At 69.3% G+C, this 57,229-nt stretch carries 48 protein-coding genes and 1 pseudogene (1 of these 49 cut by a window edge); 25 read left to right on the top strand and 24 right to left on the bottom strand.

Translation table 11 applies throughout. The features are described from left to right. Together leuA and NS334_RS01470 are read left to right on the top strand one after the other, a co-directional pair. A protein-coding gene (gene leuA, locus NS334_RS01475; protein WP_058754203.1) for a 2-isopropylmalate synthase crosses the window boundary here: on the top strand, positions 1–1,477 show its 3' portion. 182 nt of this gene lie to the left of the window's left edge; the window shows 1,477 of its 1,659 coding nt (coding positions 183–1,659); its start codon lies off the left edge, out of view; its stop codon occupies positions 1,475–1,477. After that, entirely contained in the window at positions 1,474–2,121 is a 648-nt protein-coding gene (locus NS334_RS01470) for an HAD-IA family hydrolase (RefSeq protein ID WP_241491771.1), read from the top strand. The genes leuA and NS334_RS01470 overlap by 4 nt, the downstream gene beginning before the upstream one ends. A gap of 204 nt (positions 2,122–2,325) precedes the next feature. Here the strand turns inward: NS334_RS01470 and trxB are convergent, their stop codons facing one another. Beyond that, positions 2,326–3,294, bottom strand: a complete 969-nt coding sequence (trxB, locus tag NS334_RS01465; protein WP_058754202.1) for a thioredoxin-disulfide reductase — start codon at positions 3,292–3,294, stop codon at positions 2,326–2,328. Positions 3,295–3,374: 80 nt separating this feature from the next. Here trxB and NS334_RS01460 point away from each other — a divergent pair, with 80 nt between their 5' ends. Then, a complete protein-coding gene (locus NS334_RS01460; RefSeq protein ID WP_058754201.1) occupies positions 3,375–4,760 on the top strand; it encodes a leucyl aminopeptidase family protein in 1,386 nt (461 codons plus the stop codon). Positions 4,761–4,788: 28 nt separating this feature from the next. Here NS334_RS01460 and tpiA read toward each other — a convergent pair whose 3' ends face one another. Then, positions 4,789–5,529, bottom strand: a complete 741-nt coding sequence (gene tpiA, locus NS334_RS01455; protein ID WP_058754215.1) for a triose-phosphate isomerase — start codon at positions 5,527–5,529, stop codon at positions 4,789–4,791. 119 nt (positions 5,530–5,648) lie between these two features. Here tpiA and NS334_RS01450 point away from each other — a divergent pair, with 119 nt between their 5' ends. Next, positions 5,649–7,586 carry a peptidylprolyl isomerase gene (locus tag NS334_RS01450; RefSeq protein WP_058754200.1) on the top strand — a complete coding sequence of 646 codons (1,938 nt, stop codon included), beginning with the start codon at positions 5,649–5,651 and terminating at the stop codon, positions 7,584–7,586. Next, entirely contained in the window at positions 7,567–9,072 is a 1,506-nt protein-coding gene (locus NS334_RS01445) for an anthranilate synthase component I family protein (protein ID WP_058754199.1), read from the top strand. Before NS334_RS01450 ends, NS334_RS01445 begins: the two co-directional genes overlap by 20 nt. Before the next feature lie 148 nt (positions 9,073–9,220). On the opposite strand, the gene NS334_RS01440 is transcribed toward NS334_RS01445, so the two are convergent. Further along, on the bottom strand, positions 9,221–9,658 hold the full coding sequence (locus NS334_RS01440; protein ID WP_058754198.1) for a hypothetical protein: 438 nt from the start codon (positions 9,656–9,658) through the stop codon (positions 9,221–9,223). Positions 9,659–9,814: 156 nt separating this feature from the next. On the opposite strand from NS334_RS01440, the gene NS334_RS01435 reads away from it, so the two are divergent. From NS334_RS01435 to lexA, 6 genes are read left to right on the top strand one after another with little or no spacing between them, the layout of a single operon-like run. Beyond that, positions 9,815–10,405: an anthranilate synthase component II gene (locus tag NS334_RS01435; RefSeq protein WP_058754214.1), complete on the top strand. Its 591-nt coding sequence runs from the start codon at positions 9,815–9,817 to the stop codon at positions 10,403–10,405. Beyond that, positions 10,402–11,397, top strand: a complete 996-nt coding sequence (trpD, locus tag NS334_RS01430) for an anthranilate phosphoribosyltransferase (protein WP_058754197.1) — start codon at positions 10,402–10,404, stop codon at positions 11,395–11,397. Before NS334_RS01435 ends, trpD begins: the two co-directional genes overlap by 4 nt. After that, positions 11,394–12,179 (top strand): indole-3-glycerol phosphate synthase TrpC, encoded by a 786-nt coding sequence (gene trpC / locus NS334_RS01425; protein ID WP_058754196.1) that lies wholly within the window; start codon positions 11,394–11,396, stop codon positions 12,177–12,179. The genes trpD and trpC overlap by 4 nt, the downstream gene beginning before the upstream one ends. A gap of 1 nt (position 12,180) precedes the next feature. Next, complete coding sequence (moaC, locus tag NS334_RS01420) at positions 12,181–12,648, top strand: cyclic pyranopterin monophosphate synthase MoaC (RefSeq protein WP_153002537.1); 468 nt, start codon at positions 12,181–12,183, stop codon at positions 12,646–12,648. Further along, positions 12,648–13,826, top strand: a complete 1,179-nt coding sequence (locus tag NS334_RS01415; protein ID WP_058754194.1) for a molybdopterin molybdotransferase MoeA — start codon at positions 12,648–12,650, stop codon at positions 13,824–13,826. Before moaC ends, NS334_RS01415 begins: the two co-directional genes overlap by 1 nt. Positions 13,827–13,884: 58 nt before the next feature. Further along, the gene (gene lexA / locus NS334_RS17520; RefSeq protein WP_083500177.1) at positions 13,885–14,547 is read left to right on the top strand and encodes a transcriptional repressor LexA; all 663 of its coding nucleotides are present in this window, start codon (positions 13,885–13,887) and stop codon (positions 14,545–14,547) included. Positions 14,548–15,124: 577 nt separating this feature from the next. Here lexA and NS334_RS01405 read toward each other — a convergent pair. Next, a pseudogene (locus NS334_RS01405) lies at positions 15,125–16,684 on the bottom strand (ComEC/Rec2 family competence protein); the annotation flags it as partial. Positions 16,685–16,713: 29 nt separating this feature from the next. On the opposite strand from NS334_RS01405, the gene gltX reads away from it, so the two are divergent. From gltX to NS334_RS01390, 3 genes are read left to right on the top strand one after another with little or no spacing between them, the layout of a single operon-like run. Next, positions 16,714–18,162 (top strand): glutamate--tRNA ligase, encoded by a 1,449-nt coding sequence (gene gltX / locus NS334_RS01400; protein ID WP_058754192.1) that lies wholly within the window; start codon positions 16,714–16,716, stop codon positions 18,160–18,162. Between the two features lie 12 nt (positions 18,163–18,174). After that, positions 18,175–19,458, top strand: coding sequence for a citrate synthase (locus tag NS334_RS01395; RefSeq protein WP_058754191.1), 1,284 nt, complete (start codon positions 18,175–18,177; stop codon positions 19,456–19,458). A gap of 10 nt (positions 19,459–19,468) precedes the next feature. Beyond that, positions 19,469–19,669 carry a hypothetical protein gene (locus NS334_RS01390; protein WP_058754190.1) on the top strand — a complete coding sequence of 67 codons (201 nt, stop codon included), beginning with the start codon at positions 19,469–19,471 and terminating at the stop codon, positions 19,667–19,669. 1 nt (position 19,670) lies between these two features. Here the strand turns inward: NS334_RS01390 and NS334_RS01385 are convergent, their stop codons facing one another. From NS334_RS01385 to NS334_RS01375, 3 genes are read right to left on the bottom strand one after another with little or no spacing between them, the layout of a single operon-like run. Then, the gene (locus NS334_RS01385) at positions 19,671–21,005 is read right to left on the bottom strand and encodes a sensor histidine kinase (protein WP_058754189.1); all 1,335 of its coding nucleotides are present in this window, start codon (positions 21,003–21,005) and stop codon (positions 19,671–19,673) included. After that, positions 21,002–22,090, bottom strand: coding sequence for a DUF2336 domain-containing protein (locus tag NS334_RS01380; protein ID WP_058754188.1), 1,089 nt, complete (start codon positions 22,088–22,090; stop codon positions 21,002–21,004). Before NS334_RS01380 ends, NS334_RS01385 begins: the two co-directional genes overlap by 4 nt. A gap of 34 nt (positions 22,091–22,124) precedes the next feature. After that, complete coding sequence (locus NS334_RS01375) at positions 22,125–23,303, bottom strand: hypothetical protein (RefSeq protein ID WP_058754187.1); 1,179 nt, start codon at positions 23,301–23,303, stop codon at positions 22,125–22,127. Positions 23,304–23,538: 235 nt separating this feature from the next. Here NS334_RS01375 and NS334_RS01370 point away from each other — a divergent pair, with 235 nt between their 5' ends. Next, on the top strand, positions 23,539–25,737 hold the full coding sequence (locus NS334_RS01370; protein ID WP_241491770.1) for a hypothetical protein: 2,199 nt from the start codon (positions 23,539–23,541) through the stop codon (positions 25,735–25,737). Positions 25,738–25,743: 6 nt separating this feature from the next. Here NS334_RS01370 and NS334_RS01365 read toward each other — a convergent pair whose 3' ends face one another. Both NS334_RS01365 and NS334_RS01360 read right to left on the bottom strand, forming a co-directional pair. Then, positions 25,744–26,424 carry a PAS domain S-box protein gene (locus NS334_RS01365; protein ID WP_058754185.1) on the bottom strand — a complete coding sequence of 227 codons (681 nt, stop codon included), beginning with the start codon at positions 26,422–26,424 and terminating at the stop codon, positions 25,744–25,746. A 175-nt stretch (positions 26,425–26,599) separates the two neighbouring features. Beyond that, positions 26,600–27,424: a class I mannose-6-phosphate isomerase gene (locus tag NS334_RS01360; RefSeq protein WP_058754184.1), complete on the bottom strand. Its 825-nt coding sequence runs from the start codon at positions 27,422–27,424 to the stop codon at positions 26,600–26,602. 115 nt (positions 27,425–27,539) lie between these two features. On the opposite strand from NS334_RS01360, the gene NS334_RS01355 reads away from it, so the two are divergent. The 3 genes from NS334_RS01355 (at position 27,540) to NS334_RS01345 (ending at position 31,093) form a co-directional block, all read left to right on the top strand. Continuing rightward, positions 27,540–28,526, top strand: coding sequence for an outer membrane protein assembly factor BamD (locus tag NS334_RS01355; RefSeq protein WP_058754183.1), 987 nt, complete (start codon positions 27,540–27,542; stop codon positions 28,524–28,526). 63 nt (positions 28,527–28,589) lie between these two features. Further along, on the top strand, positions 28,590–30,245 hold the full coding sequence (gene recN, locus NS334_RS01350) for a DNA repair protein RecN (RefSeq protein ID WP_058754182.1): 1,656 nt from the start codon (positions 28,590–28,592) through the stop codon (positions 30,243–30,245). A gap of 275 nt (positions 30,246–30,520) precedes the next feature. Next, entirely contained in the window at positions 30,521–31,093 is a 573-nt protein-coding gene (locus NS334_RS01345) for a DUF1826 domain-containing protein (RefSeq protein WP_241491769.1), read from the top strand. A gap of 13 nt (positions 31,094–31,106) precedes the next feature. On the opposite strand, the gene NS334_RS01340 is transcribed toward NS334_RS01345, so the two are convergent. Both NS334_RS01340 and NS334_RS01335 read right to left on the bottom strand, forming a co-directional pair. Continuing rightward, on the bottom strand, positions 31,107–31,442 hold the full coding sequence (locus tag NS334_RS01340; protein WP_058754181.1) for a hypothetical protein: 336 nt from the start codon (positions 31,440–31,442) through the stop codon (positions 31,107–31,109). Between the two features lie 16 nt (positions 31,443–31,458). After that, a complete protein-coding gene (locus NS334_RS01335; RefSeq protein ID WP_058754211.1) occupies positions 31,459–32,907 on the bottom strand; it encodes a L,D-transpeptidase family protein in 1,449 nt (482 codons plus the stop codon). Between NS334_RS01335 and NS334_RS18070 the strand changes: the two genes are divergently transcribed. Together NS334_RS18070 and NS334_RS01330 are read left to right on the top strand one after the other, a co-directional pair. Next, entirely contained in the window at positions 32,897–33,103 is a 207-nt protein-coding gene (locus NS334_RS18070) for a hypothetical protein (RefSeq protein WP_153002536.1), read from the top strand. The genes NS334_RS01335 and NS334_RS18070 overlap by 11 nt on opposite strands. 74 nt (positions 33,104–33,177) lie before the next feature. Continuing rightward, the gene (locus NS334_RS01330; RefSeq protein WP_058754210.1) at positions 33,178–35,859 is read left to right on the top strand and encodes a TonB-dependent receptor; all 2,682 of its coding nucleotides are present in this window, start codon (positions 33,178–33,180) and stop codon (positions 35,857–35,859) included. 132 nt (positions 35,860–35,991) lie between these two features. Here NS334_RS01330 and NS334_RS01325 read toward each other — a convergent pair whose 3' ends face one another. From NS334_RS01325 to NS334_RS01295, 6 genes are all read right to left on the bottom strand, one after another. Continuing rightward, positions 35,992–36,639 (bottom strand): glutathione S-transferase family protein, encoded by a 648-nt coding sequence (locus NS334_RS01325; protein WP_058754180.1) that lies wholly within the window; start codon positions 36,637–36,639, stop codon positions 35,992–35,994. After that, positions 36,636–37,490: a class I SAM-dependent methyltransferase gene (locus NS334_RS01320; RefSeq protein WP_058754179.1), complete on the bottom strand. Its 855-nt coding sequence runs from the start codon at positions 37,488–37,490 to the stop codon at positions 36,636–36,638. Before NS334_RS01320 ends, NS334_RS01325 begins: the two co-directional genes overlap by 4 nt. A 31-nt stretch (positions 37,491–37,521) precedes the next feature. Further along, entirely contained in the window at positions 37,522–38,595 is a 1,074-nt protein-coding gene (gene recA / locus NS334_RS01315) for a recombinase RecA (protein WP_058754178.1), read from the bottom strand. 112 nt (positions 38,596–38,707) lie between these two features. After that, the gene (locus NS334_RS01310) at positions 38,708–39,544 is read right to left on the bottom strand and encodes a 4-(cytidine 5'-diphospho)-2-C-methyl-D-erythritol kinase (RefSeq protein ID WP_058754177.1); all 837 of its coding nucleotides are present in this window, start codon (positions 39,542–39,544) and stop codon (positions 38,708–38,710) included. Further along, positions 39,541–41,154: a tetratricopeptide repeat protein gene (locus NS334_RS01305; RefSeq protein WP_241491767.1), complete on the bottom strand. Its 1,614-nt coding sequence runs from the start codon at positions 41,152–41,154 to the stop codon at positions 39,541–39,543. Before NS334_RS01305 ends, NS334_RS01310 begins: the two co-directional genes overlap by 4 nt. 298 nt (positions 41,155–41,452) lie before the next feature. Next, entirely contained in the window at positions 41,453–43,111 is a 1,659-nt protein-coding gene (locus NS334_RS01295; protein ID WP_058754175.1) for an electron transfer flavoprotein-ubiquinone oxidoreductase, read from the bottom strand. A gap of 120 nt (positions 43,112–43,231) precedes the next feature. On the opposite strand from NS334_RS01295, the gene NS334_RS01290 reads away from it, so the two are divergent. Both NS334_RS01290 and NS334_RS01285 read left to right on the top strand, forming a co-directional pair. After that, entirely contained in the window at positions 43,232–43,978 is a 747-nt protein-coding gene (locus tag NS334_RS01290; protein ID WP_058754174.1) for a uracil-DNA glycosylase family protein, read from the top strand. After that, positions 43,978–45,807, top strand: coding sequence for a lytic transglycosylase domain-containing protein (locus NS334_RS01285; RefSeq protein ID WP_083500176.1), 1,830 nt, complete (start codon positions 43,978–43,980; stop codon positions 45,805–45,807). Before NS334_RS01290 ends, NS334_RS01285 begins: the two co-directional genes overlap by 1 nt. Before the next feature lie 3 nt (positions 45,808–45,810). Here the strand turns inward: NS334_RS01285 and NS334_RS01280 are convergent, their stop codons facing one another. Further along, the gene (locus NS334_RS01280) at positions 45,811–46,422 is read right to left on the bottom strand and encodes a hypothetical protein (protein WP_058754173.1); all 612 of its coding nucleotides are present in this window, start codon (positions 46,420–46,422) and stop codon (positions 45,811–45,813) included. Positions 46,423–46,609: 187 nt separating this feature from the next. Between NS334_RS01280 and moaB the strand changes: the two genes are divergently transcribed. Beyond that, a complete protein-coding gene (moaB, locus tag NS334_RS01275; protein ID WP_058754172.1) occupies positions 46,610–47,137 on the top strand; it encodes a molybdenum cofactor biosynthesis protein B in 528 nt (175 codons plus the stop codon). A 3-nt stretch (positions 47,138–47,140) separates the two neighbouring features. Here the strand turns inward: moaB and NS334_RS01270 are convergent, their stop codons facing one another. Continuing rightward, positions 47,141–47,473 (bottom strand): VOC family protein, encoded by a 333-nt coding sequence (locus tag NS334_RS01270; RefSeq protein ID WP_058754171.1) that lies wholly within the window; start codon positions 47,471–47,473, stop codon positions 47,141–47,143. Positions 47,474–47,529: 56 nt separating this feature from the next. Between NS334_RS01270 and NS334_RS01265 the strand changes: the two genes are divergently transcribed. Then, positions 47,530–48,606 carry a PA0069 family radical SAM protein gene (locus tag NS334_RS01265; protein WP_058754170.1) on the top strand — a complete coding sequence of 359 codons (1,077 nt, stop codon included), beginning with the start codon at positions 47,530–47,532 and terminating at the stop codon, positions 48,604–48,606. Positions 48,607–48,954: 348 nt separating this feature from the next. Here the strand turns inward: NS334_RS01265 and dnaE are convergent, their stop codons facing one another. Further along, positions 48,955–52,455, bottom strand: a complete 3,501-nt coding sequence (gene dnaE, locus NS334_RS01260; RefSeq protein ID WP_058754169.1) for a DNA polymerase III subunit alpha — start codon at positions 52,453–52,455, stop codon at positions 48,955–48,957. Between the two features lie 92 nt (positions 52,456–52,547). Between dnaE and NS334_RS01255 the strand changes: the two genes are divergently transcribed. Further along, complete coding sequence (locus tag NS334_RS01255; protein WP_058754168.1) at positions 52,548–53,144, top strand: HdeD family acid-resistance protein; 597 nt, start codon at positions 52,548–52,550, stop codon at positions 53,142–53,144. A 365-nt stretch (positions 53,145–53,509) separates the two neighbouring features. On the opposite strand, the gene NS334_RS01250 is transcribed toward NS334_RS01255, so the two are convergent. Genes NS334_RS01250 through NS334_RS01235 form a run of 4 tightly spaced genes read right to left on the bottom strand, consistent with a single transcriptional unit; the run spans position 53,510 to position 56,496 of the window. Then, positions 53,510–53,983, bottom strand: a complete 474-nt coding sequence (locus NS334_RS01250; protein WP_058754167.1) for a glutathione peroxidase — start codon at positions 53,981–53,983, stop codon at positions 53,510–53,512. Beyond that, entirely contained in the window at positions 53,980–54,573 is a 594-nt protein-coding gene (locus tag NS334_RS01245) for a GNAT family N-acetyltransferase (protein WP_058754166.1), read from the bottom strand. Before NS334_RS01245 ends, NS334_RS01250 begins: the two co-directional genes overlap by 4 nt. Then, a complete protein-coding gene (locus NS334_RS01240) occupies positions 54,570–55,253 on the bottom strand; it encodes an ABC transporter ATP-binding protein (protein ID WP_058754165.1) in 684 nt (227 codons plus the stop codon). Before NS334_RS01240 ends, NS334_RS01245 begins: the two co-directional genes overlap by 4 nt. Then, the gene (locus tag NS334_RS01235) at positions 55,246–56,496 is read right to left on the bottom strand and encodes a lipoprotein-releasing ABC transporter permease subunit (RefSeq protein WP_058754164.1); all 1,251 of its coding nucleotides are present in this window, start codon (positions 56,494–56,496) and stop codon (positions 55,246–55,248) included. The genes NS334_RS01240 and NS334_RS01235 overlap by 8 nt, the downstream gene beginning before the upstream one ends. Positions 56,497–57,229 lie beyond the last annotated feature (733 nt).

The raw sequence follows: 57,229 nt of genomic DNA, 5'->3' as shown, positions 1-57,229 counted from the left end.
GGTGAAGGTGGGACTGAAGGAGATCGAGGTCGGCTTCCCCAGCGCGGGCGCGACCGAATTCGACTTCATCAGCGGGCTGGTCCGTGACGGGCGCATCCCCGACGACGTCGCGATCCAGGTGCTGACGCAATCGCGCCGCGACCTGATCGAGCGCAGCTTCGAGAGCCTGGAGGGCGCGAAGACGGCGATCGTCCACCTCTACAACGCGGTCAGCCCGGCGTGGCGCAAGATCGTGTTCGGCATGACCCGCGACGAGGTGAAGACGATCGCGGTCGAGGGCGCGAAGGTGCTGCGCGACGAAGCCGCCAAGCGCCCCAACACCCGCTGGCAATTCGAATATTCGCCCGAGACCTTCTCGACCGCCGAGCTGGATTTCTCGGTCGAGGTGTGTGCGGCGGTGATGGACGTGCTGCGGCCGACCGTCGATGCGCCGATCATCCTGAACCTGCCCGCCACCGTCGAATGCGCGACGCCCAACGTCTATGCCGACCAGATCGAATGGTTCGGGCGCAGCATCCCGAACCGCGAGGCGGTGGTGATCTCGCTCCACACGCATAACGATCGCGGCACCGGCGTCGCGGCGGCGGAACTGGGGTTGATGGCGGGCGCGGACCGGGTCGAGGGTTGCCTGCTGGGCAACGGCGAGCGGACCGGCAATTGCGATCTCGTGACCGTCGCGCTGAACATGTACACGCAGGGCACCGACCCGCGCCTCGACCTGTCGAACATCGACGAGATCGTGAAGACGGTCGAATATGCCACGCGCATCCCGGTTCACCCGCGCACGCCCTATGCCGGCGATCTGGTGTTCACCGCCTTTTCGGGCAGCCATCAGGACGCGATCAAGAAGGGCTTCGCAGCACAGGCGGCGCGCAACGACACCTTGTGGGAAGTCCCGTACCTGCCGATCGACCCCGCCGACCTGGGCCGAAGCTACGAAGCGGTGATCCGCGTCAATTCGCAGAGTGGCAAGGGCGGCGTCGCCTGGGTGCTGGAGCAGGACAAGGGGCTGAAACTGCCGAAGCGGATGCAGGCGGACTTCAGCCGCCACGTCCAGGCGCTGGCCGACGAGAGCAGCCGCGAGCTGAACGCCGCCGATATCTGGGGCGCGTTCGAGCGCGCGTATCTGCCCGGCGACGCCGACCGTTTCGAGTTGCGCGATTACGAGGAAACCGGCGCGAGCGGCGAGCGCGTCTTCGTGGGGCGCGTGGCGATCGATGGCGAGGAACGATCCTTGTCCGGGCGCGGCAACGGCCTGATCTCCGGCGTGATCGCCGCGCTGGCGGACAGCACCGGACCGGCGCTGGACGTCGTCGACTATAGCGAACATGCGATCGGGCATGGCGCGGGCGCGCAGGCGGTCGCCTATCTCGAATGCCGCACCGGCGACGGGCGGACGGTGTGGGGCGTGGGGATCGACAGCGACATCGCCACCGCCAGTGTCCGCGCGGTCCTCTCGGCGGCGAACCGCGCGTGACGCGCCGGTACGCCGCCTTCCTGTTCGACATGGACGGGACGCTGATCAACAGCATCCCCTCCGCGGTGCGGGCGTGGACGGCGTGGGCGGAGCGGCACGGGATCGATGTCGATGAGCTGATGGCGGTGATGCACGGGGTGCGCGCGATCGAGACGATCCGCCGCTTCGCGCCGCCGGGCGTCGATCCGCAGGCGGAGTTCGAAGGGCTGTTGCAGGCCGAGATCGACGATGTGGCCGATGTCGTCGAAATCGCGGGCGCGGGCGCCTTCACCGCCGCCCTGCCGCGCGAGCGCTGGGCGATCGTCACCTCCGCCCCGCGCTCGCTGGCGGAGGTGCGGCTGCGCGCCGCCGGGCTGATCCCGCCCGCGGTGATGATAACGGCGGACGACGTGACGCGCGGCAAGCCGGCCCCCGACTGTTTCCTGATGGCGGCCGAGCGGCTGGGCGTCGCGGCCGGCGACTGCCTGGTCTGGGAGGACGCTCCGGCAGGAATCGCGGCGGGCGAGGCGGCCGGCGCCGACGTGATGGTCATCACCGCCACGCATCACGCACCGCTGGAAACGAGGCACGGCGCCGTCGCCGATTACGGCGCACTGCGGGTCGAGGTGGACGGCGACGGCAACCTGTTGCTGCACGCCGGCTGACGGCCTCGCGGCCGGGCGGCGTCCGACGGTTCCAGAGAAGCGGGACATTTTGCGGACGTCGCGACGCCGACCACCCCGTCAGTCGAACGGGTGTCCGGGGGCGATGTTCGGCGACAGCGATAGCGTTCGCGATCTCGGCACCGTGGATGCCGGAACATGTCCGGCATGACGGAATGGGTTTCGTTGCGAGCGCCGGGGCGACGGCTACTCGGCCGCTTCCTTCACCGCCTCGAACTCCGCCGCCGCCAGGAAGCGTTCCGCGTCGAGCGCGGCCATGCAGCCGGTGCCGGCGGCGGTCACCGCCTGACGATAGACCTTGTCCATCACGTCGCCGCACGCGAACACGCCCGGCACGCTGGTGCGCGTCGAGCCGGTTTCGACCGCGATATAACCATCTTCGTCGAGCGCGAGGTGGCCCCGGAACAGCTCGGTCGCCGGATGATGGCCAATCGCGACGAACCCGCCCTCGACATCGATCCGCGAATGCTCGCCGGTCTGCGTGTCCTCCAGCTCCAGCGCGACCAGCCCGGCGGTGCCGCCGCCGTCGACGAACTCGCGAACCTCCTTGTTCCAGAGCACCTTGACGTTCGGATGCGCGAACAACCGCTCCTGCAGGATCCGCTCCGCACGCAGGCTGTCACGGCGGTGGATCAGCGTCACGTCGTCGCTGTGGTTGGTCAGGTACAACGCCTCCTCGACCGCGGTGTTGCCGCCGCCGATCACCGCCACCTTCTTGCCGCGATAGAAGAAGCCGTCGCAGGTGGCGCAGGCGCTGACGCCCTTGCCCTTCATCGCATGTTCGCTATCGAGCCCCAGCCACTTGGCCTGCGCGCCGGTCGCGATGACCAGCACCTCGCCCTCGTACACGTCGCCGCCGTCGCCGATCAGGCGGAACGGGCGGCTGGTCAGGTCGACCTCGACGATCGTATCCCACATCAGCCGCGTGCCGACATGTTCGGCCTGCGCCTGCATCTGCTCCATCAGCCACGGCCCCTGGATCACCTCCTTGAAGCCGGGATAGTTCTCGACATCGGTGGTGGTGGTCAGCTGCCCGCCGGGCTGGATGCCCTGCACGACGATCGGCGCCATCCCCGCGCGCGCGCCATAGATGGCGGCGGACAGGCCGGCGGGACCGGAACCGAGGATCAGCATGCGAGTCGAATGAATGGTCATGCCGCGCGATGTAGGAGCAACCCGCGCGCAAGGAAACCGCACGCGTTGCGCGCACGCCCAAGTCCTGCTTTGGTCCGGCCATGACCGACTTTAGCGCCCTGCTCCAGCCCGATCGCGGCCAGCCCGCCCGCGACATCCATGTCGTCCACCCCGGTGATTTCGCCGCGTGGCTGGCGCAGCAGCCCGAACGCATCCGCACCGCCGTGGCCGCCAACAAGGTGACGGGGCGCGCCGGCGATCGCGCGATCCTGCCGGGTGAGGCCGCGACCGACTGGGCGATGCTGCTGGTGTGCGACGAGCCGCTCGAATCGCCGTGGCGGATCGCCTCGCTGGGCGGCGGCCTGCCCGAGGGGACGTACCGGCTGGCGGGCGGCGGCGCGACGGGTGCGGCGGGGCTCGGCTGGCTGCTCGCCCAGCATCGCTTCACCCGGTATCGCAAGGTGGAACCCCTGCCCCCGCGCATCCTGCTGACCACCGACGTGGCCGCGATCGACGAAACGGTGCGCATCGCCGCCGCGACGGCGCGCGTCCGCGATCTGGTGGATACCGGTGCCAGCGACCTCGGCCCGGCGGAACTGGAGGCGGAGGCCGACGCGCTGGCGACGGCGCATGGCGCGACCGTCACCGTGACGCGCGGCGACGCGCTGGCGACCGGCTATCCGATGATCCACGCGGTCGGGCAGGCCGCCGCCAAGGATCGCGCGCCACGCCTGATCGAGCTGGACTGGGGCGACGCGGCGCACCCGCGCGTCGCACTGGTCGGCAAGGGCGTGTGCTTCGATTCGGGCGGGCTGGACATCAAGCCGTCGTCGGGGATGCGGCTGATGAAGAAGGACATGGGTGGTGCCGCGCATGCGCTGGCGCTCGCCGGGCTGGTGATGCAGGCGCGACTGCCGGTGCGGCTCCACCTGCTGATACCGGCAGTCGAGAATGCGATTGCGGGCAATGCCTTCCGCCCCGGCGACGTGCTGGCGACGCGCAAGGGCCTGACGGTCGAGAACACCAACACCGATGCCGAGGGGCGGCTGATCCTGGGCGACGCGCTGACCCGGGCGGTGGAGGGCGCGCCCGACCTGCTGATCGATTTCGCGACGCTGACCGGCGCGGCGCGCGTGGCGCTGGGCCCGGACCTGCCCGCGACCTTCGTGCAGGACGACACGCTGGCCGCCGACCTGCTGGCGGCGGCGGCGGCGGTGCGCGACCCGCTGTGGCGGATGCCGCTGTGGGACGGGTATGACGACATGCTGAAGTCGGACGTGGCCGACCTGGTCAACGCGCCGGACGGCGGCTTCGCGGGTGCGATCACCGCCGCGCTGTTCCTGCGGCGCTTCGTTCCCGCGACGCTGCCCTGGGCGCATCTCGATACGTTCGCGTGGCGACCGGCGGGACGGCCGGGACGCCCCAAGGGCGGCGAGGCCTATGGCCTGCGCGCGGCATGGGCGCTGTTGAAGGCGCGATTCGGCTGACGGCGCCCCGGCGCGGGCCGGGGTGGCGTCAATCGGCGGCCGCGATGATCGGCACGAACTTCGCCGCCGTCAGGCTGGCGCCGCCGACCAGCGCGCCGTCCACGTCCGGGGTCGCCAGGATCGGGCGCGCATTCTCGCCCGTCACCGATCCGCCGTACAGGATCCGCACGCCGTCCGCCGCCTCGCCGATCAGCTGCCGCATCTTGGCGCGCGCGATGGCGTGGATCGCGGCGATATCCTCCAGCGTCGGGGTCCGCCCCGTGCCGATCGCCCAGCGCGGTTCATAGGCCAGCGTCAGCCAGTCGCCGCTCGCATTCTCCGGCAGCGACTTTTCGATCTGCGCCTGCACCACCCGCTCGGCGCGGCCGGCGTCGCGCTCCGCGCCCGTCTCGCCGCAGCAGAGGATCACCGACAGGCCGTGGCGATGCGCCGCCGCCGCCTTCGCCCAGGCGTCCTGGCTGGTTTCGTGCTGGTCGTGACGGCGCTCCGAATGGCCGACGATCGTGAAGCGCGCCCCCGCCTCGCGCACCATCGCCGCAGAGACGCAGCCGGTGTGCGCGCCGCTGTCCGCCTCGTGCACGTCCTCGGCACCGATCAGCAGCCCCGGCACACGGTGCGCGGCGGGGGCGATCAGCGTGGCGGGCACCGCCATCGCGACATCGACGCCCGGGTGCGCGGCGGCGGCGGCGGCGATCGCGTCCAGTTCCGCCAGCAGCGCCAGGTTGCCGTTCATCTTCCAGTTGCCCGCCACCATCTTGCGCCGCGTCATGCCCGTGTCCCTGTCCAGATCGATCGTGTAGAACATGTTATACGCGCGCGGCGCTTGATGCCAACCGGCCGTGTATCTAAAGCGGCGAGCTTCACTCCTGTCCCGGTCTGCCTGTCCTTATGCTCAGCTCTCTTCGCGGCGCCATCTATTCCAAGGTCGGCATGATCGTCACCTTCGGTGTCCTGATCGTGATCGCGCTGGCGTTCGCCGCCGGTGACGTGACCGGCCTGTCGAGCGCGGGCGGCATCCTGGGCCATCCGCTGGCCAGCGTCGACGGCGAGAAGGTGGCGGCGGACGACATTCGCCGTCGCGCGCAGGACGAGCTGCGCGCCGCGCGCCAGCAGCAGCCCGACATCGACATGGCGGCCTTCGTCCAGCAGGGCGGGGTCGAAAGCCTGGTGACGCGCGCGCTGACCGGGCTGGCGCTGCAGACGTTCGGGCAGGAACAGGGGATGCGCGTCAGCCGCGCGCTGATCGGCAGCGAGCTGAAGGCGATCCCCGCCTTCGCCGGTGCGACCGGGCAGTTCGACCAGCAGGCGTATCTGCGGCTGATCGCGCAGCGCGGGATGACCGACGCGCAGGTCCAGCGCGAGATCGCGCGCGAGACGATGGCGCAGTTCCTGCTGGTGCCGACCGTCGGCGCGACGCAGGTGCCGCAGCAACTGGCGCTGCAATATGCCTCGCTGCTGCTGGAGAAGCGCAGCGGCCAGGCCACGCTGATCCCGCTGCAGGCCGGTGGCCCGGCGCCGAGCGATGCGGACATCCAGCAATGGTACAAGCGGAACATCGCGCGCTACACGACACCCGAGCGGCGCGTGATCCGCTATGCGATCGTCGGCCCGCAGCAGGTCGCGGCGCAGAGCGTGCCGACCGACGCGGAGGTCGCGCAGGCCTATGCCGCCGACAAGGCCAAATACGCGGCCAAGCAGGTGCGCGACGTCACGCTGGTGACGGTGCTGGACCAGAAGGCGGCGCAGGCGCTGGCCGACAAGGTCAAGGGCGGCACCGCGATCACCACCGCCGCACGCGCCGCCGGGCTGGAGGCGCGGGCCGTCACGGGGGTCGAGCGCGCGACGCTGGCGACGCAGACCGCGCCGGCCGTCGCCGACGCGCTGTTCGCGGCGCCGCAGGGCAATGTGGTCGGTCCGCTGCGTGGCGCAATCGGCTTCGTCGTCGCGCGCGTCGACAAGGTCACGCAGGATCCGGGCAAGACGCTGGCGCAGGCGCGCGGCGACATCGTCGCGGCGCTGACCAAGCAGAAGACCGCCGATGCGATCGGCAAGGCCCGCGACGCGATCGAGGATGCGCTGGCCGACAATGCCAGCATCAACGAGGTGGCCAAGGACCAGAAGCTGACCGTGCAGGCGACGCCGGCGGTGGTGTCGAGCGGCGCCGATCCGGACCAGCCGCTGATGCAGCCCGACGCCGCGTTGGCGCCGGTGATCGCCGCCGGCTTCGCGGCCGAGGACGGCGACACGCCGACCACCGTGCCGCTGGGTCAGGACGGCGGCTTCGCGGTCGCCGCGCTCGACCGCATCGTGCCCGCCACGCCGATCCCGCTGGCGCAGGCACGCGCGCAGGTGGTCGGCGACCTGACCGCCGATCGCGCCCGCCGCGCGGCCGAGAAGGCCGCCAATGCGATCGTCGCGAAGGTCAATGCCGGCACGCCGCTGGCCGCCGCGATCGCGCAGGTCGGCGTGAAGGCGCCGCCGGTCGAGACGGTCAGCGCCACTCGTGCGCAGATCACCGCCAATCAGGGTCAGGTGAACCCCGTGCTGGCGATGATGTTCGGCATGAAGCAGGGCACGGCGCGCGCGATCCAGGCGCCGGACGGGCGCGGCTGGCTGGTGCTGCGCGTCGAGACGGTGGTGCCGGGCGACGCCAGCAAGCTGCCGGGCGTGATCCAGGCGACCCGCGTCGACCTGGGCCGTGCGATCGGCAACGAATATGCGCAGCAGTTCGCCAACGCCGTCGCCGCCGCGCAGGGCGCGAAGCGCTATCCGGACGCGATCGCCCAGCTGAAGAAGGACCTGCTCGGTGGCGACAACGGCCAGTGATCCGCTGACCCTGCTCCGCGCGGGTCGTCCCGCGCTGGTGTGGCGCCGCCGGATCGCCGATACGGAAACGCCGGTCGCCGCCGCGCTGAAACTGATCGAGCCGGGTCGCGGCGACTTCCTGCTCGAATCGGTCGAGGGCGGTGCGGTGCGCGGTCGCCACAGCATGATCGGCCTCGCCCCGGATCTGGTGCTGCGCGCGCAGGGGCCGCATGCCGAAATCAATCCGCGCTGGCTGAGCGACCGCGACGCCTTCACGCCGTGCGCCGCCCCGACGCTGGCGGCGTTGCGCGAACTGGTCGCGTCGATCCGCATGGATTTGCCGCCCGAACTGCCGCGCGCGCTGGCCTGTCTGGTCGGCTATTTCGGCTATGAGACGATCGGGCTGGTCGAGACGCTGCCGCAGGCGGCGCATGACGCACTGGGCCTGCCGGACATGATGTTCGTCCGGCCGACCGTCATCCTGATGTTCGACCGGCTGGCGGACGAACTGTTCCTGGTCGCGCCGGTATGGCCGAAGGCGGATCGCACGCCCGAGGCCCTCGTCGCCGAGGCGGAGGAGCGGCTGGACACGGTAGAGGCGCGGCTGGCGAGCGCCACGGTGCCGCCGCGTGCGCGCGCCGAGGTGGCGGAGCCGGCGCTGGAACCCGTGCTGGAGCCGGGCGCCTATGCCGCGATGGTGGCGGCGGCGAAGGATTATATCGCCGCCGGGGACATCTTTCAGGTCGTGCTGGCGCAGCGCTTCACCGCGCCCTTCCCGCTTCCGGCGTTCGAGCTGTACCGCGCGCTGCGGCGGGTCAATCCGTCGCCGTTCCTCTATCATCTCGACCTGCCCGGCTTCGCGCTGACCGGCTCCAGCCCGGAGATCCTGGTGCGCGCGCGCGACGGCGAGGTGACGATCCGCCCGATCGCCGGCACCCGCCCGCGCGGCCGCACCGCCGTGGAGGATGCCGCCAACCGCGACAGCCTGCTCGCCGATCCCAAGGAGCGGGCCGAGCATCTGATGCTGCTCGATCTGGGCCGCAACGACGTGGGGCGCGTCGCCAGCCCCGGCACCGTGCAGGTGACCGACAGCTACGGCATCGAATTCTACAGCCATGTCATGCACATCGTGTCGAACGTCGTCGGGCGGCTGGATCCGAAGCATGACGCGATCGACGCGCTGTTCGCGGGCTTCCCGGCCGGCACGGTCAGCGGCGCGCCAAAGGTCCGCGCCTGCCAGATCATCGCCGAGCTGGAGCGCGAGCGGCGCGGTGCCTATGCCGGCGGGGTCGGCTACTTCTCGCCGGACGGTTCGATGGATTCGTGCATCGTGCTGCGGACCGCCGTGGTCAAGGACGGGACGATCCACGTCCAGTCGGGCGCGGGGATCGTCGCCGACAGCGACGCGGCCTATGAACAGCGCGAGTGCGAGGCGAAGGCCGGCGCGATCCTCGCCGCCGCGCGCGAGGCGGTACGGCAGGCATCAACGGCCGATTACGGGCAATAGCCCGGCGGTGGGTGCGGCGGACGTGACGTCAGCCTCACCCGCCTGCTTCCCCGGCCCCGTAAAGCCGGACGCGAGCCGCCAGCACATCACGGTCGCGACCGTTGGGCCAACCGGCCGGGGCGTGATGCGTCGTCGACCGTGATCGCGCTCAGCGACCGCCCGGGATCATCGAGTCGTTCTTCTCCGCGGCGCGCCGCTCCGCCGCCCAGGCGCGGTTGATCGCCAGTGCGCACCCGGTCTGTCCGCCCGAGCCGACCGTCGAGCAGGTGTCCGGAATGCCGGCCGCGACACGGCTGGCCTGATCGGCGACCGCCGCCCGGTTCGCCCACGCCTGATTCTTGGCCGCCGGCTCCGCCGAATCGCGCAGTGGCTTGGGGATGCGGAACTGCTCGTCGGGGTTGAGGCGGCTGCACACCACGACCTCGTCGCCCTGCGCCTTCGGACACGTCTCGTTGCCCTCCAGCGTCACGCTGCGCACGCGTTGCGGCGCGCGGCCGGTTTCGCCCGCCGACTCGGTCTGCGCCGATGCCATCGACGGCAGTGCCAGTGCCCCCGCGAGCAGGAGAACAACGGTGCGACCCAGCATGAACAATCTCCTCGCGATCCCAACGTGCGCGCGCCGCATTTTCTCCGCACGCATCATGTCCCCGCCATGACGAAAAGTGACGGCGACGCAATATTCCTTTCGCATCGGGCGCGGGTGGCAGGTTGCGATGCCGCGCGCATCGGCTATGGCAGGGTCATGATCCTGGTGATCGACAATTACGACAGCTTCACCTGGAACCTGGTCCATTACGTCATGGAACTGGGCGCCGAGGTGCGCGTGGAACGCAACGACGCCCTGACGGCCGCCGAGGCACTGGCCAGCGGCGCGCAGGGTATCCTGATCTCGCCGGGACCGTGCACCCCGAACGAGGCCGGCATCAGCCTGGACCTGGTCGCCGCCTGTGCCGAGGCGCGCCGCCCGTTGTTCGGCGTCTGCCTGGGCCATCAGGCGATCGGCCAGCATTTCGGCGGTAAGGTGGTGCGCGGCGGGTTGATGCATGGCAAGACGTGCCCGGTCGATCATGACGGAACGGGCGTGTTCGCCGGCCTCCCCTCGCCCTTCACCGCGACCCGCTATCACTCGCTGATCGTCACCGACGTGCCCGATTGCCTCGCCGTCAACGCCAGCGCGGCGGACGGATCGGTGATGGGCCTGCGACATCGCGAACTGCCGATCCATGGCGTGCAATTCCACCCGGAAAGCATCGCCACCGAACATGGCCACGATCTGATCGCCAATTTCCTGCGCGCGGCGGGCATCAACCACACGGGCCGGATCGCCGCGTGACGACGCTGGCACTGCTGCCCGATCCCGCGACGCCGCTGTCGCGCGAGAGCGCGGCGCAGGCGTTCGCCGACATTCTGGACGCGCGCACCGGCGAACAGGCGGTCGCCGACTTCCTGATCGCGCTGGCCGAGCGCGGGGAAACCAGCATCGAGATCGCCGAGGCGGCACGCGCGCTGCGCGCCCGGATGATCCCGATCGCCGCACCGCCGGGGGCGATCGACGTCTGCGGAACCGGTGGCGACGGGCAGCATACGCTGAACGTCTCGACCGCCGTGAGCCTGGTCGTCGCCGCGTGCGGCGTACCGGTCGCCAAGCACGGCAACCGCGCCGCGTCGTCGAAGGCGGGTGCCGCCGACACGCTGGAGATGCTCGGGCTCGACATGGAGCGCGCCGGGGCGCAGGCGGAGGCGACGCTGCGCGACCTCGGCATCTGCTTCCTGTTCGCCGCCAACCATCATCCGGCGATGATGCGAATCACCCCGATCCGGCGCCGGATCGGCCGTCGCACGATCTTCAACCTGATGGGGCCGCTCGCCAATCCGGCGCATGTCACCTGCCAGCTGATCGGCATCGCGCGCCCCGATTACGCACCGCTCTATGCCGAGGCGCTGGCGCAACTCGGCAGCGCGGCGGCGGCGGTGGTGGCGGGCGAGGAAGGGCTGGACGAGATTTCCGGCGCCGGGCCGACGCGGGTCGTGACGGTCGGTGACGTGCGCTTGCCCGCGCGCATCGTGCCCGAGGATGCCGGGGTCGCGCGCCATCCGACGATCGCGATCCGCGGCGGCGATCCCGCCTATAACGCCCACGCGCTGCGCGCGCTGCTGCGCGGGGAGCGGGGCGCGTATCGCGACGCGGTGCTGCTCAACGCCGCTGCGGCGCTGGTGCTGGCCGGCAAGGCCGATGCGTTGCGCGCGGGGGCGACGCTGGCGGCCGAGGCGATCGACGGCGGCGGGGCGAACGATCTGCTGGACCGCTGGATTGCCTGGACATGACCATCCTCGCCGACATCTGCGCCACGAAGCGCAAGGAAGTGGCCGCGCGCCGCGCGACCGTTTCCACCGCCACCCTCCATGCGCGGATCGCCGCGCAGACCCCGCCGCGCGGTTTCCGTGCCGCGCTGGACCGCACGGTCGCCGACGGGCGCCATGCGCTGATCGCGGAGATCAAGAAGGCCAGCCCGTCGAAGGGTCTGATCCGCGCCGACTTCGACCCGCCCGCCCATGCGCGCGCCTATTCGGAAGGCGGCGCGGCGTGCCTGTCGGTGCTGACCGACGCGCCCTATTTCCAGGGGCATGAGGATTATCTGATCGCCGCCCGGGCCGCCTGCTCGCTGCCGGTGCTGCGCAAGGATTTCACGGTCGATCCGTGGCAGGTGCTGGAGGCGCGCAGCATCGGCGCCGACGCGATCCTGCTGATCGCCGCCGCGATCGACGACGTGTGCCTCGCCGAATGCGAGGCGGCGGCGATCGAGCACGGGCTGGACGTGCTGGTCGAGGTGCACGACCATGACGAACTGGCGCGCGCCGCCCGGTTGAAGACGCGGCTGATCGGGGTCAACAACCGCAATCTCAAGACCTTCGATGTCGATTTTCGTCGTACCTACGAACTGGTGTCGCATGCGCCGGCCGGCTGCACCTTCGTGGCGGAAAGCGGGTTGTCGACGCGCGCCGATCTCGACGCGCTCGCCGAACATGGCGTCCATTGCTTCCTGATCGGCGAAGCGCTGATGCGGCAGGACGATGTCGCCGCGGCGACGCGCGCGATGGTCGGCTGATTTGGGCGCGCTCACCCATCTCGATGCCGATGGCGCGGCGCATATGGTCGATGTCGGCGACAAGGCGGTCACACGGCGCGAGGCGGTGGCGACGGGACGGATCGTCATGTCGCCCGAGGCACTGGCGGCGATCCGCGCCGGGGCGGTGAAGAAGGGCGACGTGCTGGCTGTCGCGCGTGTCGCCGGAATCATGGCCGCCAAGCGCACCAGCGACCTGATCCCGCTCTGCCACCCGCTGCCGATCACGCGCGTCTCGCTCGACCTGACGCCTGGCGACGACGGCATCACCGCCACCGCGACCGTCGCCACCGACGGCAAGACCGGTGTGGAGATGGAAGCGCTGACCGCCGTCTCCGCCGCGCTGCTGACCGTCTATGACATGGCCAAGGCGCTCGACAAGACGATGACGATCGGCGGGATCCGCGTGATCGAGAAGCGCGGTGGACGGTCGGGCGACTGGCGGGCCTGATGGCAGGGTTGCTCCCCGTCGCCGAGGCGCAGGCGCGCGTGCTGGCGCTGGGGACGCCCGTTCCCTCGGTCGACGTGGCGCTGGACGCGGCGCTCGGGCGCTGGGCGACCGCCCCGATCGTCGCGCGGCGGACGCAGCCATCGCGGGACCTGTCGGCGATGGACGGCTATGCGCTGCGCTTTGCCGATCTGCCGGGGCCGTTGACCGTCATCGGTGAAAGCGCGGCCGGTGCCCCGTTTCCCGGCGCGATCGCGGCGGGCGAAGCGGTTCGCATCTTCACGGGGGCGGCGATGCCGGCGGGGGCCGACACCGTGCTGGTGCAGGAAGAGGCGGGCCGCGACGGCGCGATCCTGACGCTGGCGGGTGACGGTCCCGCGCATGTCGGGCGCAACGTCCGGCGGCGCGGGCTGGACTTTGCCGAGGGCGATATTCTGGTCGCGGCCGGCGAACGGCTGACCCCGGCACGACTGGCGGTCGCGGCGACCGGCGGGGTGGCGCGCGTCCCGGTCGCCAAGCCGGTCCGGGTCGCGCTGGCGGCGACGGGCGACGAGCTGGTCGAGCCGGGAACGCCGGGCGACGCGCTGCCCGAATCCAACCGCCTGCTGCTACGGTCGCTGCTGGCGGGAAGCGGCGCGGAGATCGTCGACCTCGGCATCCTGCCCGACCGGCTGGAAACGCTGACCGAGGCGTTCGCGACGGTCGAGGCGGACGTGCTGGTGACGACCGGCGGCGCGTCGGTCGGCGATCATGACCTGGTCCGTCCCGCGCTGCTGGCGGCGGGCGCGACACTCGATTTCTGGCGGATCGCGCTGCGTCCGGGCAAGCCGATGCTGGCCGGGCGGCGCGGGGCGATGGCGGTCGTGGGGCTGCCGGGCAATCCGGTGTCGGCATTCGTCACCGCCTTGTTGTTCGTGCGCCCGCTGGTCGCGCATCTGGGCGGTGCCGCGCACCCCTTCCCGCCGGTTTCGCGTATGTTGCTGGGCGAAGACCTCCCCGCCAACGGCGAGCGCACCGATTATCTGCGCGCCGAGATCCGTGACGGGCGCGCCTTCGCCTCGACCATCCAGGACAGTTCGATGCTGCTGACGCTGGCCCGGTCGACCTGCCTGATCGTGCGCGAACCGCACGCGCCACCGGCCCGCGCCGGCGACTCGGCGGAAGTCCTCATCATCGCTTGACGGCACGCGCTATGTTCCATAAAGGTTCGCAATCCGTTCACGAGGAAGGCGCCGGGACATGCTGACACGCAAGCAGCACGAGCTGATCTGCTTCATCGAAGATCGCCTTGCCGATACCGGCGTGTCGCCCTCGTTCGAGGAAATGAAGGACGCGCTTGAGCTGAAGAGCAAGTCGGGTGTCCACCGCCTGATCAGCGCACTGGAAGAGCGCGGCTATCTGCGCCGGCTGCCGAACCGCGCCCGCGCGCTGGAGGTCCTGAAGGCACCCGAGCGCGGTGCCGAGGCGAAGAAGGCCGCGCCGCCGTCGATCAAGCGCGCGATGCCCGAGCCCGCGAACGACGTCGTCGAGATCCCGCTGCACGGGCGGATCGCGGCCGGCGTTCCGATCGAGGCGTTCGAGGGATCGACGATGCTGCCGGTACCGGCGGCGCTGCTGGGATCGGGCGAGCATTTCGCGCTGGAGGTGGCGGGCGACTCGATGGTCGAGGCGGGCATCTTCGACGGCGATTATGCGCTGATCCGCCGGCAGGAGGTGGCGCGTGACGGCGAGATCGTCGTGGCGCTGATCGAAGACAGCGAGGCGACGCTCAAATATTTCCGCCACGAAGGCGCGATGATCCGGCTCGATCCGGCCAATCGCGCCTACGATCCGCAGCGTTATGCGCCCGCGCAGGTGCGCGTGCAGGGGAAGCTGGCCGGGCTGCTGCGCCGCTATTCGTGACCGCCGTGATCCACGGGTGTGCGTCGCCGGGCGAGCGGACCGTCGCGACGCGCCCGGTGGCGAAGGTCACGGCGACGCCGCCGGTTTCGACAAGCGTCGCGCGGTCGAGCGTCAGCCAGCGCGCGCGACAGCGACGTGGCAGGCGTCGATCGCTGACCACCACGTCGGCGCGGCGGCATAGCGGGACGAGACGAGCGGCCGGCACCAGATAGGCGCTGCGTGTCGCAAGGATGCGCCAGGTCCGGCCACCGCGACGGCGTTCGATCCAGCACAGATCGCGATTGCACGCCGCACCGGCGGCGTCGCTCAAGAGCAGCGGATCGCCGTCCAGACCGCCAGCCTCGGCCAGCAGATCCCGCATATAGTCCCCGGTGCGGTCGCGCAGGATCGCGACCTGCCCATTCTGGTCACGCAGCGCGAGATGGCGACCGTCGCCGGTGACGATCAGGTCGGGCACGGGCGTGACGAGTGTCCAGATCGCGCCCGTCGCGATCGGCAGCAGCCCGAGATACCGCCAGCGCGTTCGCCAGATCGCCAGCCACAGCCCGCCGCCGAGCAGCGCCGCGAACGCCCCCCGGGGCATCACCGGCACGGCGGCGACCGCGCCCGGCGCCGCCGCCACCGTCCGCGCGATCCACAACAGGATGTCGAGCGCCTTATGGGCCATCCACCATGCCGGCGCCCCCAGCCCCGTCGTATCGAGCAGCAGTGCCAGCGCCTCGACCGGCATGACCACGAAGGTGGTCAGGGGGATCGCCACGATATTGGCCAGCGCTCCGTACAATCCGGCCTGATGGAAGTGGAATACCGCGATCGGCATCAGCGCCAGTTCCACGACCATGCCGGTCAGCAGCAACGATGCCAGCCCGCGCGCCAGCTTGCGCAAGCGCGCTTCGTCGCGGGGCGCGAACCAGCTCCGCACATGCGGATGTTCGTGAAGCGCGACGATCGCGGTCACGGCGGCGAACGACAGCTGGAAGCTGGCCCCGACCACCGCTTCGGGCCAGAGCAACACCACGATCAGCGCGCCGACCGCGACCAGCCGCAAGGTCAACGCCTCCCGCCCCAGCGACAGGGCGACCAGCACCATCAGCGCGGCGACGCAGCTGCGGATCGTCGGCACCTGCGCGCCGGTCAGCCATGTATAGCCGATGGCGGCGACCGCCCCCGCCGCCGCCGCGGCGAGCGGCAGCCGACCGGTGAGCGCCAGCCACGGCGACAGCGCCAGCAACCGCAGCGTCAGCCACATCACCAGCGCGACGGCCGCCGTGATGTGCAGCCCGCTGACCGAGAGCAGATGCGCGAGCCCGGCGCGGCGCATCGCCTCGGCATCGTCCTCGGCGATCGCGCCGGTGTCGCCGGTCGCCAGCGCCGCCGCGATCCCGCCCGCGCTGCCCGGCAATGTCGCCTCGATATGGCGGGTAAGCTTTTCGCGAACCCCCTCCCCGGTCATCGCCACGGGAGAGAGCAATGTCACCGGCGCGAAGCCGCGTCCGCTCGCCCCGAGCCCCGCGAACCACGCCACCCGCGCGAAGTCATAGGCACCCGGCACGGCCGGCGGAGCGGGCGGCATCAACCGCGCGCGCACGCGCAACACAGCCCCGCGCGCCAATCCGGTCGGCACCGCCGTCGTCTCCAGATTGACGCGGACCAGTGCCGGCACGGGCACCACCCGCGCGTCCCAGCCGCGCAGCGCCAGCGTGACCCGAACCAGCCGCCGCGCCGGCAGCGGCTCGACGCGCGTCACGGTCCCCGCGATCGTCGCGATCACCGGCCGCGCCAGCAGCGGCGCGGCCACCCGCTCGGCGCGCCACCATGTCAGCGCCAGGCCGATCGCGACCGCCAGTGCCACCCCCGCCAGCAACGCCGGCCCGCGCCCGCCGCGCGCGCCGGCCAGTGCCGCCAGCGCGATAGCCAGCGATCCCAGCAGCGCCGCCGCCCACGCCCGCGCATCAGGCAGCACGAACCACGCGCCCGCCCCCGCACACAGCGCGACCGGCACCCAGAGCACCAGCTGGTCGCGCTCCGCCTCCAGCCAGTGTTCGATGCGGCCACGTATCAAAGCGATGCCGAGCCGCGCCCGCGTTTGAAGCGCGCGCAATGCTTTGCTAGAGGCGGGCGCGGCTGAACTGGCCATTCGATTTTCCAGCCTGGGAGCAAGCGCGCTTGAGCGCAACCGACAAAACCGCCAGCGCGGACGGCCGCGCCGTCGTCACCCGCTTCGCCCCGTCGCCGACGGGGTTCCTTCACATCGGCGGCGCGCGCACCGCGCTGTTCAACCTGCTGTATGCGCGCCATCACGGCGGCACGTTCCGCCTGCGGATCGAAGACACCGACCGCGCGCGCTCGACCCAGCCGGCGATCGACGCGATCCTGTCGGGGATGCGCTGGCTCGGACTCGATTGGGACGGCGAAGAGGTCTATCAGTTCGCGCGCGCCGATCGTCACGCCGAGGTGGCGCGGACGATGGTCGAGCACGGCCATGCCTATCGCTGCTACCTGACGCAGGAAGAGCTGGAGGCGATGCGCGCCGAGGCGCAGGCCGCCAAGCAGCCACTGCGCATCCGCTCGCCGTGGCGCGACCGCACCGATCATCCCGCCGACAAGCCCTATGTCGTCCGCCTGCGCGCGCCGACCGAGGGCGCGGTGACGATCGAGGATCAGGTGCAGGGCAGCGTCACCGTCCAGAACGCCGAGCTGGACGATCTGGTCCTGCTGCGGTCCAACGGCACGCCGACCTATATGCTGGCGGTCGTCGTCGACGATCACGACATGGGGGTGACGCATGTCATCCGGGGCGACGACCACCTGAACAACGCATTCCGCCAGCTGCCGATCTATCGCGCGATGGATGCGATCGAGGGCGGTTGGCCCGACCCGGTCTATGCGCACATCCCGCTGATCCACGGCAGCGACGGCGCGAAGCTGTCGAAGCGCCACGGCGCCGTCGGGATCGAGGCGTATCGCGACGATCTGGGCATCCTGCCCGAGGCGCTCGACAATTACCTGCTCCGGCTCGGCTGGGGGCATGGCGATGCCGAGATCATTTCGCGCGCGGAAGCGATCGAATGGTTCGATCTGGCGGGCGTCGGCAAGTCGCCGAGCCGCTTCGACCTGAAGAAGCTGGAAAATCTGAACGGGCACTATATCCGCGCCGCCGACGACGCACGGCTGGCCGATCTGATCGCGGAGAAGCTGGGGTTCGATCACGACGATACCCGACGTTCGATCCTGCTGGCGGCGATGCCGTCACTGAAGCCGCGCGCCGCGAACCTGAACGAACTGGCGGCGACGACCGCCTTCCTGTTCGCGCCGCGTCCGCTGGTGGTGGAAGACGCCGCGCAGCCGCTGCTGGCCGGGGAAGCGCCCGCATTGCTGGGGCGCCTGCACACAGCGCTTGACGCGGTGCACAACTGGGATACGGAGACGACCGAAGCGGCGGTGCGTTCGGTGGCCGAGGATGCGGGCGTGAAGCTCGGTCAGGTCGCCCAGCCCCTTCGCGTCGCCCTTACCGGCCGCAAGACCTCGCCGGGCATCTTCGACGTACTCGTCCTTCTAGGACGCGATGAAAGCCTGGCCCGCATCGCGGACCACATTCCCGGCCACCGGGACTGACAGGAGAAGATCATGACCGAAGCCGCCAAGTTCTCGCTGTCGGGCAAGGAGCTCGACTATCCGGTCCTCTCGGGCACGGTCGGCCCCGATGTCGTGGACATCCGCAAGCTGTACGGACAGACCGGCGCGTTCACCTACGATCCGGGTTTCACCTCGACCGCGTCGTGCCAGTCCAAGCTGACCTATATCGACGGCGACGAGGGCGTGCTGCTCCACCGTGGCTATCCGATCGGCGAGCTGGCGGAATCGTCCAGCTTCATGGAGGTCTGCTACCTGCTGCTGAACGGCGAGCTGCCGGACCAGGGCGAGCTGGACAATTTCACGCACACGATCACGCGCCACACGATGGTGCATGAGCAGCTGGCGCAGTTCTTCCGCGGGTTCCGCCGCGACGCGCATCCGATGGCGATCATGTGCGGCGTCGTCGGCGCGCTGTCGGCCTTCTATCACGATTCGACCGACATCCACGATCCGCAGCAGCGCATGATCGCGTCGCACCGCCTGATCGCCAAGATGCCGACGATCGCGGCGATGGCGTACAAGTACAGCGTCGGGCAGCCGTTCCTGTATCCGGACAACTCGCTGTCCTACACCGGCAACTTCCTGCGCATGACGTTCGGCGTTCCGGCCGAGCCGTATGTGGTGAACCCGGCGGTGGAGAAGGCGATGGATCGCATCTTCATCCTCCACGCCGATCACGAGCAGAACGCCTCGACCTCGACCGTCCGTCTGGCGGGATCGTCGGGCGCGAATCCGTTCGCGTGCATCGCGGCCGGCATCGCCTGCCTGTGGGGCCCGGCTCACGGCGGCGCGAACGAAGCGGCGCTGAACATGCTGCACGAGATCGGCACGCCCGAGCGCATCCCCGAGTTCATCGCGCGCGCCAAGGACAAGAACGATCCGTTCCGCCTGATGGGCTTCGGCCACCGCGTCTACAAGAACTACGACCCGCGCGCGACCGTCATGCAGAAGACGGTGCGCGAGGTGTTCGAGGCGCTGAACGTGCAGGATCCGCTGTTCGAGACCGCGTTGAGGCTGGAAGAGATCGCGCTGAGCGACGATTATTTCGTCGAGAAGAAGCTGTTCCCCAACGTCGACTTCTATTCCGGCGTGATCCTGTCGGCGATCGGCTTCCCGACCAGCATGTTCACCGTGCTGTTCGCGCTGGCCCGCACCGTGGGCTGGGTGGCGCAGTGGAACGAGATGATCACCGATCCCGACCAGAAGATCGGGCGCCCGCGCCAGCTGTACACCGGCCCGGCGCAGCGTTCCTACGTCCCGGTCGATCAGCGCTGATCGACCGACCATGTTCCGGCTCCGCCCGATCCTGACCGTCATCGGCGTGCTCTGCGCGCTGATGGGAACGCTCTGGATCGCGCAGGGGCTGGGATATGTTAACTGGCCGCGCTCCAGCTTCATGCTGGGGCGTAGCATATGGGCGGATTACGGCAGCGGCCTGGCGGTGTTCGGACTGCTGCTGATCCTGCTGGCGCGCCGCTTGCGCTGAGCTATGCGGCGGCCGGCAGCGACAAGGTGAAGCACGATCCCTCGCCCATCTCGCTCCTGACCGTCAACGTCCCGTCCATCGCCTGGGCGAGTCGCCGGGCGATGTAGAGGCCGAGGCCGTTGCCGCCCGGCTCGCTCGAATCGCCGCGCGCGAACTTGTCGAAGATGCGTGCTTGATCCGTCGCCGAGATGCCGCGCCCCTGATCCGTCACCAGCAGCTGGACATGGCCTTCGCGGCGCTTCACGCGCATCCGCACCGTCGTGCCGCCGGGCGAGTAGCGTACCGCGTTGCCCAGCAGGTTGACGACGATCTGCAACGCGCGGCGATATTCGCCGATCGCGAGCGCCGGCGCCTCGCCGGCCAGGGGCGCGATCGTCACGTCGGCCTCCGCCGCCGCGACCGCCAGCAACCCGGCCGCCGCGCGCGCCACCTCCGCCAGGTCGATCCGGTCACGCGCGGTGGTGAAATCGGGACGCTCGATCGCCTCGAGGTCGACCAGATCGTCCACCAGCCCCAGCAAATGCCGTCCCGCGCTGGCGATGTCGGCGGCATAATCGACGTAATGCGGGTCGACCGGCCCGGCGTCGGCGGCGCGGATGCTTTCGGCCTGCGCGATGATCATACCCAGCGGCCCGCGCAGAACCCGGTGCAACCGGGCGTTGAAGTCGTTGCTCAGCCGGTCCGCCCCGCTTTCGGGCACGCCGGTGAAGGTGCCGCCGACGAATCCCGCGAACTGCCCCAGCGGATCGCACCGGACGTTCGCCGCCAGCCGCACCCGCCGGCCGGTCGATCGCAGCGAGGCTCGCTGGTCGGTAAAGCTGCTCGCGGTCGCCATCGCCTCCAGCAGCGGCATCCCGCCGTCGCCGGTCGCCTCCAGGACGAACAAGGTCGAAAGCGGCCGCCCCAGGATCGCGACCGGGTCCAGCGCGTGATCCCTCACCGCCTCGCGTGCGATCCCGGTGATCCGCAGCGTGGCGTCCGTTTCCCAGCTCCAGTCCGCGCCGACGGGCGGCATGACGCGCGCGATCGTTCCCACCGAGCCCGAACGCGCCGGATATTCGCGCAGCAACGTGCCCGCCACCGCCACGGCGCCGTCATCGCCCGGGATCATACGCACATGCCATTCGCCGTCGTTCCCGTCGTCGGCGATCGTCACCGTCCGCGCGACCGGCACCCGCAATCCGCGCGCAACCCGCAGCAGCGCGACCACCGGCGCCAGTGCCAGCGCCGCGCCCGGACGACCCGCCGCCCGCTCGTTCAGCTCGACAAAGCGCGCGTCGGCGCTGAGCAGCCGGTCGTCCGCATCGATCAGCGCGTGAATGGTGACGCGACTCATGGGCAAGACGGGCGCGTCAGGGTTCGCACCGCGGCGCGGAAGTCACGTGGCAGCCTGAGTTCGGCGAGCGCCTCCTGCGCCACGACGGGATCGAGCGCGGCCAGCGGATCGAGCCACTCGATCAGCGCCGGCAGATCGCGTGCCGGATCGGCTTCCGAGAGCAGGAAGCCGATCCGGGCGATCGCATCGCGCGGCAACCCGGCGGCGCGCAGCGCGAGCCACAAGCGCTCGCTTTCAGAATCGAGCAACAGCCCGCGCGCCTCGCAGAAATCGGTACCCAGCGCCTCGGCGAGCAGGGCCACGAACAAGGTCGAGCGCGCACTCTCCATCGCGCGCAGCATCCAGTCGCCGCGCTGTCCCGGCACCGCGCCCAGCAGGACGGCGAGACGGATCGCAGCCGATTCAATCCCGTCGGAGGAATGGTCATCTTCGAGACAGCGCAGCGCCGCCTCGGACAGCGCGCGATCTGCCTCGGCGCCCCCGAGCGCACCGAGCCGCTCGCGCAGGGCCGCGGCGACCCACCAGGTCAACCGGCTCCGCAGCGGCGCGGGCAACATCGCATCCCGCTCGCCAGCCGCCAGCCGCCGCAAACTGTCCGCGACCAGATAGCGCACCGCCGCGTCGCTCCATCCGGCATCGGCGTGTTCGACCAGTGAGACGACGACCGTCGGCCCGGCGTCATGCGCGCGCAAGGTGGTGAGCGAGTCGTCGAGCAGGTCGATGCGCGCCTGCGCGATCAGCGCGGCGATCATCTCGGCATCGCGCATCAGTCCCGCGCCCAGCAGTCGCGGCCACGCCAGCGACCGGTTCGACTCCAGAACCGCCGCCGCCTCGCGCTGGTCCCGTTCGTTGAGCGTGCGCGCCGCCAAGCCGGCGATCCGCTGCTCGACGGCATCGACCGTCGCCTCCGCCAGCCGCAACACCGCCGCGCGGGTACGGTCGTCGAGGCGACCCGGTTGCGACAGGAAGATGTCGTGGACCGCCACCTCCATCCGCGCGGCCGCCTCATGCGCCGCCGCCGCCGCACGCGCGGCGAGGCGCGACGCGTCGCCCGCAAGGACGGCAGGTGAAGGCGTTACCGACATACTGCCGGATTAACGCCCGTTCGTTAAAGCGCCGCTAAGTCTGGCGAAGTCGCTCGACAGCGGCAATGACGGTCGCCGCCGCATACAGGCCGACGGCGGCGATCCCGACGGTCGGGTAGCCCAGCAACGCGAAGGGGGTCAGCAGCGCGAGGTACGCGGGGGCCACACCCCACCACGGGCGACGCCCGGTCGCGCTCGCCGCGCGCTCCCCCACGCCCCCGGCCAATACCGCCGACAGCGCCAACAGTCGCGCGCTGGTGGTGGCCGCCTGCGCATCGACGACCTGCGCCAGCAAAAGGATCGCCAGCGCGGGCGCGACCAGGATCGCGACACGGTTCGCGCGCAACAGCGCCGGTTCGTCGCGGAACAGCGCCAGCGCGCCGGCCAGCTCCGCCGCGAGCACGCCCAACAGGACCAGCGCCAGCCCCGCGCCGGTGGCCCCGAACCAGATCGTCGCCAGCCCGGCCAGCATCGCCGCGCCGGCGCCAGCGCTGCACGCCTCTGTCCCGATCCCGCGCCGCGCGATCCAGGGGATCGCGGTTCGGGCGAGCGGGCGCAGCACCAGCCGTTCGAACCAGCTGGGCCGCAGCGCCATCGACGCGGACAGCACCGCGCGCCCGCGCTCCTCCAGCGCCACCGCGCGCCGTTCGATCCCGTGTCCCATCTCCATACCGTCGAGGCGCAGCGCGACATGACGGGCGCCCGCCTGTTCGGCGGTGTGGACGAGCGTGGATTGCAGGTCGTAATCCTCCGGCAGGCGCGCGGCATCCGCCAGCCGCCCCGGCTCGATCCGCGCCACCCCGGCCCAGGCCGCGCCGCCGCCGACCCGTTCGAACAGCGGCGACGCCTGCGCGCCCGGCACGACCAGCAGCGCATCGCCCGGCTCGCCGGCCAGCGCGCTGACCACCCCCTCGGTCGTGACCAGCCCGTCGGCGATCATCACCACGCGCGCGAGCGGATGAAGCTTGGCCAGCGCATCCGCCGCGCTGCGCACCGTATCGACCGCCACGCCGCGCCGCCCGATCCGCGCGAGCGCGCCGATCAGTTCCGGGGTCAGGCGCGAGACGACGACGACGATCTGCGCCGCGTCGCACGCCAGCAGCAGCCGCGCCTGATATTCGATCAGCGTGGCCGCCGCGAACGGCAGCGTCGCCGCGAGCATTCCCGAGCGATCGTCCGCCTCGTGCGTCGCGAATAACAAGCCAGCCAGCATGGTTGCGGCTGTTAGGATGCGGCCTTGCGGCTGGCAACAACCGTGACGCGACCGGCGCTTGCGTCGAACCGAGCGTCGACACCCACCTGAATCGGCTTTCCGCGGACGGCAAACGTGATACATCCGGGCGATGAACGGGGGGCCGTCTTCCATTTTCGACATTCGACCGGCTGGCGCCGACGCGCCGGCAGCACATTCGTCCGACCTCACGCCTGCCGCGGAGCCGCAACTGTACGTGACCGATCCCGTCTTTTCCGACGATGCCGGACCGACGACGCCGCTGCGGCGACGCATGATCCTGGGCTGGCTTGCCGCCGCGCTGGCGGCCGGCTGGGTCGCGTTGCTGGTCTGGCTCGCCTCCCCCACCCTGCCGACGATGACTCCGCTGGCGCTGGCGCAATTCGGCGCCGCCGCGGCCACGGTGCCGGCACTGGCCGGGATCGTCTGGCTGCTGGCGCTCAGGACCAGCGATGCCGAGGCGCGGCGCTTCGGCGCGACGGCGCGCGCGATGCGAACCGAAGCGGCGGCGCTGGAAGGCGCGGTCGCCTCGCTCGGCGACGAGATAGAGGAACGGCGTGCCGCGCTGGCCGAGCAGGTGCGGTTGCTGACCGCGCTGGGCGAGGCGGCGACCGCGCGGCTGGCGACGATCGGCGAGGAGCTGTCGGCGGAGATCGCGCGTGCCGACGGCCATGCGCGCGCGCTCGGCACCGCGACCGGCGAGGCGGCGGAGCGGCTGAGCGCGCTGCTGGCCGCGCTGCCGCGCGTCGAGGCGGAGACCCGCCATCTGGCCGGGTCGATCGATCAGGCGGGGCTGGTCGCCTACGAACATTCCGCCGCACTGGACGCGCAGGTCGCGGCCCTGGTGGCGCGCGGGCGCGAGGCGGAACAGGTCGCGGGCGGCGCGGCGGAGAAGCTGGCCGCCTATATGCAGCGGATGGAGGCAACCAGCGCCACCGCCGGTGCGCGACTGGAAGGCGTCACCTCCGATGCGGCCGCGGCCGTCGATGCGCTGCTGGATCGGACCGCCGAGGCGATCGACGAGTCGCGCAAGGGCATCGTCGCGCAGGGCGAGGCGATGCTGGCGATGGTCAATGCCAGTCAGAACGCGCTCGATCACGCCGCGCGCGGCAATGCCGAGGCGCTGGCCGAGCGGATCGCGCTGGTCGAGGTGGTCATCGAACGGATCGCCGCGCGGCTGGACGCGCAGCGTGGCGCGGGCGAGACGCTGTTCAGCACGCTGGACGACGCGATCGACCAGGCGAGCGGACGCTTCGACGCGCTGCACGCGCAGGGCACCGAACGCAGCCGACAGCTCGCCGCGACGATCAGCGCGTTGCAGGCCACCACCGAGGCGCTGATCGCCGCGATGGACAGCGGCAACGGCTCCGCCGAGCGCACGATCGCCACCACGGAGAATCTGCTCGTCGCGCTGGACGCCGCCGCGCGCGAGATGGACGAGACGATGCCCGACGCGATCGCGCGCCTGGAAACGCGGGTCGGCTCCACCAAGCAGGTCATCACCGCCGCCAAGCCCGAGTTGCTGGCGCTCGTGACCGCCGCCGAAAGCACCCACGACGCGATCGAGGCGGTCGCGCAGGTCGTCGCCGAACAGCGCCGCACCGTCGAGACGCTGACCTCGCGACTGAGCGAAGGGCTGGAGCGCGGACGCGCGCAGGCCGGGCTGATCGGCGAAGCGGTCGAGGATGCGACGCGCCGCGCCGACGATCTGGCCGAGGAAGCCGCGCCGCGCCTGCTGGAGGCCTTGCTGCGCGTCCGCGAGACCGCCGCCGCCGCCGCCGATCACGCGCGCGAGGCGCTGGCACGGGTCATCCCGGAGGCCGCCGACGCGCTGGAAAGCGCGGGGGTCGCGGCGCTGGAGCGCGCCGTCGAGAGCGGCGTGAAACGCCAGGTGGAGCAGGTCGCGCGCATTTCCGAGACCGCCGTCGTTGCGGCAGCACGTGCCGGCGACCGGCTGCAGACGCAGCTCGACGGGATCGAGGCGACGATCGCGCTGATCGACCAGCGGCTGGAGGAAGCACGCACCGCCACCGAGGAGAATGAGCGCGATACCTTCGCCAAGCGCGCCTCGCTGCTGATCGAATCGCTCAACTCGGCCTCGATCGACCTGACGCGCACCTTCGCGCCGGAGATTTCGGACAGCGCCTGGGCGGCGTATCTGAAGGGCGATCGCGGCGTCTTCACGCGCCGCGCGGTCCGCCTGCTGGACGGCAGCGAGCAGCGCGACGTGGCGCGACTTTACGATGACGACGCCGGGTTCCGCGAGCAGGTCAACCGCTACATCCACGATTTCGAGGCGATGCTGCGCACGATCCTGGCGCAGCGCGACGGGTCGCCGCTGGGCGTCACCCTGCTGTCGTCGGACATGGGCAAGCTCTATGTCGCACTGGCGCAGGCGATCGAGCGCCTGCGCTGAACGACGTCAGAGCTTTTCGGCGGCGTTGAGATAAGCGCGCATCCGCTGCGTGCCGGTATCGGTCAGCCGCAGCAGCACGCGGCGTCGATCGACCGGATCGGGTTCGCGCTGCAGCAGATCGCGATCGACCAGCATCGAGATCTGGCGCAGCGCGGTGGTAAGTGGCGCCCCCGACGCCACCGCCGCGCTGGTGGTATAGGTGTCGCGCCCGGCGAGCTCCTGAACGAACAGGTCGAGCATCAGGTCGAATGCCGGTTCGCCGAACATCTCGCCCTCGAAATATTGGTGGCGCAGCCGGCGCTTCGCCAGGATCCGCTCCGCCGCCTGCCGCATCACCCGCCGCTCGTCCTCCACCGGCGGCCCGCCCAGCAATTCGACCGTAGCCATCAGGCGCCGGTTGGTGCCGGTATGGAACAGGCTGATGTGGTTCGTGACCCAGAACGCCCGACCGTCCGCGCCGATATAGCGCTTGGTGATCGAAAACGGCTCCCCGCCGTTCTGGAGCGCCGTGGCGCGCTGTCGATTGACCTCGCGATCGTCGGGATGGGTCAGTTCCAGCACGTCGCGACCGATCGTCTGGTCCCGCGAGAAGCCTAAAGCGGCGACGTAATCGTCATCGGCATCGACGATCCGCATCTGCTCATCGGTCAGACAGCTCAACAGGCTGCGCGCGCCCGCCCGGTCCATGTCCCTCGTCGCCCCCGTGCATCTTCCATCAGCGACGGCACGTCCGGCGACGCCCCCGCAATCGACAGAATTCCGTCGATCGCGGTGCGATGCAACACCATTTTGGTCGTATATGTAACGGGATGGCGGACATCACCCATGAGCCGGCGCGCGGTCCGGCTCATGGGCGACGAGGTCAGACCCGGCGATCGCCTGGATAGGCGAACAGCAGGTCGGCGTCCTCCGACGCGTGCAGTTCCTCGGTGCCGGTGACGGTCACGCACTCGCCCGCCTTCCACGCGACGCCCGCGACCACGCCCTCGCCCCGGATCGGCACCAGCCAGCCGGTCGTTCCCGCCGGCAAGTCGATCGTCCGCGGGCCGCCGGTCCAGCGCTCCAGCACGAATTTCGGCCCTTCGACCATGATCGTCCGGCCCGGCGCGACCTCTCCCGGCTGCGGCGGCGCGACATATGGGGTCAGTTCCGCCACCGCGACACCGTCGTCCAGATGCAGTTCGCGCGGGCGGCCGTAATCGAACAGGCGATAGGTGGTGTCGGAATTCTGCTGTACCTCGATCAGCGTCAGCCCCGCACCGATCGCGTGAATCACGCCGGAGTGCGAATAATAGAAATCACCCGCCTTCACCGGCTTCCAGTCGAGCTTGTGCTCCAGGCTGCCGTCCTCGGCGCTGGTGCGCAGTTCGTCGCGCGTCATCGGCTGAAGCGGACCGACCGCGATCGTCGAATCGGGCTCTGCCGCCAGGATCGTCCAGCATTCGTCCTTGCCGCGCGGCAACCCGCGCTTGTGCGCCTCTTCGTCGGACGGATGGTTCTGCACCGACAGCTTCTCGCTGGTGAACAGATACTTGATAAGCAATTCGGGCTCTTCGGGATGCGGCGACTGGAACCAGATCTCGCCGATCGGCTCCCCGCCCGGCGCGGGATCGGCGAACCCGGGGTAGAGATGATGACGCCCCCACGGCTTTTCGACGCGCTTGGTGGCAAGCAGGGTGGCGGGCATCGGCACTTCCTTCGTTACGGTTGAATCGTCGCGATAACGTGTCGTGGCTAGCGGTCGTTGCGCGCGTGTGAAAGCCGTTGTTCGCGGGGCGCGGGTTACGCTAAGGACCGAGGCGATGCGTACCCCCTTCATCCGCCCGCTCACCCTTGGGCTTATCGCCGCGCTCGCGCTTCCCGTTGCCGGTTGTGCGGGCGGCGGCGGCCGCAACAAGGCCGACCTGCCCTATGTCGCGCGCGACGTCGGCACGCTTTATTCAGCGGCGAAGCTGCGGCTGGACCAGCACCGCTACAAGGAAGCCGCCGCGCTGTTCGACGAGGTGGAGCGCCAGCATCCCTACTCCGTCTGGGCCCGCCGCGCGCAGTTGATGGGCGCGTTCAGTTACTATCTGGCCGGCGAGTATACGCAGGCGATCCAGGGTGCGCAGCGCTTCCTGTCGGTCCATCCGGGCAATCGCGACGCACCCTATGCCTATTACCTCGTCGCGATGAGCTATTACGAGCAGATCAACGACGTCACGCGCGACCAGAAGATCACGCAACAGGCGCAGGATTCGCTGGGCGAGTTGATGCGCCGCTATCCGAACACCCGCTATGCCGCCGATGCGCGGCTGAAGCTCGATCTGGTCCGCGACCATCTGGCGGGCAAGGAGATGGAGATCGGGCGCTTCTACGAACGGCGGCGGCAATGGCTGGCGGCGACGCTGCGCTTCCGGCGCGTCGTCGATCAGTATCAGACGACGACGCATACGCCCGAGGCGCTGATGCGGTTGACCGAAACCTATCTGGCACTGGGTGTCCGTAACGAGGCGGAAAAGGCGGCGGCGGTGCTGGGCGCCAACTATCCGGGCAGCGACTGGTATGGCCGCGCCTATAAATTGATGAAGGACTATCCGCCCAAGGCGATCGCGCCGCTGGCGCCGGGCCAGGCGGTGGTGCCGGTCGCGACCAAGCCGGCGATCCCCGGCGAGGCCACGTCGGCGGCGCCCAAGGCGGAGGCGCCATTGCCGCCCACGCCGACGACCACCGGGGGCGACGCGCCAGCGGGTGTTCCCGCGCCCGGCGTCAACTCCCCCTCCCCCGCCACCAACCCGGTCGGCGGCTAAGGCGGCGACGCAGAACAAAAAGGGTAAACATCCGCGTTTTTTGCGGGTAAGGAGCGCGTGCCCATGCTGACCGCGCTTGCCATTCGAGACGTCGTGCTGATCGAGGCGCTGGAGCTGGAGTTCGGCCCCGGCCTGGGGGTGCTGACCGGCGAAACCGGCGCGGGCAAGTCGATCCTGCTCGACGCGCTGGGCCTCGCGCTCGGCCGGCGCGGCGAAAGCGCGCTGGTGCGCAGCGGCGCGGCGCAGGCGGTGGTGACCGCCACCTTCGACACGTCGCCCGCCGTCGCCGCGCTGCTGGCCGAGAACGGGCTGGAGATCGATCCGGGCGAGCCGCTCATCATCCGTCGGATGGTGAAGGCCGATGGCGGCAGCCGCGCCTTCGTCAACGACCAGCCGGCCTCCGCCGCTTTGCTGCGCGAAATCGGCGGGATGCTGGTCGAGATCCATGGGCAGCATGACGATCGCGGGCTGTTGGCGGCCAGCGGGCATCGCGCGCTGCTCGACACCTACGCACGGGGCGGCGTGCGCGACGTCGCCACCGCTTATGCCGCCTGGCGCGATGCGCGCACCGCGCTGGATGAGGCGCGCGCCGGGATCGCCACCGCACGGGCGGACCGCGAGTGGCTGGAACATGCCGTCGCTGAACTGGACGCGCTCGCCGCCGAGCCGGGGGAGGAAGAAACGCTCGCCGAGCGTCGCCGCGCGATGCAACGCGCCGAGAAGACGGCCGGCGAGTTGGAGGCGGTGACCGAACATCTGGAGGGCAGCGCCGGGGCGATCAGCCACCTGCGTCAGGCCGCGCGCGTGCTGGAACGGATCGCCGAGGATCATCCCGCGCTGGCCGAGGCGCTGGCGGCAATCGATCGCGCGCTGATCGAAGGTGCCGTCGCCGAGGAGAAGCTGCGCGACGCGGGGGTGGCGCTGCTTTATGATCCCCGCCAGCTGGAAGAGGATGAGGCGCGGTTGTTCGAGCTGCGCGCGATGGCGCGCAAGCATCGCGTGCAGCCCGATGCGTTGCCGGATCTCGCCGCCGAATTGCGCGGGCGGCTGGAACGGCTGGACGCCGGTGAACAGGGGCTGGCCGCGCTGGAGACGGCGGTCGAGCGCGCGCGCGCGGCCTATGACGCGACCGCCGAACAGCTGACCGCGATCCGGATCGCCGCCGCTGCGCGGCTGGACGCGGCGGTCGCCGTCGAACTGGCGCCGCTGAAGCTGGATGCGGCACGCTTTCGCACCGTGGTTGCGCCGTTGCCGGAGGCGGAATGGTCGGCGGCCGGGCGCGACCGCGTGGAATTCGAGATCGCCACCAACCCGGGCGCACCGTTCGGTCCGCTGGCGAAGATCGCGTCCGGCGGCGAATTGTCGCGCTTCATCCTGGCGTTGAAGGTCGCGCTGGCGGAGGAAGGCGGCGCGGCGACGATGATCTTCGACGAAATCGATCGCGGTGTCGGCGGCGCGGTCGCCAGCGCCATCGGCGAACGCCTCGGGCGGCTCGCCGAGACGACGCAATTGCTGGTCGTGACGCACAGCCCGCAGGTGGCGGCGCGCGGCGCAGCGCATCTGCTGATCGCCAAGGCGAGCGACGGCACGGTGACGCGCACCGGCGTGCGCCCGCTCGACGCCGGGGGGCGGCGCGAGGAGATCGCCCGGATGCTCTCGGGAGCGACCGTCACCGACGAGGCACGCGCGCAGGCGACGCGATTACTGGAGACGGCATAGCCGCCGGCTTGGTCCGTGGCGCGATGTACGTCGACGGGCCTGTTTCGGCCTGACCGCCGACTCGAGCGAATGCCGTGGTGAACGTCGCCAGAAGCGAGACCATGAAGCGGCGCTTTGCATGGCGCCGGGTTCCGCGTCGACCGAAATCCGTAACGATGAGCGCCCCGGTCCTCGACCCCGCCCCCTTCGCAGCAACGCGCATCGGACCTCCGCTGGACACGACAGGCTCTTGTTTGATATGATACAATATCACATCAACAAGCGACAACAGCGACGTGGCCACCCTTCCCCCATACCCGACGACCGACGCCGACGTGGCGATCGGCGACGCGATCCACATACTCGATCATATCCTCCAATCGCCGGTCGCGCTGGCCGTGTGGCGCCGCGCCGCGCCGGCCGGCATCGCGATGCTCGACCTGGACAGCGTCGACGACCTCAGTTTCACGCTCGATCCGAATGACGACGCGATCGCCCCCCTGCTCGACGCCGGCTATCCGACCGACACCGCGCGCGCCCTGCGCGACGATATCGCGATGCTCGCACTGGCGCACCGCCGTCTGACCGGCGCGCGCACGATCGCGGTGCGGCTGGACGTCATCGAGACGGACGCCTGCCATCGCTTCCATGCGGATTATGTGACGCTGCGGATGCTTAGCACCTATTGCGGCGCGGCGACGCAATGGTGCCGGACGGCGACGCCCGACACGATCGGGCAGCTCGGCACTGGCGACGTCGGCGTGTTCAAGGGCCGGATCGCGATGGCGGAACCGACGATCCTCCATCGCTCCCCGCCGGTGCGCGCGACCGGCGAGCAGCGGCTGTTGCTGGTCCTCGACCCGGCCTGAGCGGCCGCGCCGGTCAGTCGCGGCGCTTCGTCTCGGCCGGCGCGCTCGGGTCGGCGTCGTCACCGCCACGATCGGTCCGCGCGGTCATGCCCGTCGCGGAGGCGTCGTCCAGCATCTGCTGGTCAGGCGCAGGATCCTCGGCCGGCGGCAGCGCGGCGGTGTCGTTGCTCGGCTCGGGGCTCGGCTCGACCACCGGGGTCGGCTCTTCGGTCGGGGTCGGCTCGGGCGTCGGCTCGAGTTCCTGCACCGTCATGTTCATCTCGGGCGGCTCCGGCTCCTGCCGCGAGCATCCCGCGAGCCCCAGACCTGCCAGTGCGATCACCGCCGCACCCCGCCGCCACTGCGTCATTCGTTTTCCCTTCACGTCACTTCGCCGCCAGCGCTTGCGCGTCGGAGCGTCGCTGAACCGTAGCAGCCAGCTTGCCGTCCCATCCATAAGGATCTTCGCGAAAACCGACCTGGCCGTCCGCACCCGCGAACGCCGACCAGTAGAGCAGGTACACGCTGACCGGTTCCGCCATCTTCGCACGCACCGTCTTGCCGGCGGCCACGGCGGCGTCGATCGCCTCCGGCTGCCAGTCCGGGGTGGTCGCCATCAGCAGCTTGGCGAGATCCTCCGGCTTTTCCAGCCGCACGCAGCCGTGGCTGGCGAGTCGGTCGAACTTGGAAAAGCCCGACCGCGCCGGCGTGTCATGCAGGTAGACCGCGAAATCATTGGGGAAGTCGAACTTGAATCGCCCCAACGCGCTCTGTTCGGACGCCTGTTGCAGCCGCTTGCCGCCATCCGGCGTCTCGATCACGCGAAAGCCGTTGCGCTTCAGATAGCCGGGATTGGCGCGCTCCTTCGGCCACAATTCCTTCGTCGCGATCGAACTGGGCACGTTCCACGGCGGGTTGATGACGATGCTGCTGATCTGCGACACCAGCATCGGCGTCTCGTTCCCCGGCCGTCCGGTGACGGCGCGCATCGACATGATCGGCCGGTCGCCATCAAAAGCGGTCAGCACCGCCGCGGCGATATTCACCTGCACCCGGCGACGATCCAGCGTCGGCGGCAGCCAGCGCCAGCGCTCCAGATTGGCCATGATCTGCTGCACGCGCTGTTCGACCGGCACGTTGAGCGCGGCCAGCGTCTGCGCACCGACCTGCCCAGCCGGGTTGAGCCCGTAGCGGCGCTGCGCCCGCCGCACCGCCTCCAGCAGGGCGGCATCGAAACGATCGCCGGTGCCGGTCAGCTCCGGATCCTCGATCGCCAGCCGCTCGCGCAAGCGCGCGACGGCAGCGCCGCTGCTTCCATAGGTCGGCGCCACGGTCAGGGTTGGCCAGCCGCCCGCCGCCGCGATCCGGCGATAGCGGCCCAGCCCTTCCACCAGCGTATCATACCCCTGATAGGGCGGCGGCAACGACCGTACCCACGCCGCCAACCGGTCGCGCGCGACTGCGTCGGCAAAGCCCGGCAGCGGATCGAAAGCGGTCGGACGGATCCCCCAGTCGCGCTGGAAATCGGACGGCATCAGCCGCCCGCTGTGCACCGCGATCGCATGGTCGAGCGCCACGCGCACCAGCGATGCTGCGTCGAGCCGATCGAGATCGGTGCGCGGCTTGTTGCTCAGCCCCTGCGCCACTTCGTCGTTGGCGATCAGCGTCGCGAGCTGCCGCTGCTGCGCGGCGGTCAGGGTCGGCAGCGGTCGCTGCGGCTGGACCAGCGGGATCGGGGTCGATGCCGGCGCGGGCGGCGTGACCGGCACCTGCGCGACGGCAGGCGCGGCGATCGCCAGCGCGGTGAGCAGGGTCGGGGAAAGCTTGAACACCATCATGATCGCGCGTCTATCACCTTTGATTCGCCGGGTTGAGCCATCGAATCGTGCAATCTCGCTTTCGGTCGTCGCATCGATCGCGCCGGGCCATGTCGTCCTGAACACCATCGCTGCAACGATCGGGCGCCGGAAAGGTGGCGCGGCGGCGTTAACCAATATTTATCGACCGCCTTCTACAGCCATCGGTCAATAGTTTCCGTGAGTTGGGGGTTTCGGGTGCACAAGACGGCCTTTTACCTGTCGGCGGCGGTCATCGCGCTGACGACGATGCCCGTAGCGGCGCAGAACCTGCGCGGCGCGGCCGCCGATGCCAAGCCGGGCGAGAAAGCCGATACGTCACCCAACACCGCCGACATCGTCGTCACCGCCACCCGCCGGTCGGAGCGACTGTCGAACGTGCCGATCGCCGTATCGGCCTTCGGTCAGGCGGCACTGCAGAATTCGGGCGCGACCGATATCCGCCAGATGACGCAGATCGCCCCGTCGCTGATGGTGTCCTCGACCGGTTCGGAGGCCAATGCCACCGCGCGCATCCGTGGCGTCGGCACGGTCGGCGACAATCCCGGCCTCGAAAGCTCGGTCGCGGTGTTCATCGACGGCATCTATCGCAGCCGCACGGGCGCGGGCCTGAACGACCTGGGCGAGGTGGAGCGTATCGAGGTGCTGCGCGGGCCGCAGGGCACGTTGTCGGGGCGCAATTCCTCGGCGGGCGCGATCAGCATCTATACCAAGCTGCCCGAATTCACCTTCGGCGGCATGGCCGAAGCGACCTATGGCAATTACGACGCCGCGCGGGTGCAGGCCGCGCTGACCGGGCCGGTCGTCAAGGATCTGCTCGCCTTTCGCGTCGACGCGGTCGCCAGCCGCCGCGACGGCTTCCTGAAGGATGTCGTCAACAACACCGACTATAACAACCGCAACCGTTATTTCGTGCGCGGCCAGTTGCTGTTCACGATCACCCCCGACCTGGCTGTACGTTTCATCGGCGATTACACGCATCGCGACGAGAAGTGCTGCGGCGCCGTCTACACCGACACGCGCGAGAAGACCGATCCGACGCCGGGCGTCCCGGGCGATTACGCGATCAATCCGGCGGGCAACCGCGTCACCGCGATCCTGCGCAGCCTGGGCGGGGTGTTGCCGAGCGAGGGCGATCCCTACAACCGTCGCATCGCGCAGACGCCGGGGCGCGCCTATTCCGCGCTGACGACCGACGGTGGTCTGTCGATGCGCGTCCGGTGGAACATCGGCGCGACGCAGCTCACGTCGTTGACGGCGTATCGCGAATACAAGTCCGGCGGTGCCGCCGATCTCGACTACGGCAATGTCGACATCGCCTATCGCCCCGACGACGGCAATGCCTATCGCCGGTTCGACGTCTTCACGCACGAAAGCCGCCTGTCGGGATCGATCCTCAACAATCGCGTCGACTGGCTGGTCGGTGGCTATTACGCACATGAGAATCTGCGCGTCGTCGACAATCTACGCTTCGGCCGGCAATATGGCGCCTTCGCGGCATGCCGGGTGGTCGCGACGATCAATCCGGCCGCCGCGCTGCGCAACCCCGCCAACAGCGGCTGCCTGAGCGCGGCCGGGCGCGCGGTGCTGACCGGCGCGGTGGGGACCGGCATCGTCGGCGGCATCGACCGGCTGAGCACGTTGAACGACCTGGGCAGCCTGCGCGACGTCTATGCGCAGACCAGCGAGAATTTCGCGTTCTTCACGCACAACATCTTCAAGGTCACCGACCGGCTGAACCTGACCATCGGCTTGCGCTACACCAACGAACACAAGACGCTGGGCGCCGGGTTCAATAACAACAATACCGTCTGTCCGGCGCAACAGTCCGCGCTTCGCCCGCTGCTGGGCAGCACCAACCCGACGCTGCAATCGCTGGCTGTCGGGATCGTGACGCTCACTTGCACCGGCAATTCCACTTCCGCGCTGTCGGGCGTGGCGATGAACGACCAGATCCACGAGGGGCAGCTGACCGGCACCGGCGTCGTATCGTGGAAGCCGGCCGACAGCACGCTGATCTACGCCTCCTACGCGCGCGGCTACAAGGCGGGCGGCTATAATCTCGACCGTTCGGACCTGACCCCGACGGTCTTCGCCACGCCGACCGCCGCCAGTGTCGTCAACCTGCGCTTCGACCCCGAAACGGTGAACGCTTATGAGCTGGGGCTGAAGTTCAGCTCGCGCCAGTTTACCGCGAATGTCGCGGCCTATCGCTCGGAATTCACCAACTTCCAGCTCAACACCTTCAACGGCACCAATTATATCGTCCAGAATATCGGCGGGTGCGACACGTCGCTGAACGGCGCGGATCGCGATGCGTCGTCGGCGACCGGTGCCTGCACCGGCAAGGTCGGCAAGGGCGCGGTGACGCAAGGCGTCGAGATCGAGGTCGGCATGTACCCGACCAACACGGTCACCGTGAACCTGGGCTATACGCTGGCCGACGCGAAATATCAGCGCGATCTGGTCGGCAGCAAATCCGGCGAGCCGCTCAACGCCGCCCTGTTCCTGTTGTCCGGCAGTCAGATGTCGAACGCCCCCAAGCACACCGTCACCAGCTCGTTCACCTGGACGCCGGCGTTGGGCGGCAACGGGCTGAGCGGCCTGTTCTATGTCGATGGCCGACTGACCAGCGACTATAACACCGGATCGGACCTGTTCATCGAGAAGATGCAGGACGGCTTCTTCCTGATGAACGCGCGCATCGGCGTGCGGGGGGCGGAGCAGCGCTGGGCGATCGAATTGTGGGCGCAGAACCTGCTCGACACCAATTATCAGCAGGTCGCGTTCAGCGCCCCGTTCCAGGGCTCCTATTCGCAGTCACAGGTCCAGCGCTTCGGCGCCCCGACCTACGGCACCGCCAACTCGCTGTTCGCCGCCTATCTCGGCGAGCCGCGCACCTACGGTCTGACGCTCCGCACGCGGTTCTGACGGGCTGAGGCGCGGATGGCCCCGGCCATCCGCGCCCTCACGTCATCCCCGCAGCAGCATGGCGGACGCGGCGACCATCGCTCAAGGGCATGGATGGGCGATCAGTCTCCCCCGAGCCCAGCCGCCAGCGCGTCAGGAATAGGCATAGGGACCGCCCCGCTCCAGCGCGCGCTGATAGGCTGGGCGTGCGTGGATGCGCTCCAGCCAGCCGATCGTATTCGGGTGGTGCCTGCCCAGCCCGGCGCGGCTGCGCGCCGCCTCCAGCGGGAAGCTCATCATGATGTCGGCGGCGGTGAAGGTTTCGCCCGCAAACCACGGATGGTCGGCGAGCGAGGCCTCGACATAATCGAGATGGCGGTCGATCATCGGCTGGATGCGCCCGGCCACCCGCTTGCCGAGCAGCGGTATCCGCGAAAGGATCAGCTTGACCAGCAGCGGCGGCATCAGCGAGCCCTCGGCATAATGCAGCCAGAACCGATAGGCGAGCGCATCATCGCGACGTGACGGCGCGCCGAGCCGGCCGTCGGCGCGATCGACCAGATACTCGACGATCGCGCCGGTCTCCGCCACCACCCGCCGTCCCGGCGCTCCGGGCGTGGCGGTGTCCTCGATCACCGGCGACTTGCCGAGCGGGTGGACGCGTCGCAACTCGGGCGGCGCGAGCATCGTCACCTTGTCGCGCTCGTACCGCTTCACCTCATACGGCAGCTCGAGTTCCTCCAGCATCCACAGGATCCGCTGCGACCGGGAGTTTTCGAGGTGATGGACGATGATCGTCATGACGCTTCCTTCCCCGCACGCGCGGACACGATCCATATCGCGGCAGTGAACGTCACCGCGCCGTCCCGTATCCGTGGCGCCAGCATCGCCGCCAGTCGATTTTCCAGATCGGCGCGTACCGCCGGATCGGCCGCGGCCAGCGGCGCGGCGGCGGGGCCGATCCGGCGACAGAAGGACAGCGCATCGCCAACCGGGTCGTCGCCCGCGCCGATGACATAATCCACGTCGTGCGCCGCAAGCGTCACGTCGCGCCAGCCCGCCCGATCCAGCAAGGCGGTGATGAACGCCGGATCGGCCAGCGCGAACGGGCCCGGCGCATAGGCGGGCAGAGCCGGCAGCGGTGCCGGCATCGACGGCTGCGCATCGATCGCCTGATCGATCGTCGTTGCCCAGTCGTTCTCCGCACGGGCACGAAAGCAGGAGAAGATCAGCGGCGCGTCCACCCGCACCGCGTCGCGCATCGCACCGAACGCCGCCACCGGATCGGCGAAGAACATTACGCCATGCCGCGATACCAGCAGGTCGAGCGGCGCCAGCAACGGCAACGCCGCCACCGCATCACCGATCTGGAAGTCGCATCGCCCCGCCACCGCCCGTCTCCGCGCCACGTCGATCAACGACGAGGAGAGGTCGAGGCCGGTGATGCGCAATCCGGGTCGCACCACCGACAGCGACAGCGCCGTGCTGCCGGCCCCGCAGCCGACGTCGGCGGCATATCCATGGGATGGCGCAGCCCGGTCGATCGCCGCGTTCAGCGTCGCGGCGATGCCCGCGAACGCCCGCTCGGTACGCCGCCATTCGTCGGCCCAGACATCGCCGACCCGCGCCACCCAATCGGCCGCGCGGGTCACGACCGGCCCCCATTCACGACGTCGGCGTCGATCAGAGGTCGTCGTCCTCGCTCGGTCCCGCCATCATCCCGTCGGCGACCTGCTCGGTCCGGCCACGGATCGCCTTTTCCAGCCGATCCATCATCTCCGGATTTTCGCGCAGGAAGTTCTTGGCATTCTCGCGCCCCTGCCCGATCCGCACCGAATCGTAGGAGAACCACGCACCGGCCTTCTCGACCAGCCCGGCCTTCACGCCGATGTCCAGGATCTCGCCGATCTTCGAGATACCCTCGCCGTACATGATGTCGAACTCGACCTGCTTGAACGGCGGTGCGACCTTGTTCTTCACCACCTTCACGCGCGTCGCATTGCCGATCACCTCGTCACGATCCTTGATCGCGCCGGTACGACGGATGTCGAGACGCACCGACGCGTAGAATTTCAGCGCGTTGCCGCCCGTCGTCGTCTCCGGATTGCCGTACATCACGCCGATTTTCATGCGGAGCTGGTTGATGAAGATCACCATGCAGCGCGACCGGCTGATCGAGCCCGTCAGCTTGCGCAGGCTCTGCGACATCAGGCGCGCCTGAAGGCCGACGTGACTGTCGCCCATCTCGCCCTCGATCTCGGCACGCGGCACCAGCGCCGCCACCGAGTCGACCACCAGCACGTCGATCGCGTTCGAGCGGACGAGCGTGTCGGTGATCTCCAGCGCCTGCTCACCGGTGTCCGGCTGCGACACGATCAGTTCGTCGATGTTGACGCCCAGCTTCTTGGCATAGACCGGATCGAGCGCATGCTCGGCGTCGACGAAGGCGGCGGTCCCGCCGTTCTTCTGCGCCTCGGCGATGACATGGAGTGCCAGCGTCGTCTTGCCGGAGCTCTCGGGACCATAGACCTCGATCACGCGCCCGCGCGGCAGGCCACCGACGCCCAGCGCGATATCGAGCCCGAGCGAGCCGGTCGAGATCGCCTCGACCTGCATCGTCTCCTTCTGCCCCAGCTTCATCGCCGAGCCCTTGCCGAAGGCGCGGTCGATCTGCGCGAGGGCGGCGTCGAGCGCCTTCTGACGGTCTGCGTTTGCGGTTGCCATGCCGGTATCGATCACCTGAAGTTTGGCGGCCATTGCCGTGAAGCCTTTCGCTAGAGCAACCGCGCGTCCCGTTCAACGCGCCACACGGTTGTATTCACTTTGTTCCAGAAGAACAAGTGGTGAACTAGCCTTGAAAATCAAGACGTCAGCCGATCGTCGTCCGCATCTGCCACCATCCCGGCGCATCAGCGGCCACCGTCGCGGCGGCGGAGTCGCGCGCCGCCACATCCGCGAACAGCGCGAAGCACGTCGCCCCCGACCCCGACATGCGCGCCAGCACCACGCCATCGCATCCCGCCAGCACCGTCAGCACGTCGCGGATCACCGGCGCGACCGCCTCCGCCGGCGGCTGGAGATCGTTGCGCCCCGTCAACGCGCGGGCCAGCATATCGCCGTCGTCCGTCAACGGGCCGCGATCCATGCCGTCCCAGCCCGCGAACACCGCCGCCGTCGATACCGCGACCAGCGGGTTGACCAGCAGCGCCGGCATGTCGCCCAACCCACGGACCTCCACCAGTGCATCGCCGCGCCCGCTGCCGAAGGTCGGCCGTCCGAGCAGGCACGCCGGCACGTCCGCCCCCAGATGCGCCGCGATCGCCAGCAAGCGCTGGTCGTCGCCCGCAATGCCGTGCAACCGCGCCAGCAGGCGCAAGGTCGCCGCCGCGTCCGCCGACCCGCCACCGATCCCCGAAGCGACCGGCAGGTGTTTGTCGAGCGTGACGGCATGCGGCTGCGCGACGGAAAAGGCGGCCCGAAACGCGCGTTCGGCGCGGGTGACGAGATTGTCGCCATCCGGTCCGACCGCATCCGCGAACGGGCCGGTCACGCCGAACGACGCGGTCGCGGCGGGCGCGATCGCCACCGTGTCGCCGTCGCGCGCGAAGACGAACAGCGTTTCCAGCTCATGATAGCCGTCGGCGCGGCGCGCACGGACATGGAGCGCCAGGTTGAGCTTGGCCGGAGCGGTTTCGGTGAGCGTCATTCGGTCGGTCCACGGTCGATCTTGCCGGTCAGCCGGGCGATATCCGGCGCGGCGGCGGTTTCACGCGCGGCGGTCCAGGCATAACGCGCCTCGAAGCGCCGCCCGGCCTGCCAGTACAGGTCGCCCAGATGCTCGCCGATCTCGGCATTGGCCGGGTCGGCCATCGCGGCACGCTGGACCAGCGGCAGCGCACGGGCCGCCTGTCCGCGCAGGTACAGCGCCCAACCCAGCGAATCGGCGATCGCGGCATCGTCCGGCTTCAGCGCGGCGGCCTTCTCCAGCATCGCCTGCGCCGCCGCCATCCGCTCGCGATGGAGGATCAGCGCATAGCCAAGGTGATTGAGCGCCAGCGGTTCGTCCGGGCCCAGCGCGACCGCGCGTTCCAGCGCACCGCGCGCGGCAGGCCACTGCCCCGCGCCATCCAGCGCGGCGCCATATTGCAGCCAGTCGGCCCAGTCCCCGCGCTCACCCGCACGCTCCACCAGCCGCTTGTAGAGCGGCACCGCCCGTGCCGGCTGGTCGAGCTGCATGTACAGGTCGGCGAGCCGCTGCACATCGCCGTCCGGCGCGCCGGGCGCGACCGTCAGTCGCGCCAGCGCCGCCATCGCCGCCTCGTCACGCCCCGCCTCGGCCAGCATCTGCACGCGTCCGGTCGCCGCGATCGAGGCATAGGCGCTGTCCGCCGGGATCGCGTCGAGCACCGCCAGCCCCGCGTCGAGCGCATCGTCACGCGCCAGCACGCCGGAGAGCAACAATCGCGCCCGATCGTTGCCCGGATCCGCGCGCAACGCCGCTCGCAACAGAGTATAGGTGAGTGGTCCGGCATCGCCCGCCGCCAGATCGGCGGCGACGCGCGTGAACAGGTGCGCGGCGCCGAACGCCAGCGTCGGCTTCGCGGCGCGCCGGGGCTCGATCCGCAGCGCGCCTGCTCCCTCGGTCAGCAGCGCGCGCGCGGCGTCGCTTTTCCCCTGCCCGATCAGCAACCGCGCCGCCGCCACGCGCTCATCGAACGCGGCGAGATCGTCGCCTCCCAGCGCCCGCACCGCCGCCAGCCCCTCATCGACGCGCCCGGTGGCGACCAGCAGCAGCGCACGCGTCTCCGCCGCGAAGCGCCGCGCGACCGGCTCGTCGGGCACCGTCGCCAGCGCCGCGAAGGGATCACCGCCGGCGTCCAGCGCCAGCCAGCCGCGCAGCGGCGCGGCGAGGATACGCAGCCGGTCGCCATCGAGCCGCGCCAGCGCCGCCGTCGCCGCGGCGCGATCACCATCATGCGCTGCGCTGGCAAGCGCGAGCAGCGCGGCATCGGAGGGCAGCGCCTTCTGCGCGGCGAGCGCGGCGGCGGCGCGATCCGCCAATGCGTCGTCCCCGGCGCGCACCGCCTCGCGATAGCTGCGGAGCGCGAGCACCGTGTCGTTCGGCCGGTCGGCGAGGACGTGCGCATAGTCGCGCGCCGCATCGGCGACCGCGCCATCCGCCTCGGCGACGCGCGCCCGTGCATAGGCCGCGAGATCGCCCGGCGCGGCAAGCGCCGGAGCCGGGGCGATCAGCAGGGCGACGATGACGGGCGCGAGGCGGCGGGGGGGCGTGGCGCTGGCCTTTCGGGTAAGCAATTACTGGAACATCGGGGTAGAGGCGTGCGGCGGCAGGGTCCAGTGGCGAACGTTCCCGCGACGCGGGACACGGAAGGTCGATACGTCGTCGACGGTCCACGTGACGGCAAACCCTGCGATCGCAGCGACGAAGTTCGTCCCTCCGGCGAAGGTGGAGCCGATCGGTCCGGACGCAAAAGCGACGCCGGCTCGCGCGGCTTCGTGGATACCGGGGTGCGCCGGCACGTTCCCCCGCACCGCGAAGACGATGTTGGCGTCCAGCCGGCGTTCACCGCGCGATCGCCGGCGAGAGCGCGCCTCACATGTTCGGATAGTTCGGGCCGCCGCCGCCCTCCGGCACCACCCAGTTGATGTTCTGCGTCGGATCCTTGATGTCGCAGGTCTTGCAGTGGACGCAATTCTGCGCGTTGATGACGAACTTCGGGTCGCCCGTTTCCTCGCCGACGATCTCGTACACCCCCGCCGGGCAGTAGCGCTGCGCCGGTTCATCGTACATCGGCAGGTCGTATTCGACCGGCACGTCGGGATCCTTCAGCGTCAGATGGACCGGCTGGTCCTCCTCATGGTTGGTGTTCGACAGGAACACCGACGACAGGCGATCGAAGGTCAGCACGCCATCGGGCTTGGGATAGTCGATCTTCCTGACCAGATCCTTGCGCCACAACGTCTCATGATCGGGATGGTGATGCAGCGTGAACGGCATCTTCAGCCCCAGATATTCGGCCCACATCGTGATGCCCGCGAGGCCGGAGCCGAGCAGGTCGCCGAACTTCTTGACCAGCGGCACGACGTTCCGGACGATCGACAGCTCCTTCTTGACCCAGCTGGTCTCGAATGCCTCCGGATAAGCGGTCAGTTCGTCGCCGCTGCGCTGCTTCAGGATCGCGTCGACCGCCGCCTCGGCGGCGAGCATTCCGCTCTTCATCGCGGTATGCGTCCCCTTGATGCGCGGCACGTTGAGGAACCCGGCGCTGTCGCCGATCAGCGCGCCGCCGGGGAAGACCAGCTTCGGGATCGACTGCAACCCGCCGTCGCTGATCGCGCGCGCGCCATAGCTGACGCGCTTGCCGCCCTTCAGCAGCGCGGCGACCTGCGGATGGGTCTTCCACTTCTGCATCTCCTGGAACGGCGACACATAGGGGTTGGTATAGTTCAGCCACGTCACGAAGCCGATCGACACCTGCCCGCCGGCCTGGTGATAGATCCAGCCGCCGCCGTTCGCGCCATGCTCGCTGAGCGGCCAGCCCTGCGTGTGGATGACCTTGCCCGGCTCGTGCAGCGCGGGATCGATGTCCCACAATTCCTTGACGCCCAGGCCATAGACCTGCGGATCGCATTCGCGGCGCAGGTCGAAGATTCGCATCAACTCCTTCGACAGGTGCCCGCGACATCCCTCGGAGAAGAAAGTATATTTGGCATGGAGTTCGAGGCCCGGCTGATAATCGCCCTTGCGCGTGCCGTCGCGCGCCACGCCCATGTCGCCGGTCGCCACACCCTTCACGCTGCCGTCGTCGTTGAACAGGATCTCCGCCGCCGCGAAGCCGGGGAAGATCTCCACCCCCAGTTCCTCGGCCTTGCCCGCCAGCCAGCGGCACAGGTTTCCGAGCGAGCCGGTGTAGGTGCCCTTGTTGTGGAGGAACGGCGGCGTCCACAGGTGCGGCAGCGTTTTCCTGCCCGTCTTGGTCAGCACCCAGTGCAGGTTCTGCGTCACCGGCACCTCGGCCAGCGGACAGCCATCGGTGCGCCAGTCGGGCAGCAGTTCGTCAAGCGACTGCGGGTCGATCACCGCGCCCGACAGGATGTGCGCGCCGACTTCCGAGCCTTTTTCGAGCACGCAGACCGAAATGTCCGCCTCGTGGTAAGCGGCGATCTGTTTCAGACGGATCGCGGCCGACAGGCCGGCAGGGCCGGCGCCGACGATCACCACGTCATAGGGCATGGATTCGCGGTCGCTCACTTCGTCATCTCCTGCGCGGGCACCCGCACCGGGCGCTCGTCGTATCGTGCCAACGCTTTGTCGGGGACGGCGGTGCCAGCAAGTTGACCTTCGCGTCAACTGTCCATCCTACTGGCATCGATGGGTGCCGATCAGAATCTGGACTGGGCGAAGGCGGCGGCAAGCGCGCTCGACTGGTGGCATGACGCCGGAGTCGACGTCCTCGTCGGCGACGAGGGCTTCGATTGGCTGGAGAGCGCCGCGCGACAGGCGGCGTCTCGCGACGCCGCCCGCGCCGTCGCGCCCGCCGCCGCAACCTCACCCCTCACGCACGAGGCGCTTCCCGAAGACAGCGACGCCTTCGCCGCGTGGCGCATCGGCGAACTAGCGCCGGAAGCCCGTTGGGGCGGCGCCGCGATCGCCGCCTCTGGTCCCGCCGATGCCGAACTGCTGGTCTTCGTCGATTGTCCGGAGCGTGACGACCGCGAACTGTTGATGGAGGGGCGGGTCGGCCGGCTGTTCGACCGGATGCTCGCCGCGATCGGTCGCTCGCGGGCCGATACCGGGCTGGCGTCGGTATGCGTACGCCGCCCGACCACCGGCCGCGTCCCGCGCGAGATCGAGGCGCGCCTGGGCGAGATCGCCCGTCATCATGTCGCGCTCGCCGCGCCGCAGCGGCTGCTGGTGATGGGCGATGCGGCCAGCCGTGCGATCCTGGCGATGAGCGTCGCCGATGCGCGCGGGCGTTTTCACACACTTAACCATAAGAACGGCAAGATAACGCAGGTGGTGGCCAGCCATCACCCACGATTCCTGCTGGATCGCCCCGCCGCCAAGGTCGAGGCATGGAAGGACCTGTTGATGCTGACCGGGGAGGTCGAACGGTGATGCGGCGGTGGGCGACGGGCATGTTGGTCGCGGGGGTTGCGGCCGTTTCCGCTCCCGCGCTCGCGGCACCGATGGGCGCGGCGGCACCGCTGCCGGTGGTGGCGCCCCCGGCGCCCGCGCCGGTTGCCGAAAGCGCCGGCATTCCGCCGCAGCTGACCCCGGAACAGCGCAGCGGTTATCGGGCGGTTTTCGCCGCGATGCGCGATGGGCGCTGGAGCGACGCGCAGCTCACGCTCGATTCGATGGCTCCCGGCCCGCTCCACGCCTATGCGCGCGCCGAACTGTACACCGCCAAGGGCTCACCCAAGGCCGATGGCGCGGCGGTCGCGCGGCTACTGGCGGAGGCGCCGGAACTGCCGCAGAGCGAGGCGCTGGCGCGGATCGCGCGGGCACGTGGCCTGACCGACCTGCCGGCGCTGCCCGAGCAGCAGCGGCTGGTGTGGCAGGACGGTGCGCCGATCCGCGCGCGCGCCAAACCGACCGGCAGCGATCTGGTCGCCGCCGATCTGGCGGTGAAGATGCAGCCTTTCGTGAAGGCCGACATGGGTGCGGAGGCGCAGGCGCTGCTCGAATCCACCTCCGGCCTGTCGCCGGAGGCACAGACCGAATGGCAGGCGCGCATCGCCTGGATCTACTTCCTCCAGGGTCTCGACCGACAGGCGCGCGACCTGGGCGCGCGCGCGGCGGCGGGCAGTGGCGACTGGGCGGTGCACGGCCGCTGGACCGAGGCGCTGGCGGCGTGGCGGCAACAGGATTGCGGCACCACGCAAACCGCGTTCGAGACGGTCGCGGCGCGCGCCGCCGACACCGATCTGCGCGCCACCGCCCTGTTCTGGGCGGCGCGCGCCGACATGGCATGCGGCCGTCCCGATCGCGTCGAGGCGCGGCTGAAGACCGCCGCGCAATATGGCGAGACCTTCTACGGGCTGCTGGCGCGGCAGGCGCTGGGGTTGCCGATGCCCGCCATCCGGCCGCAGCGCGTCTCGACCGACTGGGCGCGGCTGGAACGCCGCCCCAACATTCGCGTCGCCGCCGCGCTCGCCGAAATCGGCGAGAACGAGGAAGCCGATCGCGTCGTCCGGCAACAGGCGCGGATCGGCAACCCCGGCGAGTTCACCAGTCTGGTGCGGATCAGCGAGACGCTGGACCTGCCCGCCACCACCGTCTGGCTGGCGCACAACATTCCGCAGGGCGTCGTCGCGACCGCCGACACGCGCTACCCGATGCCCAACTGGACGCCCGACACCGGCTGGCGGATCGACAAGGCGCTGGTATATGCGCACACGCTGCAGGAATCGGGTTTTCGCAACAAAGTGCGCAGCCCGGCGGGCGCGTTCGGCCTGATGCAGATCATGCCCGCCGCCGCGACCGATTACATGCGCGAACGCGGCGTTTCGATCGACCAGACCGCGCTCGCCCGTCCGTCGACCAACATCGACATCGGACAGCGCCATATCGAAAAGCTGCGCGACATGGGGCTGACGGGCGGACTGCTGCCCAAGGTGATCGCGGCCTACAATGCCGGGCCGAAGCCGGTCGGCGAGTGGAACGCGCTGGTCCACGACAATGGCGACCCGCTGCTGTATATCGAGAGCATTCCCTATTGGGAGACGCGCGGATATGTCGTGACGGTCCTGCGCAACTATTGGATGTACGAGGCGCAGGGCGGCAAGGCGAAGAGCCCGAGCCGTGCCGCGCTGGCGCAGGGCATGTGGCCTCGCTTTCCCGGTCTGCCGGGTGCGAGCGCGGTGCGGATAAAGCCGGCGCCGAACACCGCGCTGGCCGTCAACGCCAGCGTCGGGGTGCAGACGCCGGTACAGTCGAACTGATCGTCACACGGCGCGATAGACGATATCCTCCCGACCGTTCTGGCCGCGTGCCGCCTTCTCCTGCTGGCGCGCCGCGACGATCAGGGGATCGATCGTCGCGTCGACGGTGAAGTTCGCGCGCTCCGCTGCCTCGACGATCGACGGCAGCTTCTCGACGAACAGATACTGGAACTTGCGTAGCACCAACCCGGCCACCCCCAATATCTCTTCGGCATCGTTGCGACCCAGCGCGCGAAGGAGTTCGTCGATCTCCAGATTGGTGTTGCGAATGATCGGTCTCAGTTCGTGGATCAGGCGTCGCGCGGCGTCGCTCATCAGGGTCAGCTGGCCGTGGTCGAATAGCGCATGATCGTCGACGTAGCGCAGCTTCTCGACGTGACAGTCCAGCGGAATACCCTTCCGCGCCTCCATGCCCTCGATGATCTGCCGCAGGACCTGCCAGTTGCGCCGCGTATGGCGATGCCACTCGCATATCATGTCCACGACCACCGCGCGGGACTGGCGCCGCTGCCGCTCCCAACGACGAACCCCGGCCTGATGCGCGTCGCGGATCGCCGCCCGGCGCGCAAATTCCTGCTGTGCGGCCGGCAGAATACCAGCTGTCGGATCGACCATCGCCCTCTCCCTTCCGGCGGATAGCGTCGTCGCTGCGCATCGAAGCGCCAACGCCAAGTGGCGCCGAAACCGACGCAACGGGGCCCGATCACGAAAGTCCAAGGATCGACAGCGGGATAGATCGGTCCGAAACCGCGCGATCATCGTCCGGTGGACGCATCGCCGACCTGCCGCTACCCCTTCCGTCATGCCGATCGACACCAACCGCAGCTTCCTCCCCGTCCGCGTCGCGGTGCTCACCGTGTCGGACACGCGCGGGCTGGCAGAGGATCGGTCGGGCGACACGCTGGTCGCTCGACTTCAGGAAGCGGGCCACGTCCTGGCCGACCGGATGATCCTGCGCGACGATGTCGATGCGATCGTCGCGCAGCTTCACCGCTGGATCGATGACGGACAGATCGACTGCATCCTCACCACTGGCGGCACCGGCGTCACCGGGCGGGACGTGACGCCCGAGGCGGTCGAGCGCGTCGCGGACAAGATGATCCCCGGTTTCGGTGAGCTGTTCCGCTGGCTCAGCTATCAGACGATCGGCACCTCGACGATCCAGAGCCGCGCCTGCGCGTGCGTCGCGCGCGGCACGTACATCTTCGCGCTGCCCGGCTCGACCGGCGCCGTGAAGGATGCGTGGGACGGCATCCTCAAGGACCAGCTCGACAGCCGCCACCGTCCCTGCAATTTCGTCGAGCTGATGCCGCGCCTGCTGGAGCGCTGACAATCAGCCGGGCTGCGACACGGCCAGCTCGTGCCCGTCGACATCACGGAAGTGGAAGCGTCGCCCGCCGGGAAAGGCGAAGATCGGCACGGTGATCGTGCCCCCGGCACGGGTAACGGCGTCTTCCACCGTTTCCAGATCGTGCACCTCGATCACCGGCAGCGGCGCGGCGATCCGGTCGGGCGCGGCGTCGAGTCCGATGTCGGTATCGCCGCTCAGCGTCGCGGCATAGTCCGGCCCGAAATCGGTGAAGGTCCAGCCGAACGCTTGCGCGTAGAATTGCTTGGCAGCCGCCCGATCACGGGTCGGCAGTTCGAGATAATTCAGACGCGCCATATCGGTTCCTCTTGCCCGTTCTTGATTTGTTCTAGCGCGTCGTGTAACGTCGGGCAATGCCAATTCCCCGGCCCCATCGCGGCGCGACGCTGAACGCGGCCAGCGCGCGCTTCAACCTGCCGCAGTCCGAGGTCGACGGTGACTGGCTGGATGCGCGCGGAAGCATCGACGGCGCGCCATCCCCGCTGCGCACGACCGTGACGGTCGAACATCCACGCACGATCATCACCCGCAACGCCTCGCCGGACGTCCCATTCGATCGCTCGATCAATCCGTATCGTGGCTGCGAGCACGGCTGCATCTATTGTTTCGCGCGGCCAAGCCATGCGTTTCACGACCTGTCGCCGGGTCTGGATTTCGAGACGAAGCTGTTTGCCAAGCCCGATGCCGCCGCGTTGCTGCGGGCGGAACTCGGCAAGCCGGGCTATGCCGTCGCGCCGATCGCGATGGGGACGAACACCGATCCCTATCAGCCGATCGAGCGCGAATGGCGGGTGACGCGCGGGGTGATCGAGGTGCTGGCCGCGTGCGATCATCCGCTGGTCATCACCACCAAGTCCGATCGCGTGGTGCGCGATCTCGACCTGCTGGCACCGATGGCGGCCAGGGGATTGGTGGCGGTGGCGATGTCGGTCACGTCGCTCGATCCGCGAATCGCGATGACCCTGGAGCCGCGCGCGACCACGCCCGAGCGACGGCTGGCGGCGGTGCGCGCCCTGACCGACGCCGGCGTGCCGACCTATGTCAACATGGCGCCGGTGATCCCGGCGATCACCGATAACGAAGTCGAAGCGATCGTCGCGCGCGCGGCGGCGGCCGGCGCCCTGGGCGTGTCGTACATTCCGGTGCGGCTGCCATGGGAGGTCGCGCCGCTCTTTCGCGCATGGCTTGACGAACATTATCCCGAACGGGCCGCCAAGGTGATGGCGATCATTCAGAGCCTGCGCGGCGGCAAGGACAACGATTCCCGCTTCGGATTGCGGATGAAGGGTCAGGGGCCGTGGGCGGAACTGCTGAAGACCCGCTTCCGGATCGCGCGCACCAAAGCGGGATTCCCGGACCGGCGGCGCACGCTCGACCTGCGGTGCGACCTGTTCCGTAGGCCGGCGGGCGCGCAGGGGGAGTTGTTCTGAGACAGGCGTGGCGCAGACAAGGAGCGGGCGAACGGGATCGGCAGCGGCGCGGCGATCGTTCTGCTGGCCTTTGCGGTCTGATCCATCCCACCTGAAGAGTCGTCATCCCGCCGAACGCTGGGATCTCCCGCTAGTCGCGCGGAGCATAAACCGCTGGCGCGCCCAAGCTGTCCCAGACAGATGTGTCGAACCGTGACAGTCCTACACGGCCCGATCGTGTCGTCACGCTTTCGTGTGACGGACCCGTTGACGCAGCGATGCCGAGATGCGGACCGCGCACTCCCGCCGCAGAGCGCCGACGACGCGCTTACCCAAGGGGCTGCGGGCGGCACCCCCTTGACGCGAGAGTCATCCTACCGACCGCAGCCGCGTTTCCTCGATCTCGAATTCGACCTTCGTCACCCCCGGCAGCGCCTCGATCCGCTCGGCCAGTTCCGCGTCCAGCGCGAAGTCGCGGGCGAGGATGACGGTCGCCACCTCCCCCTCGCCGGTCGGCACCTTCAGCGTCACCTTGCCGCGCGCGCCGCGCAACGGACCGATCAGCGCCGCCAACGCCTGGACCGCCGCGACGTTCGCGACGTGAATTTCCAGCGCGAAGCGGGTCGATGTCGCCAGCGTTTCGAACGGCTTGATCGACTTCACCGTGACGCGCGGCGTTTCCTCGCCGGGGCGACGATCCAGCTCGACGGTGGCAAGGCCGCAACCGCCATTCTTGGCGGCTTCCTCCAGATCGGCGGCGGGACCGTCGTCGAAACAGGTCGCCATGAACTGACCCGTCGCATCCGACAGGGTCGCCATCATGTAGCGCTTGCCGCGCGCCGACGTCCGCCAGCGCGCGTCCTCGACCAGCACCGCCATCGTCGCCATCACCCGCGCGCCGTCCGCGATCTGCAGGTCGCCCAGCGTCACATAGGTGCGCGCGCCATGCGTCCTGGCGAGGTGGCGGTAACGATCGACCGGGTGCGCGGAGAAATAGAAACCGAACGCCTCCTTCTCCTGCTCCATCCGCTCGGCCAGCGACCAGCGCGCGCCGGCGGGCAGCTTGATATCGTCGCCCGCGCCCGCATCGTCGCCGAACAGCCCGCCCTGCCCGCTGGTCCGCCCCTCGTGCGTGCGGACCGCGATCGCGACCAGCGTCTCGACGACGGCATGGACGCCCGCGCGGTTCGGCTCCAGCGCGTCGAATGCGCCGCCGGCCGCCAGCGTCTCCAATTGCCGCTTGTTGAGCAGGCGTGGATCGACGCGCGCGGCGAGATCGTCGAGGCTCCGGAACGGCCCGGCCTTGGCTCGCTCCTCGCAGAGCTTCTCCATCGCCCCCTCACCGACCGATTTCAGCGCGGCGAGCGCGTAGCGGACGGCGGCCTGCCCCTCGTCGTTCAGCTCGACATCGAACTCCGCGACGCTGCCGTTGATGCATGGCGGCAGCAACGGGATGCCCAGCCGCCGCGCATCGTCGACGAAGATCGCCAGCTTGTCGGTTAGATGCAGGTCGTAACACATCGACGCGGCAAAGAATTCCGCCGGGTGATGCGCCTTCAACCACGCGGTCTGGTACGCCAGCAAGGCATAGGCCGCCGCGTGGCTCTTGTTGAAACCATAGCCGGCGAACTTGTCGATCAAGTCGAACAACTGGTTCGCGTACGGCGCCGGGATCTGATTATGCTCGGCGCAGCCCTTGACGAAGGTGGCGCGCTGCGCGTCCATCTCCGCCTTGATCTTCTTGCCCATCGCGCGGCGCAACAGGTCCGCGCCGCCGAGCGAATAGCCCGCCAGCACCTGCGCGGCCTGCATCACCTGTTCCTGATAGACGAAGATGCCGTAGGTTTCGGCGAGGATCGGCTCCAGCAACGGGTGCGGATAGGTGATCTCCTCCGTCCCCTGCTTACGCCGCCCGAACGACGGAATGTTGTCCATCGGACCGGGGCGATACAGCGAGACGAGCGCGACGATGTCGCCGAAATTGGTCGGGCGGACGGCGGACAGCGTGCGGCGCATCCCCTCCGATTCCAGCTGGAACACGCCGACCGTGTCGCCGCGCTGGAGCAATTTGTAGACGCCCTCGTCGTCCCATGGCAGCGCGTCGAGATCGACATGGATGTCGCGCTTCTTCAGAAGTTCGATCGCTTTCTTGAGCACCGACAGCGTCTTCAGGCCCAGGAAGTCGAACTTTACCAGCCCGGCGCCCTCGACATATTTCATGTCGAACTGCGTGACCGGCATGTCGGAGCGCGGATCGCGGTAGAGCGGCACCAGCTTCGCCAGCGGCCGGTCGCCGATCACCACGCCCGCCGCGTGGGTCGAGGAGTGGCGCGGCAACCCCTCCAGCTTGGTCGCCAGATCCCACAGATGCCGGACCTGATTGTCGTTGGAATATTCCTTGGCGATCTCCGGCACGCCGTTCAGCGCGCGCTTCAGGTCCCAGGGATCGGTCGGGTGGTTGGGCACCAGCTTGGCGAGCCGGTCGATCTGGCCATAGCTCATCTGAAGCACGCGCCCGGTATCCTTCAACACCGCGCGCGCCTTCAGCTTACCGAAGGTGATGATCTGCGCGACCTGATCGCGGCCGTATTTCTCCTGGACGTAGCGGATGACCTCGCCACGTCGGGTTTCGCAGAAGTCGATGTCGAAGTCGGGCATCGACACGCGTTCCGGGTTCAGGAAGCGCTCGAACAGCAGGCCCAGCTTGATCGGGTCGAGATCGGTGATCGTCAGCGCCCAGGCGACGACCGAGCCCGCGCCCGAACCACGGCCCGGCCCCACCGGAATGTCGTGATCCTTCGCCCATTTGATGAAGTCGGCGACGATCAGGAAATAGCCGGGGAAGCCCATCTGGATGATGACGTCGACCTCGAACGCCAGCCGCTTGCGATACGTCTCGCGCCAGTCGGGGTCGCCCTCGGGCTGCGCGCCCAGCTCCTCGATCCGGTCGAGCCGCGCCTCCAGCCCGGCGGCGGCGTCGTTGCGCAGCATCGCCGCCTCGCCCTCACGATCGCCCGCCAGGCTGGGGAGGATCGGCTTGCGCTTCGGCGCGGCCACGGCGCAGCGCTGCGCGACGACCAGCGTGTTCGCCAGCGCCTCGGGCAGATCATGGAACAGCGCGGCCATGTCGATCGCCGGCTTCATCCACGCATGGCCGCAGCTACGCGGGCGATCCTCGCTCTCGACATAGCTGGACGAGGCGATGCACAGCATCGCGTCATGCGCGTCGCCGAAATCGGCTTCCTCGAAACAGCACGGATTGGTCGCGACGATCGGCCAGTTCCGGTCATAGGCGAGATCGAGCAGCAGCGGCTCGGCCTTGTCCTCGATCGCATCGTCGCGGCGGCACACCTCGACATACAGACGATCGCCGAAGATCGCGTGCAGCCGGTCGGCATAGGCCACGGCGCGATCGGGCTGATCCTCGGCGAACAGCCGGGCCACCCCGCCCTCCCCGCCGGCGGTCAGCGCGATCAGCCCCGCCGAATGCCGCTCCAGCATGTCGAACCCGACATGCGGCGCGAGTTCGAGCGGACGGTCGAGGTGAGCGCGGCTGACCAGCGCACAGAGATTGTCGTAGCCCTCGCTATTCTGCGCGTAGAGTGCGATCCAGTCGATCGCCGCCGCCACGCCATCGGGCATATCGGGACGCGCGATCCCCAGCATCGTGCCGATCACCGGCTGCACGCCCGCGCCCATCGCCGCATCGGAAAACGCCATCGCGGCATACAGGCCGTTGCGGTCGGTCAAGGCCGCGGCGGGGAAGCCCAGTTTCGCCGCACGCTTGGCGATCGCCTTCGGCTCGATCGCGCCGTCAAGCATGGTGTAGCTGGAAAAGATGCGGAGCGGCACGAACCCGGAATGCGGCATCGGCGCAACCTAGGCGCACTGACCCGATTCGACCATCCCCGGAACCGCGTCCACGAGCGTCCGTTCGCTGATCCACGAAAGGAGTGACGGTGATGAGCGATTTTCGGACCGACATCGGCAGGGTGGCGGAAACCTTCGGATCGCCGCGCACGGCCATCGGCAACGGCTGGGGCTGGATCATGGCATACGGCGTCGTGTCGATACTTGTCGGGCTGGCCGCGTTCATCTGGCCGTTCGCCGCCACCTACGCCGCCACCTTGGTCATCGGAGCGCTGCTGTTCGTTTCCGGCGTCTTCTCGATCGCCGCCGGCCTGTTCGGGCGCGGGCACGAAGGCCGGTTCTACGCGGTCGCCTTCGGCGTGCTGACGGTCATCGTCGGCGCGGTCATGGTCTTCGAGCCCGTGACGGGCGCGCTCTCGCTGACATTGCTGGTGACGGTGTGGCTGCTGATGCGCGGCCTGCTGGAGATCGTGCTGGGCTTCCGGATGCGGCGCCGGCGCGGCTGGATGATCGCGCTGGGTGCGATCAACATCCTGCTGGCGGCATTCATCCTGGCGACGGTGCCGTGGTCGGCGCTGACCCTGCCGGGCTTCATTCTGGGCGTCAGCTTCATGATGGGCGGCGCGACCGCGATCGCGACGGCCAGCGACCATCGCAAGGGCGCGGAGGCATTCGGGGCGATCGCCTAAGTCGGGGGGCGGTTACGCCGCCCCCCTCTCATTTCCGCGAAGGCGGGGATCCGGATGCGCAGATGGTTGCGAGACTCACCGACGCCACGTGCTTGGCATTGCCGCGTGAACAAGACATCGGAGAGAGCCTCCGCCGTGCTCCCGCGCACGCGGAGGCCTGAGTAAGGCAAGATGAGGGCTATAGCGTGTGCCACTCGCACAAGCATGGCACGGTTTCTCGCAAGGACGCCGTAGCGGGAATGACGGTGTGGTGGCTACGAGCGAAGCGCAACAGGCGTCTTCGCCATCGCGACCAGCAACAGCGCAAGGATCGCAAGGATCAGCCCTAAGACGAAGCCAAGCACGACACGATCCCCGAACATCCGCTAAAACAGCGCCTCGATATCCGTCGCCAATTCCTCGGGCTTGGTCGTCGGCGCATAGCGGCGCACCACCCTGCCCTGCCGATCGACCAGGAACTTCGTGAAGTTCCACTTCACCGCCTTCGTACCCAACACGCCGGGCGCCGCCTGCTTCAGCCGCTCGAACAACGGATCGGCATTCGCGCCGTTGACGTCGATCTTCGCGAAAACCGGGAACGTCACGTCGTAGGTCAGCGAACAGAAGCTGGCGATCTCCGCCGCGTCGCCGGGCTCCTGCGCGCCGAATTGGTTGCACGGGAAGCCCAGCACCGCGAAGCCGCACTCGGCATACCGGCGATGGAGCGCCTCCAGTCCCTCATATTGCGGAGTGAAACCGCATTTCGACGCGGTGTTGACGATCAGCAGCACCTGCCCCCGCCAGCGGTCGAGCGGCACCTGCCGCCCATCGGCACCGGTCACGGTCAGATCGTCGATCATCGCGGTCGCTCCAGCAGATAGTCGAGGTTGCGGCGCACCTGCGGCCATTCGTGCGCCAGGATCGAATAGACGACGCTGTCGCGCACCTCGCCCTCGCCGGTGATCATGTGGCCACGCAGGACGCCATCCATCCGCGCGCCCAGCCGCTCGATCGCCGCCCGCGACGCGCGATTGTGCCAGTTGGTGCGCAACTGCACGCATTGGCAGCCGAGCGTATCGAAGGCGTGGGTGAGCAGCAGGCGCTTCGCGTCCGTGTTCACGCCCGTGCGCTGGACGCGCGTGGCATAGAGTGTGCCGCCGATCTCGACACGGGCGTGCGCCACGTTCATCCGCATGAAACGTGTCGTGCCGCTGATGCGGCCCTCCGCGTCGAGCACCGTGAACGGCAAGGCCCGCCCCGCGGCCTGCTGCGTCTCGATCGCGTCATACCAGCCATCGATCGTCGATTCGGTCGGCACGACGGTGGCGAACAGTCGCTCCAGCCCCGCGAAGGCCGACACGAGCCCCGCGCGATCGGCGCGGTCCAGCGGGCGCAGCGTGACGTGCCGCCCGCTCAGGATCGGCACTGTCCGCCACGCGTCGCCGTTCATCCCGCGATCTCCAGCTGGCCCTCGTGCAGCCGCACCACGCGGTCCATCCGCGCGGCCAGCCGCTCGTTATGCGTCGCCACCAGCGCCGCCGACCCCTCGCCGCGCACCAGCCGCAGGAACTCCGCCAGCACGCGGTCGGCGGTATGTTCGTCGAGGTTGCCGGTCGGCTCGTCCGCCAGCACCAGCGCCGGGCGATTGGCGAGCGCGCGGGCGACCGCCACGCGCTGCTGCTCGCCGCCCGACAAGGCGGAGGGCCGATGCGTCAGGCGGTGCCCGACGCCGAGCGCGGTCAACAGCGCGGTCGCGCGCTCCTCGGCCGGCGCCCGCTCGCTGCCGTGGATCAGTTGCGGCAGGACGACATTCTCGATCGCGTTGAAGTCGGGCAGAAGGTGGTGGAACTGATAGACGAACCCCAGCCGGTCGCGGCGGAGCGCGGTGCGCCCCGCCGCATCCAGCTTCGACGCCTCCGTCCCGGCGATGCGGATCGACCCAGAAAAGCCACCCTCCAGCAATCCGACCGCCTGCAGCAAGGTCGACTTGCCGGAGCCGGAGGGGCCGAGCAGCGCGACGATCTCACCCGGCTGCACCGCCAGATCGACGCCGCGCAGGACGTGGATCGTCGCCTCGCCCTGCGTGAAGCTGCGCGCCAGCGCGGTGGTCCGAAGAACGGCGTCACTCATAACGCAACACCTCGACCGGATCGGTATTGGCGGCCTTCAACGCCGGATAGACCGTCGCGAGGAAGGTCATCAGCAGCGTGATGAGGACGATCGCGGTCACCTCGAACGGATCGACCTTCGACGGCAGTTCGGTCAGGTACCGGATCGAGGGATCCCACAGATTCTGCCCCGTCACCAGCTGGACGAAATTGACCACCGACTGGCGGAAGAACAGGAACACCGCGCCCAGTGCCAGCCCCGCGAACGTGCCGAGCACGCCGATCGCGGTGCCGACCGTCATGAAGATGCGCAGCATCGCCCCCCGGCTCGCCCCCATCGTGCGCAGGATTGCGATATCGCGGGTCTTCGACCGCACCAGCATGATGAGCGAACTGGCGATGTTGAACGCCGCGACCAGGATGATGATGCACAGCACGACGAACATCGCGACCCGCTCGACCGCCAGCGCGTCGAACAGCTCGGCGTTCAGCCGCCGCCAGTCGCTGACCACCGCATAGCCCTGTACTGCGCGCGCGAGGGGCGCCAGAATCGGGCCGACCTTATCCGCGTCGGTGGTCTGCAACTCGATCATGCCGACCGAATCGCCCGACAGCAGCAGCGTCTGCGCATCCTGCAACGGCATGATGACATAGGCCTTGTCGTAATCGTATACGCCGACCTCGAAGATGGCGGTGACGGTGTAGATCACGCTGCGCGGCACCGTGCCGAACGGAGTGGAGCGGCCGAGTGGGCTGATGATCGTGATCTGCGACCCGATCGTCGCGCCGAGTTGTTCGGCGAGGCGTGCGCCGATCGCTACATTCCCGCTGCCCGGCGTCAGCGTCGACAGGCTGCCGACCACCACCTTCGTCCGGATCGTCGGGTTGGTGCGGATATCCTCGGGCCGCATCCCGCGCAGCAGGATACCCTCGGCCCGGCCGTTGTACGTGGCGAACAGCGGCTGCTCGATCATCGGCACCGCGCTGGTCACGCCCGGCGTCGCCTTGGCCAGCGCCACGACCTTCTGCCAGTCGGGCAGGCGACCGTTATACCCCTGGACCACGGCATGACCGTTCAGCCCGACGATCTTGTCGAACAGCTCGGCGCGGAAGCCGTTCATGACGCTCATGACGATCACCAGCGCGGCGACGCCCAGCATCACCGCGCCCAGCGAGAAGCCCGCCACCAGCACGATGAAGCGTTCACCCTTGCCCGGCAGCAGATACCGCCGCGCGATCATGCTCTCATAGCGCGACAGCAACATGATCGTGCCTGTAGGGAGCCGCCTGCGGTTTCGCAACGGGTGCTGTTGCGGATTCGACACAGAGCGGCCGCAATCGGTTTAGCTGGCGTTCATTTTCATCGACAGCCCGCACCATCCGCCGCATAGCTGCGGGCACTGGCACACAGGCAAATGGCCGTGGTTCGGGGAACGCCGCCAAGCCCCGCTTTTCCCTACGGAAAGGCGTGCGGGCGGGTGGCTGGATAGGGGGCTGACGAGCGATCGTCACGCAGGCGCCCGGGTCGTGTAAACGGCCCGGGCGTTTGCCGTTCGGTCTTAGTCCCGCGCGGCGCGTCATCAGCGTCGCGCGCTACGCGGAAGGGCTTTCCGACCACCCCCCGGACGGTTGCCGGAATTCCGCCAATCCCGGTTTCCCTGCCCGGTGCTGTACGTCACCCCCGGCGAAGGCCGGGTCCATCTTTCCGCGAAGGCCGGAACTTGGGGATCTCCTGAACCACGGAGTCCGGCTCTACGGAGGGACGGTCCCCAAGGTTCAACGTCGACCAGGGTTGATGCTGGTGTTCGCGTTCGACGACATACCCCGGCGTGCGCCGGGGTGATGCGCTGTTCAGAACCCGAACCCGACCGTCAGCCCATAGGTGCGCGGATCGCCGACATTGCCCGCGACCATCACGTTATCCGGCACTTACACACATCTGAAGATGCCGACGACGAGGAGAATATAGGTAACAGTACAGAGACATATAACAAAGAA

The sequence above is a fragment of the Sphingomonas endophytica genome (assembly GCF_001476895.1).
In the GTDB taxonomy this organism is placed as follows: Bacteria; Pseudomonadota; Alphaproteobacteria; order Sphingomonadales; family Sphingomonadaceae; genus Sphingomonas; species Sphingomonas endophytica_A.
Note: the sequence above shows the minus strand (reverse complement) of the source record. Positions and strands in the feature narration are given on the sequence as shown.

Excerpts from the sequence above, each read along its gene's own strand:
- trxB (WP_058754202.1), bottom strand. The coding sequence starts at position 3,294 with ATGACCATTCATTCGACTCGCATGCTGATCCTCGGTTCCGGTCCCGCC.
- NS334_RS01460 (WP_058754201.1), top strand. The coding sequence starts at position 3,375 with ATGACCGACTTTAGCGCCCTGCTCCAGCCCGATCGCGGCCAGCCCGCC.
- tpiA (WP_058754215.1), bottom strand. The coding sequence starts at position 5,529 with ATGACGCGGCGCAAGATGGTGGCGGGCAACTGGAAGATGAACGGCAAC.
- NS334_RS01450 (WP_058754200.1), top strand. The coding sequence starts at position 5,649 with ATGCTCAGCTCTCTTCGCGGCGCCATCTATTCCAAGGTCGGCATGATC.
- NS334_RS01440 (WP_058754198.1), bottom strand. The coding sequence starts at position 9,658 with ATGCTGGGTCGCACCGTTGTTCTCCTGCTCGCGGGGGCACTGGCACTG.
- NS334_RS01435 (WP_058754214.1), top strand. The coding sequence starts at position 9,815 with ATGATCCTGGTGATCGACAATTACGACAGCTTCACCTGGAACCTGGTC.
- trpC (WP_058754196.1), top strand. The coding sequence starts at position 11,394 with ATGACCATCCTCGCCGACATCTGCGCCACGAAGCGCAAGGAAGTGGCC.
- NS334_RS01415 (WP_058754194.1), top strand. The coding sequence starts at position 12,648 with ATGGCAGGGTTGCTCCCCGTCGCCGAGGCGCAGGCGCGCGTGCTGGCG.
- lexA (WP_083500177.1), top strand. The coding sequence starts at position 13,885 with ATGCTGACACGCAAGCAGCACGAGCTGATCTGCTTCATCGAAGATCGC.
- NS334_RS01395 (WP_058754191.1), top strand. The coding sequence starts at position 18,175 with ATGACCGAAGCCGCCAAGTTCTCGCTGTCGGGCAAGGAGCTCGACTAT.
- NS334_RS01390 (WP_058754190.1), top strand. The coding sequence starts at position 19,469 with ATGTTCCGGCTCCGCCCGATCCTGACCGTCATCGGCGTGCTCTGCGCG.
- NS334_RS01385 (WP_058754189.1), bottom strand. The coding sequence starts at position 21,005 with ATGAGTCGCGTCACCATTCACGCGCTGATCGATGCGGACGACCGGCTG.
- NS334_RS01380 (WP_058754188.1), bottom strand. The coding sequence starts at position 22,090 with ATGTCGGTAACGCCTTCACCTGCCGTCCTTGCGGGCGACGCGTCGCGC.
- NS334_RS01375 (WP_058754187.1), bottom strand. The coding sequence starts at position 23,303 with ATGCTGGCTGGCTTGTTATTCGCGACGCACGAGGCGGACGATCGCTCG.
- NS334_RS01365 (WP_058754185.1), bottom strand. The coding sequence starts at position 26,424 with ATGGACCGGGCGGGCGCGCGCAGCCTGTTGAGCTGTCTGACCGATGAG.
- NS334_RS01360 (WP_058754184.1), bottom strand. The coding sequence starts at position 27,424 with ATGCCCGCCACCCTGCTTGCCACCAAGCGCGTCGAAAAGCCGTGGGGG.
- NS334_RS01355 (WP_058754183.1), top strand. The coding sequence starts at position 27,540 with ATGCGTACCCCCTTCATCCGCCCGCTCACCCTTGGGCTTATCGCCGCG.
- recN (WP_058754182.1), top strand. The coding sequence starts at position 28,590 with ATGCTGACCGCGCTTGCCATTCGAGACGTCGTGCTGATCGAGGCGCTG.
- NS334_RS01340 (WP_058754181.1), bottom strand. The coding sequence starts at position 31,442 with ATGACGCAGTGGCGGCGGGGTGCGGCGGTGATCGCACTGGCAGGTCTG.
- NS334_RS01335 (WP_058754211.1), bottom strand. The coding sequence starts at position 32,907 with ATGGTGTTCAAGCTTTCCCCGACCCTGCTCACCGCGCTGGCGATCGCC.
- NS334_RS01330 (WP_058754210.1), top strand. The coding sequence starts at position 33,178 with ATGCCCGTAGCGGCGCAGAACCTGCGCGGCGCGGCCGCCGATGCCAAG.
- NS334_RS01325 (WP_058754180.1), bottom strand. The coding sequence starts at position 36,639 with ATGACGATCATCGTCCATCACCTCGAAAACTCCCGGTCGCAGCGGATC.
- recA (WP_058754178.1), bottom strand. The coding sequence starts at position 38,595 with ATGGCCGCCAAACTTCAGGTGATCGATACCGGCATGGCAACCGCAAAC.
- NS334_RS01310 (WP_058754177.1), bottom strand. The coding sequence starts at position 39,544 with ATGACGCTCACCGAAACCGCTCCGGCCAAGCTCAACCTGGCGCTCCAT.
- NS334_RS01290 (WP_058754174.1), top strand. The coding sequence starts at position 43,232 with ATGGGTGCCGATCAGAATCTGGACTGGGCGAAGGCGGCGGCAAGCGCG.
- NS334_RS01285 (WP_083500176.1), top strand. The coding sequence starts at position 43,978 with ATGCGGCGGTGGGCGACGGGCATGTTGGTCGCGGGGGTTGCGGCCGTT.
- NS334_RS01280 (WP_058754173.1), bottom strand. The coding sequence starts at position 46,422 with ATGGTCGATCCGACAGCTGGTATTCTGCCGGCCGCACAGCAGGAATTT.
- moaB (WP_058754172.1), top strand. The coding sequence starts at position 46,610 with ATGCCGATCGACACCAACCGCAGCTTCCTCCCCGTCCGCGTCGCGGTG.
- NS334_RS01270 (WP_058754171.1), bottom strand. The coding sequence starts at position 47,473 with ATGGCGCGTCTGAATTATCTCGAACTGCCGACCCGTGATCGGGCGGCT.
- NS334_RS01265 (WP_058754170.1), top strand. The coding sequence starts at position 47,530 with ATGCCAATTCCCCGGCCCCATCGCGGCGCGACGCTGAACGCGGCCAGC.
- dnaE (WP_058754169.1), bottom strand. The coding sequence starts at position 52,455 with ATGCCGCATTCCGGGTTCGTGCCGCTCCGCATCTTTTCCAGCTACACC.
- NS334_RS01255 (WP_058754168.1), top strand. The coding sequence starts at position 52,548 with ATGAGCGATTTTCGGACCGACATCGGCAGGGTGGCGGAAACCTTCGGA.
- NS334_RS01250 (WP_058754167.1), bottom strand. The coding sequence starts at position 53,983 with ATGATCGACGATCTGACCGTGACCGGTGCCGATGGGCGGCAGGTGCCG.
- NS334_RS01245 (WP_058754166.1), bottom strand. The coding sequence starts at position 54,573 with ATGAACGGCGACGCGTGGCGGACAGTGCCGATCCTGAGCGGGCGGCAC.
- NS334_RS01240 (WP_058754165.1), bottom strand. The coding sequence starts at position 55,253 with ATGAGTGACGCCGTTCTTCGGACCACCGCGCTGGCGCGCAGCTTCACG.
- NS334_RS01235 (WP_058754164.1), bottom strand. The coding sequence starts at position 56,496 with ATGTTGCTGTCGCGCTATGAGAGCATGATCGCGCGGCGGTATCTGCTG.